The sequence below is a fragment of the Paenibacillus sp. JNUCC-31 genome (assembly GCF_014844075.1).
In the GTDB taxonomy this organism is placed as follows: Bacteria; Bacillota; Bacilli; order Paenibacillales; family Paenibacillaceae; genus Paenibacillus.
Map to the genome: position 1 here is coordinate 5,880,359 of NZ_CP062165.1, position 57,671 is coordinate 5,938,029.

Sequence of the window (57,671 nt, forward strand, 5' to 3'; positions counted from 1 at the left end):
TGCACGCTGGCTTCAGTCATTTGTTATTTAACAGCTTTGCGCTCATTGTATTTGCGCCCCCAATGGAACGATTGCTTGGAACAGTGAGATATGGCGTGTTGTACTTGGGTGGAGGTGTTCTGGGAAACATTTTGGCTGTAGCATGGTATAACTCAGGTGGAGTGCCTACCATTTCCGTTGGTGCTTCAGGAGCGATTTATGCGATATATGGCGCATTTCTGTATGTAGCCTTGTTCCAGCGGACGATGATGGATGAGGCGTCGCGTAAAACATTGTACACATTGCTTGTATTCGGAATTATTTTTTCGTTCGCCATGTCGGGCATCAGCTGGATGGCTCATTTGGGCGGATTGTTAGGTGGTTTCTTCATTTATGGACTTCTCATCCGGTTATGGAAACCTCGAAGCTTTAAGCGGTAGCAGGAATGGTCTGAAGACGGAATATGCAGCAATCAAGGATAAGTAGGGTATAGCAGATTGGAGAGATCAGGGGCAGTGGAATTAAGACAGTTGCATTACTTTTTGAAAGTGGCTCAGAAGGAGCATGTTACGCAGGCAGCGGAGGAATTGCACGTGGCGCAGTCTGCGGTGAGTCGTCAGATTCATCAGCTGGAGGAAGAACTGGGAGTGGACCTCTTTATGCAAAAAGGGAGAAATCTGCAGTTGACCGCAGTGGGGCAGCTCTTTTGTAAACGAATCGAAGGTATATTGAAAGATCTGGACAAGGCAGTTGGGGAAGTTCATGAGTTCCTCGATCCGGAACATGGTGAAATCCGTATCGGTTTTCCTCACAGTCTTGGTATTCACTTGATTCCTTCGGTTGTAGCAGCGTTCCGTCAGCGTTATCCTAACGTGAAATTCAGATTCAAGCAAGGCATGTACCCGACGCTCATTCGTGATGTGTTATCGGCTGAAGTGGACTTGGCGTTTATATCTCCGTTTCCAGAAAAGCACGACCAGGTGGGTGGTGATATTGTCCTCACGGAAGAACTGCATGCAATCCTTCCTCCGAATCATCCATTGGCCGGTGAAGAGAGTATTGCGCTGGAACAACTTAAGGATGATAAGTTTGTTTTATTCAGTAAAGGCTACTCTCTGCGTCCGATTGTTTGGCATGCGTGTCTCGAAGCCGGGTTTACGCCTAAGATTGCTTTTGAGGGTGAAGAAACGGATACTATTCGTGGATTGGTTGCGGCTGGCATGGGTGTGAGTCTACTGCCGGAAATGGCGCTTTTCCAGACAAATCCGCTGCAACCGGCGCATGTGGCTATTTCTCATCCAAAAGTGACACGTACGATTGGGTTAATTCACCGTGCGGACGACAAGCTCCCGCTTGTTGCGCAGTCGTTTCGTTCATTCTTGCTTCATTATTTCGGTTTACAGCAAAACAATACCCCATCCGAGTAACGGTGGGGTATTGTTTTTGTTTGTTTTCAGTTAGTCACGGCTATTGAAAATTCCGATGTAACGAATCAGTTCCAGTAACGAGATTAATGCTGCGGCAACATAGGTCAATGCTGCGGCATTAAGCACTTTGGCGACGCCTCTCTCTTCTTCATTCCGGATATAACCTTCCGATACCATAATTTCTCTTGCGCGGTTACTTGCATTAAACTCGACCGGCAACGTAATAAGTTGGAATGCAACGGTTACGGAGAAGAAAATGATACCAATACCGACCAGGTTCATTGCATTAAAGATAAATCCGGCAATGAGCAAGAAAGGAGCGAGTCCGGATGCGAAGTTAACAATCGGGAAAATCCGGTGACGCAGTGCCAACATCGGATAACTTTCCTTGTGCTGGATGGCATGGCCGACTTCGTGACACGCAACGGAGACAGCCGAGATTGAATTTTCGTAATATACGGGCTCAGACAACCTCACAACCCGATTAATCGGATCATAGTGATCAGAGAGAGCTCCGCGCACGGGTTCAATGGGAACATCATGCAATCCATTGGAGTCGAGCATGTGACGGGCTGCATCGTAACCGGTCATTCCATTCAGGTTTTTGACATCAGACCAACGGTTGAATGTACTTTTAACGCGAAATTGCGCCCATAAAGAGAGCAAAAAGGCGATAATGATCAAAACGAACATACCGTTATTAAAACTCATATTCATACCTCCGCTTTCTGATAATAAGCTACATCATGGTGTTCTCAAGCAAGATTTTCAGTGCTTCCATCGTACCGGCGCTCTTGGTAAGGAGTCCTGCCATCATTTTACGTGCTTGTACAGGTTTCATCTCGCCAAGCAGCGGTTTGAGTTCGTTCACTTCGCGCTCAAGCTGTTGTACATGAAGCTCTAATGTTGTCAGCTTGCTGGCAACCTGTTCTTCTGTACTCACCAGACTCCACTTCTCAAGAGAATGTTTAATCTCGTCGAGACTATATTTCTCTTGTTTCATCTGTACAATACGTTCAAGCCTGGTTAAAGTTTCATTACTATAGAGACGATAGTTTTTTTGTGTACGCTCTTCAGGGGCAATAAGTCCAAGCTTCGTATAATAATCAATCGTCCGCTCGCTCACACCTGCGGTTTTGGCAAGTTCGCCAATCCGAAACAGCTTCATATCCCCAATGGTATTCACCTCGCTTGCAAGTTCAAATGTAGGGAATTGCAGATTTTCTCTGCGGTTGTGCACCTTCTGCCCAATTTCTAACTAATAGTAATGATACATGATTTTTAACCGTACAGTCAAACGTTATGCTTTGGTGAGTTGTATACAGCATTTCTATATCTATGTACTCATTCCATATGATTATGTACTTATGTGCAAGAAAAAGACGCATGACTTTATTCCCAGAAATATTTTTCAGTTTTGATGAAAATACTCTTGTCAACTTTCCTGTCTTCTGCTTATAATGACATTAAGAGTTTCACGATATGTGAAGAAACTTAACATAAGAGGGAGTGGGGTATATGAGAAAGAAATGGATGGTGTCGGTGTTAATAATGCTTACGTTACTGGCTTTCCCAGTCAGCGCATTTGCAGCTGCGGAGGGGCCGACTAATATCGAACTCCAAAGCGGTCTGAACTCAGCTTTTACGTTTCTGGCTGTAGTGCTGGTTTTCCTGATGCAAGGGGGATTTGCTTTACTTGAAGCAGGTTCGACTCGTATGAAAAATGCAGGACATATTGCAGGTAAAACGATCCTGACATTGGGGATTTCAGTTATTGCCTTCTGGGCATTGGGCTTCGGTCTTGGCTTCGGTAATGGTAACAGTTTCTTCGGAACAACCGGATTCTTCCTGAGTGGTGACGGAATGGCTGCTTCCTTCGAATCATTGGCCTTCTCGGATGTCCCACTCACGATCAAATTTGTATTCCATCTCGCCTTTGCAGCGGTATCTCTGGCGATTGCCTGCGGTGGTATGGCAGAACGTGCAAAGATGAGTGTATATATTGTGTTCGGTACGCTTTATACCATTATAATGTATCCGGTTGTTGCTCACTGGGTATGGGGCGGCGGCTGGTTGGCTGAACTGGGCATGCAAGACTTTGCAGGTTCGACGGTTGTCCACTTGACAGGTGCGACTGCAGCCTTGGTAGCTACCATTCTGTTAAAACCGCGTATCGGTAAATATAACAAGGATGGTAAACCTAACATCATTCCAGGTCACAACCAAGTTTATTCCGTGCTGGGTGTAATCATCCTCTGGATCGGTTGGTTCGGCTTCAACCCAGGTAGTACATTGTCTGCGATGGGAGACGGATTCTTTGGTTATGTCGCATTGACTACAAATGTGGCTGCAGCTGCTGGTGGTGTTGCAGCACTGTTGATTTCATGGGCTGTATTGGGTAAATCCGATATCCCTAGCATGCTGAATGGTGTGCTTGCGGCACTCGTTGCCATTACAGGTGCTTGTGCGTTCGTTGAACCATGGGCAGCTCTGGTCATTGGTGCTCTGGCAGGTGTTATCACATTCTTCACAGCTCAATTCTTTGAGCGTAAAGGAATCGACGATCCAATCTATGCTTTCTCTGTACACGGTATTGCAGGTATGTGGGGAGCGATCTCCACAGGTTTGTTCGCAACACCGGAACTTGCTGAGAATGCAGGCGTAGGTCAAGCGGGCCTGTTCTACGGAGGCGGTTTCCACCAGCTGGGCGTTCAGCTTCTGGGTCTGGCAGGCGCATTTGCCTTCGTACTGGTCATGTCCTTCATTATTCTCGGTGGTATGAAAGCTATCATGGGAATCCGTGTTACGGAAGAAGAGGAAACGATGGGTCTGGATTTAAGTGAGCATGGTACTTACGGGTACCCTGAACAAATGAAAAATGGCGAAACGAAATCCAATGGCGGTACGTTCAGCTCCTAAGAGGAATGATTGCTGAATCATGCTTCAAGGAGGTTGGACATGATGGAACCCATCCCGTATATGAATCAATCCTGGTCCTATCAGGGAATAGATGGTGCGGCATCTACTCAGGAACTGCGGCAGGCGCGTGTGAACTTGCAGAATGAGCTTCAGGAATGGTTGTCCGCTTCCTTGTCGCCGATGGAATGGTACCAGACGGTAAACGAACTGCATGACCGGGTTGCTCGGCGAGCAGTAGAGTTATGCATCCAGGGGATGGTAGAGGAAGGCCTAGGCCAACCTCCCGTCCCCTATGCCTTTATCGTTTTTGGCAGTTCCGGCAGGCAAGAAGCGACGCTTTGGAGTGATCAGGACAATGGCATGATTATTAGTGATATCCCACATGAGGGAAAAGAACCCTATTTTGCCGAACTCGGACTTCGAATGACCGATACGCTTGAGGAACTCGGTTATGCCAAATGTGAAGGCAAGGTGATGTGTTCTGAGTCACTGTGGAGAAAAACGTTGCAAGCATGGAAACAACAACTGAAAGAGTGGGGCTCGGATCTGTCATGGGAGCCGGTTCGGAATCTGATTATTGCTTCTGACATGCGTTTTGTTGCAGGTGAAGAAGATTTGGCACACGAATGGATTACCGCTTTTTATGAAGGATTCAGATCCGTTCCTGAACTTTCGGATGCTGTGCTGCGCAATACTGTTAAACATAAGGCGACGCTGAACATCCTTGGAAGAGTGGTGACTGAGCGATTCGGTGAGCATGCAGGCGGATTTGATGTCAAATATGGCTTGTATATCCCGCTGGTGAACAGTGCGCGTTTTCTGGCATTGCAGCATGGGATCAAAGAAACCTCTACGCTTAAACGAATCCAGAGGTTGGTTTCACTCGAAGCGGTGCCGTTGACTTTGCTGGATGCAGCACAGCGTGCATTTATGACAGCTTTGAAGCTGCGACGCAGTACACCGGTTGTGATCAGGCAAGGGTTGCAGCAGAGCGGTGGTTTCCTGAATGAGAAACAATTGAAGGAAAAACAGATGCTTTATGAACTCCGGGATACGTTAGGGTTGGTGCGGCGAGTGCATCGAGCGCTGCAGAGACAACTTCGTTTTGCAGAAAGGAGACGTCCATGAGAGAGCCGGCAAGGGGCAATACAGGATTCTGGAATTCGCTGCGCCAGGGAGGGGTTCCTTCCGCCATCGCTTCCATAATGGGAGCCCCTACGGCGCAACATATGGCGTTTATCCGTTCGATGATGAGAGAACAGCGCAGACCCGAGGTGCTGCACACACCCTTGAATGAATTGAATGCCGTCGTATTTGATTTGGAAACGACAGGTTTCTCTCCCCAACATGGGGATGAGATCCTTTCCTTTGGAGCGGTGCGGATCAGTGGTGGTGTTGTGCTGGAGAAAGAGCAATTCTATACGTTGGTTCAGTCCAAGGTTGCCGTTCCGGAACACATTACCGAACTAACGGGAATTACACATCAAATGACACTGGACGCGCCAACGTTACTGGAAGGTTTGCATGATTTCATGTCTTTTGTAGGTGGGAGTGTGCTGGTGGCTCATGCGAGTGCGCATGACCGGGCCTTTCTGAATGCTGCTTTATGGCGGACGTCCAAAGTAAGGCTTACGCATCGGCTCATCGATACGATGATGCTGGCACGTTGGCTCGAACCGAGCAGACCGGGGTATGGTCTGGATGAGTTGCTGGAATCCAGAGGCATACCAATCTATGGAAGGCACCATGCCTTGGAAGATGCAAAGATGACGGCACAGTTATGGTCCTGTTATCTGGAGGACATGACTCGTAAAAATGTAAATACATTGGGGGATCTGTATACCCAGTTAAGTCACGCATAGCTGGGCGGGATATAGGTTGTATGCTGCGATTGGTTTCGATTCACTGGATTGATCGTTACCTGTGTGAATCTGATAAGCGTTCAGCATCATCTGTGGTTGTGTTTCAGGTGTAAGCTTGGGTGAACCTATAAGATATGCCTGAAGTAATCCGGCGAACATCGGAAGACTGCGCAGATCTTCGATGGAAGGTACGGGAGCGGTACGGGGGTGGGAATGAAAGAGTCCGATAAGCTGCGGCTCATTGAATACACACCGAATCCATTCTGCATCTTCCAGTGAGAAATGGTGCAGCGGGTCAGGCGCTACGTTACGAATGGGCTGAAACCGACTGATTCGTATGCCGCCCGCTGCAGCTTCACCCAGCACAACCCCGCAGGCTTCCATTGGCAGTGAGGCGAACATATGCTTAGACATCTCTTGCTCTACGGAGTGGGGGATGTAGAGGCGGTTCTGCTGCCCGTGAAGTGCTGCCATTTGTATTCACCCCTCTCTCTTTGGCTCCTGCTTCGGCAGGAGTCCTTTTTTTGATAATAACAGGAAATTAGGATACACTCCAAACCAATGTGGTGTTATTAATACTGGAGTTGCAGTTTGCTTATAAACGCGGTAAGGCTTCTTTGTGGTACGCCGACAGAGTTTTCCCATTTTATTTGTTCCAGATTGTAAAATTTTAAGGGAAAGGGGTACAATATGAAAGGAGGGATTGAAACATTTCGCATGTACGAGCGTGAATCTCGATATGCTGATTATACAAAAGGGTGGCTGGTTATGAAACGTAATATATACATACTGCTGGGTGTTGTACTGCTTGTTGGCATTGCAATGGCTCAAAATGCAGATAACGGCATTGCAGCCGTGTTTAAGCAAGAGGAGCCGATGCCCACGGAGACCGGACCCAAAGCTGGACTATTGGCACCGGCATTTTCATTGAAGGCAATGGATGGCAAAACCTATACGGCAGGTGGCGCTAAAGAAAAGGCCATATTTGTCAGTTTTTGGGCTTCCTGGTGTGAACCGTGCAAGCAGGAAGCACCTGCGCTCAACACATTGGCAGCAAAATACAAGGATAAACTGGATCTTTACGGTGTAAATGTAACGAAGTACGATAAAATCAGGGACGCCAAAGCTTTTGTGGATGAATACAAACTGACGTTCCCTATTTTATTGGATGAGGACGGAACAGCGTATGCCAAGTATAACGGCATAGCTTTTCCGACAAATGTATTGATTGATTCCAGAGGTGTCGTTCAGGAAATCATTCTTGGGATTTTACCTGAGGAGGATCTTGAGCGCAAAATCAAGGATTTAATTGCGGATTAACCAAATAAGACCCAAAAGCGCCTGTCTCCGAATGTTTTTTGGAGACAGGCGCTTCTTTTATTTTCCGGGAAATAAGCATTAGTGGTTGCTTAGTCCGTGAGCAGGAACATGGACTACACCAGGCTCGTCCTGCAATTTTTCCTGAAGAAGGGCATAACGGAAACTGTGTACGAGGGCTTCCCAGCTCGCTTCAATAACGTTCTCGGATACGCCGACCGTATTCCACGTATTCTCCGTGTTTTTGGACTCGATTAGTACACGTACTTTCGCGGCGGTAGCATCCTTTTCATCCAACACACGTACTTTGTAGTCAGAGAGATGCATATTGGCAAGTGAAGGGAAGTATTGCACAAGCGCTTTACGAAGTGCATTATCTAAAGCGTTGACCGGACCATTACCTTCAGCTGCTGTATATGCGCTTGTTCCACCAACGTTAAGTTTTACAAAAGCTTCCGAAACAACAGACTTGCCAGCCGCCTTTTCAACAAGCATTTTGAACGATTCAAAGGTAAACAATTCTTTCATGTCACCGTTGGCTTCACGAATCAACAATTCAAGGGAGGCGTCCGCTCCTTCAAACTGATAACCCTGATGTTCCAAATCTTTGATTTTCTCAATAATCTGACGTGAGTTGGCACTGCTCGGATCGAATTCGAGACCCAGTTCCTGTGCTTTGGAGACAATGTTGCTCTGTCCTGCCAGTTCGGAGACGAGTACACGCTGCTTGTTACCAACAAGCTCAGGTACGATATGCTCGTAAGTTCTGGAATCACGCAAAATGGCAGAGACGTGAATGCCGCCCTTGTGGGCAAAAGCTGCGTTGCCCACATAAGGCTGATTGATGGGCATGTTTACGTTGGCAATCTCACTGACATAACGGGCAACATTCGTGAGCTGTCTCATCGAATCCTCAGATACGCATTCATACCCAAGCTTCAGTTGCAAATTAGGGATAATGGAGGCCAGATTGGCGTTGCCACATCGCTCTCCATAGCCGTTCATTGTACCTTGAACCTGTCTGGCACCAGCTTGTACTGCGCTTAAGGTGTTGGCTACAGCAAGTTCACAGTCATTATGTGTATGAATGCCCAATTGAGCCTGTGGAAGGCGCTCAGCAAGTGTGGATACGATCTCATGCACTTCATGCGGCATCGTTCCGCCGTTGGTATCACACATCACAAGCCAGTCCGCTCCGGCTTCGTGGGCTTTGGTTAATACAGCCTGTGCATATTCCGGGTTGTGCTTGAATCCGTCGAAGAAATGCTCTGCATCAAAGATTACTTCCATTCCATTTTGTTTCAGATAGGCAATGGAGTCGTAGATCATGGACAGGTTTTCTTCCAAAGTGGTTTGCAAAGCTGTGTGTACATGGAAATCCCATGATTTACCCACTAGAGTTGCTGCCTGAGCACCAGATTCAATCATGCGTTTCAAGTTGGCGTCTTCACTCGCGATGCTGCCTTTGCGACGTGTACTGCCAAAAGCGACAATTTTGGCGTTCAGGTTTAATTCCTTGACTCTTTTGAAAAACTCAATGTCCTTGGTATTACTGCCTGGAATTCCGCCTTCAATATAATGAACACCGAGGTCATCGAGCTTCTTGGCAATTTTGAGCTTGTCATCTGCCGATAAGCTGACTCCCTCCCCTTGTGTGCCGTCACGTAAAGTTGTATCGAAGATGGAGATGGCCTTTGACATGAAGATCCTCCTTTAAGATGAAGCGCTTTTTTGGAAAGTTAATTGTGTGTTTGAAAAAACGATTGAACATGTTGGTGACGAATCCTTCGATTCTGTAACGCTACACTGTATTAAATTCAAAGTGTAGATTTGTCCTAAAATCGTGAATTTGTATAATGAATTATTATAGCACCATTATGGCCAAATGCTACATCGAATTCACTGCTGCGTGTAACAAATGCTGGATCATGGATTGAATTCCGATATAAACGGGGCTGTGTAATATGTTATGCTTCATCTATATGTATCTATTCCGGGCCTGAATGAGAGTTAGCATCATTCCTTTAGAAATGGGGGGCGAGAATGAGCTTTGTGTGGGAGAATATAATTATTTCAGTCATTTTGATCGCCATTTTCGTCATTGCTATATGGGCTGTTATTCGATTGATTGTTAAATCTCTCCGAAAATAAGGGAGTGTGCATGATTTTTACATAAGGGATTTTGATATAATAGATAAAAGAGTACGTTTTAAGGAATAGTGTATACGAAAGGACGGTGGTGGACATGTCTTCAGACCAAACGCATAACAACATAAATGTAGATCGATATTATCCTGCCGCCGGACGAGTGATTTTGCATGTCGATATGAATGCTTTTTATTGCTCTGTACATGAAGCCGAGGAACCGGAATTATATAGAGGAAAAGCGACGGCGGTTGCTGGCAGCAGTGAAGTGCGCAAAGGTGTCATTGTCACTTGTTCGTACACGGCTCGAAGCAGGGGCATATCCACAGGCATGGTTGTTCATCAAGCGTTGAAGAAGTGTCCTGAATTAATTGTGATTCGTCCGGATTTTCATCTGTATCGAAAGTATTCGAGAGAATTCATGAAAATAGCCTACAGTTATACGCCGCTGCTCGAAGCGACCTCCATCGATGAATGTTACCTCGATATTACAGGTTCCAGACAGTTCGGTACGCCGCTGGAAATTGCGGAGAGTATTCAGAACAGAATCCGGGACGAACTGGGGTTGCCTTGTTCCATCGGAATTGCACCCAATAAGCTGCTGGCCAAGATGGCCTCTGATTTGAAGAAACCGAACGGCATTTCGATTTTGCGGATGAGAGATGTGCCAGAGATCTTGTGGAAGAGACCTTGTAACGAGATGTTCGGAATTGGCAAGAAGACAGCCGAAAAGCTGAAGAAGCTGGGAATTGAAACGATCGGTCAATTGGCCAAATCAGACGAGCGGATGTTAACGGATGTATTTGGAATCAATGGCTCCTGGCTGAAAAATTCAGCTAATGGCATTAATCATTCGGAAGTTCAGGCTGAACGTGAAGCGAACAAATCGATTGGACATACAACCACTCTGCCTGCGGACATATCTGAAATGCATGATGTACACCGGGTCTTGCTGAATATAAGTGACCAGGTTGCCAGACGACTGCGCAAGCACGAAATGCTCAGTCAGGGCATTCAGATTACGATTCGTACACCAGATATGAAGACGATTACCAGATCACGGATGCTGGAAGTGCCTACCGAAGATGCGTCGATTATATATCGGGAAGCCTGTGCTTTGTTTGCAAAGCATTGGGGCGGGGGCAAGCCGGTTCGTATGCTGGGCGTTACCCTGCAAACCCTAATTCCGCGTGAGGAATCGGCGGTACAGCTTGATCTGTTCGAATATGAACAGAAACCCAAAAAGGAAAATCTGATTCGTATTATGGATCAGTTGCGTGACAAATTTGGTGAGAATGCAGTCGTTACAGCTGGTATGCTGGGGGATGATCCTTCCGTGTTACTTCGCAATCACAAAGTTCGGGGGACCTCTCTGCAAAAAGATAATTTGCAAAGTCTCGATTAAATAGGGCATAATGAAGTCTTGAGGTTGTAAAATAATTTGTAATAACTTTTACTTTGTATTAATATGTTCCTAGATAAAAATACTGTACGTTCTCGAATAATAGGAGGAGAGATTGGTAATGAGTAAATATACTTGGGTTGAAAAGGATACATGTATTGCGTGCGGAGCTTGCGGAGCTACGGCACCTGACATTTATGACTATGATGATGAAGGCTTGGCAGAAGTGATCTTCGATGGAGATGCCAACCAGGGGATCAAAGCAATTCCAGACGACTTGTTCGACGATATGCAGGATGCTTGCGACGGCTGCCCTACAGACTCCATTAAAGTAGCGGATGAACCTTTCAACAAAGAAGGCTAATTCCTTTTATATGAAAAGCACATTCTACTGTCATTGCGGCAGCGGGATGTGCTTTTTTGTCGAATGTTGTGGGATTGATCCGGGTACTCAAGTCCTATGGATTTCTTGTCTTCATTTGCCGATATATAGAGAAACGGAAAAAAAGGCGAAATGATGGAGGATCGGATGCAAAATACTCATCTAAGAACATATGTAAAGAAACATCCCGATAATAAAATGGCATGGTATTTGCTTGGTAAGGAGTATTTGGGTGAAGGACAGGAGGCCAAGGCGAACTATTGTTTTCAGCAGGCGGGTGAAGTCTACGAGGCTTTCGAGCGAAGCAAGGCACCGGCAGATATATGGGTAGATTATCAGGAAAAGCTAGTCGAGATGGCGGAGCAAAAGGAGAAAAAACACCGTGTTCGCAAAATGTGGCTGACCCTCTTGATGCTGCTTGTCCTTGCAGGGTTACCGCCTGCCGATGCCCCGGGTTTCAACCGCGATGCAGCGGATGCTCTGGCTTCGGCGTTGGAATCTACGGATGAAGCCACGGAGAACGGATCAGGAAATAGCGGGGGAGATTCGACTCCTGTTACGGATTCCAATGTGTTTACTGCGGGTGCATTTGGTAGAGGTGACCAGGGCGAAGCGGCACTTGCAGCAGCGTGGTCTGGCTCGGGTTCGAACGTGCAGACATCGGCAGTGCTCGGAATGCAAGTCGCGGGTAACTGGTCATTATGGAAGCGTAATATGCCTGTAAAATACATCGTTCAGACAAACCACAGTGGTAAATTAACTGCACAGAGTTATGATTCCAAGCAGTGTAACTGTAAGCCACCGGAGGTATCACCGAAAATCAAGCGCCTCGCACAAGCGTGGACAGCCAAACAGGAATCTGCGGCAGCTCTGTCGAGTGCAATCATTACATATAAAAAACAAAAAGGAACCTGGCCCAAAAGCGTAGCGCAGCTTGCACAGCCGTTTCCAAACAATATTCTGGGAGAGACTGCTCCAGGCATGACCCAGATGTTTCCGACACTATTAGCGATGCATCAACAAGAGGGGACGGGAAAAGGGGGAAATACAACTGTTGGAACAACAGGTGTGAATTCAGACCTGCCGTCAGGAAAAAATGCTGCGTTTATGGATACTTTAGGCGGACAGCCTTTTTTGGAAGATCGGCTTGAGATTATCGTCGACAAGAGCGAACATAAACTTGCGCTGGTTAGTGGCAACACCATTATTCGGAATTACGAGGTGGGGCTTGGTGGAGATCGTACTCCAGAGGGCTCATTTGTGATTTCAGACAAGGTTGTGAATCCAAATGGTCGTTCCAATGGCGAGTTTGGGAGTAGAGGGATGCAGCTCTCTGATACGAACTATGCCATCCATGGGACCAACGAGCCGAACAGTATTGGGCTGGATGAATCCCTTGGATGTGTGAGAATGAGTACTGAAGATGTGGAAGAACTGTTTGCTCTCGCTCCTCAGGGAACTCCGGTACGCATCGGTAAAGATCTGCTGCCAGAAACAACGCTTGTTCCAGAAGCGAAGGATCGCTACCGGAATACACTTGTTCCCAAGCAAAATAATCCGAATAAAACGTATCACTGGTTGAATTAGACGGAAAAAAAGTGATCCGGGCCAAAGAAACGTTAAAATCTCATGCTGGGTGTGGGTATGTAGATGCAGGGCAGTAGGTTGGACTCTTTACAGATTGGCGATAATAATAAGTGCGCCAATAATAATAATCAGTCCACCAACACTGGCTGCCGTCCATATAATGGCTTTCCGATTGACCTCATCTTTCTTTTGCTGCAATGTAGGTGGTTTGCGTTTGGGAGCCATGGGCTGTTCCTCCTTCGGGAAATAGGGCTAATATCGAAGTAGCCATGCTCCCATTGTAAAGAATTCAACTCGTCATTTCCAGTAGGCGGGTTGATTTCTTGTGAGCATTTTGCATCATTCGATTTTTGTTGCTTGTAGGGGTATGCAAAATGCTTCTGTCTATGCTCAAACTACTTTCCTTTTGAAGAAGAAACGGATAGACTTGTGTATAGAGTGTTTTTTTACATATGAAAAGACGGAAAGCAGTTTTTTAGCGTACCGGAACAGAACGGAGTGATTGATTTGTTATACAGAAGTCTTGCTAAACCCTTATTGTTCAAAATGGACCCTGAGCAGGCCCATCATTTAATTATCGGCGGCTTAAGCGGAATGGGGAGCATCCGCCCGGTTCCTTCCGGGTTACGTGTCATGTATGGCGTGCGTGAAACCTCCGATCTGGCTGTGGACATGTTTGGATGCCACTTTCCTACTCCTGTAGGACTTGCTGCCGGTTTGGACAAAAACGGACAGGCTGTAACGGGCTTTTCTTCCATCGGGTTTGGCTTTATGGAAGTGGGCACAGTCACACCGCTTGCACAGCCAGGCAACGACCAGCCGCGGTTATTTCGTTTGCCTCCCGATGAGGCTTTGGTGAATCGGATGGGCTTCAATAACCTCGGAGCCGAAGCGATGGCGGGTGAATTGGCAAGCCTCAAGGAGCGCCGAATTCCAGTGGCAGTGAATATAGGTAAGAACAAGGCGACACCGAATGAAGAAGCGCATTTGGATTATGCAAAATGTATTCGGGCCCTATATGATTATGCGGACCTGTTCGTGGTGAATATCAGTTCACCAAATACACCGGATTTGCGTAATCTGCAACATGGGAATGAATTAAAGGAGTTGCTTGCTGCTGTCATGAATGAGATGGAGACGCAGCGTAAAAGAGCGGGTGGCCCAGTTAAATCGGTATTGGTCAAAATTGCACCGGATGTCAACGATCAAGAGCTTGAATATATGGTAAGTACCATCGCGGATAGTGGTGTTGCCGGCATCATCGCAACCAACACAACGATTAGCCGTGAGGGTCTGTCCCATCAACATGCCAAGGAAACGGGGGGACTAAGTGGCAAGCCGCTGCGTGACCGTTCCACGGAGATCATTCGCCAAATCTATCGTCATACTGAAGGCAAACTGCCGATCATCGGTTCAGGTGGTATTTTCACAAGCGAAGATGCCTACGAAAAGATTAAAGCGGGAGCAAGCCTGGTGGAAATATATACAGCATTGATCTATGAAGGTCCTGAAGTGAACCGACGCATTCATGCCGGACTGCGTGAATTGCTGCGCAAAGACGGTTACAGCCATATTACGGAAGCTGTCGGTGCAGAGCATCGTTAAGCATGGTTTCAGAGTTACCCGGATTGAAAATAGAAGCGTGGAAGAGGGTAATATCGCACGGGACTCTTCCCCCCGTCTAACATCATGTATAATGGATAGGAACAGGGGAAGCTATAGAGACAGGAGGCATGAGCATGGACGGTAGAGACTGGGGTACATTTTTACTTCCTTATGAACAAGCGGTAGAGGAATTGAAAGTCAAGTTTAAAACGATGCGGGCGGAGCTTAAGAAAAGGGAAGAATACGCCCCGATCGAGTTCGTTACCGGTCGTGTCAAAAAAATATCCAGTATTCTGGAGAAATCCAGACGCCTGAATGTGCCGCTTGATCAGGTAGAAACGGGTATTGAGGATATTGCAGGTATCCGCATTATGTGCCAGTTTGTGGATGACATTCGTCGGGTAGCCGAGTATATACGTGGGCGCAAGGATTTGACGGTATTAATCGAGAAGGATTATATCACCAACTTCAAAGAGAGCGGCTACCGCAGTTTTCATATGATTATTGAGTATCCTGTTCAGACGGCACTTGGACAGAAGAACGTGCTGGCCGAGATACAGATTCGGACGCTGGCGATGAACTTCTGGGCCACAATTGAGCACTCCCTGAGTTACAAGTTCCGGGAGAGTCTGCCGGATGACATGCGGGCAAGATTGAAAAAAACGGCAGAGGCCGCTTTTGTACTCGATAATGAGATGTCGGCGATCCGTCTGCAGATTCTGGAGGCACAGAAGGCCTTTGAGGATGATTCCAACATTGTGTCAAGAACACTGAACATCATACATCAGTTGTATTTCTATCATCTTGTGAACGAAGCGATTGAAGCACAGAAACGTTTCAATGATTGCTGGGAGCGTCATGATATGGAAGGCCTGAAAGACCTGCTGGATGATGTGAAAGCACTTCTGAATGCAGCCAGAAAGGGCGAAAACCCGGATGAGCCGCTATGAGCCGCTGTATATTGACTATCTGATCTATTTTAATCGCGATCAGGACTATTTTGAGTGCCATGAGGTTTTGGAAGAACTATGGCTTGAGCGGGATCGGGATTCGATGTACAAAGGGCTATTGCAGATTGCAGTGGGGCTTTACCATTTCAGAAATGCTAATCTTCGCGGAGGACGCATGATGTTACAGAGTTCGGTAGATCTGTTAAAGTCATATCCGGAAACTTCGCGAGGTATTGCTCTAAGACCGTTAGTGCAAGAAGTACAGGAGTTGGTTCATGGACTTTCGGGTCCTGAGCCACAGAAATTTCCTTACAGAGACCTGTACATTCGGATTGAGGATGAGGAACTGGTACAGAAGGTTCGAGAACGAGCTCTTGAACTGAAGCCCAATATTCCCCAACGTCGAAGTCCTACACGTGGACGAATCTATGAAGAGAAGATGAAGGCGTTACAGCAGGAACAGAACATGCAGAGCGAGTAAGCATATAATGGAAAGTCATCATCCACTTCATCATTAACATATGTCAGACATATAATCTATAAAAAAACACCCCGACTGTTCCTATAGAGGAGCGTCGGGGTGTTCGATATTAAATGACATCAATACGTTTTGGAATGATTCCAGAGCTTGTCCATGAAAGGGCAATATGATTCCTGAGGGTCCATCACATCCACGATGGGGTAAACGATTAGCTTGCCGACGGAGTAGTACTGCCTTTATATTTCTCGAAAAATTGCTTGTAGTCATCCAGTGTATAACCGTTGTCACTGCCATTTTCCTGCAACCCGCCAACCATGCGATCTTTCTCTACACCATCCTGATAGTATACCAGAGTCGGTGTGTATTCAATGTTATAGTCTGACCAACCGGAATCAAATTCGCGCAGATTGAACTGAGGCAGTTGAATGCCTTCCTCATCGACCAGCGGCATTAGCTGAGGTGTTGTTGCACGGCAGTGTGAGCAATCGGAGGCAAAGAAATATACAAAGAAGCTGTCTTTGTTATCAATTCTGGCTTTTAGATCATCAGGCAAAATAATTTGTTGGTAGTTCGGATCGTCCAGCAATTCGCGTGTTGCGGGATTAAGTTTGGAAGCGGCGATGCCATAAGCATTCCCCACGGCGTCCATTTGTTTCTTGGATTGCTGATTCACCAGGACAAGTGCTGCAATCAATACAACGAAAATACCCAGGAAAATAAGGATTGCAGCGCTTTTCTTTTTCTTCTTGGATTTCATTAAGACATCCCCCATCGATCATATCGAAATATAGTTTGGCAAAAACACAGGATGGGATAATATGCATAAACACCCGTATTTTTGCACATCCATCAATCTACTTGCCATTATACTACATTACACGCTGTAGTGGAATATGTATGAATCAATAGGAAAGCCATGCCTGGATATGATAACATAGAGCAAGTTGCAATTTTAACAAGACAGGATGAGTGCGATTATGGCTGTACAGCTGCCTTCGATATTTGCCGAGCGAATGAAAAGCTTGTTAGGCGATGAGTTTGAACCATTTATGAAATCTTATGAACAGTCTCCACATGCGGGACTGAGAGTGAATACGTTAAAAATATCAATGGAACAATTCGAAGAAATTGCTCCATTCGATATGAGACCCATTCCGTGGTGCGGAACGGGTTTTTATGTGCCTCACGGAGTTAAGCCGGGTTTACATCCTTATTATCATGCGGGTTTGTATTATATTCAGGAGCCAAGTGCCATGGCCCCGGTTGAATTATTGGATGTACAGCCCGGGGAACGTGTGCTTGATTTGTGCGCAGCTCCTGGCGGGAAAACAACCCAGATCGCGGCCAAGCTTCAGGGAAAAGGTGTACTCGTTACGAATGATATCCATGCGGAACGAACGAAAGCCCTCGCCAAAAACGTGGAATTGTATGGGGTACGCAATGCTGTTGTATTGAATGAATCCCCGGAACGGATTGCGAACGCATTTCCTCATTATTTTGATAAAGTGTTAATCGATGCGCCTTGCTCTGGGGAGGGCATGTTCCGCAAAGATGTGGACATGGTGAAATCCTGGGAACATCATTCTGTTGAAAAATGTGTGCTCATGCAGCGCGATATTCTGGAGACTGCCGCCAGGTTACTGGCTCCTGGGGGAACAATTGTATATTCCACATGTACGTTTGCACCGGAGGAAAATGAAGCGATGATCGCGGAATTTCTGAACATCAATCCAGAATTCATAGTAAAAGACATCCCGGAAAGTGCCGGATTTGCCCCAGGGAGACCCGAATGGGTCCGTCAGATGCTGCCCGAGACCGTACGGAAGACAGAATCCGTTCTGGACCAGACTCGTGGAACGGCAAGGTTGTGGCCTCACCTGTTGGAGGGAGAGGGGCATTATGTTGCTATATTGAAGCATCGTGCTGAATCTCTCAGTGAAGATAACGGGGGTCAAGAAGAAAGCAGGGCGTTACAGACTGGACAGGCAGCAGATGGGGACGTTATCAATTCGATTGAATCGGTAGATCAATCCATCCGTGTATCTGCATCAATCAGTAAAGAAGAGCGTAAAAGGGAACGTCTCATGAGAACCGAATCCAGAGAACGTAATGACAGACATGCCCGCAGTGGTAAGGCACAGGGAAAACAGGGCAAAGAAAACGAACGTGGTGGCCGCAAAAACGGACGGAGTCAGGCACGAGGAGCCGATCAATCAAGTTTCGATCCAGGAGCAGTGTACACGTCATTTTTACGAGATAATCTGGAGATGGATACTGCTGGAGAAACGGTCTTTTACGGCGATCGGGTGTATCAATCTTCTGTGGGTGCTGTCCGCCTGGAAGGGCTTAAGGTGATACGTCCAGGGTGGTTTATGGGTACCTTGAAAAATGGACGATTTGTCCCATCTCACCCGCTGGCATGCGCTTTGAATGCAGCGGAGGCTCTGCGATCCGTAAATCTGTCTTCGACTGACGGCGAAGCGGTGAGGTATCTCAAAGGCGAGACGTTGAACATCGAAGAAGCACGTGTTAAACGCAACACGGGTACAGCCGCCAAAGGCTATGTCCTGGTATGTGTGGATGGTTTCGCTGTGGGCTGGGGGAAATGGCTGGATGGTGTACTGAAGAATGAATATCCGGCAGGCTGGAGGTGGACATCGGTATGAGTGGAAAAGGCAAGTCAACGCTCCGTCTGGATAAAATATTGAGCCATATGGGTGTAGGATCACGAAGTGAACTCAAAAAGATGGTGAAGCAGGGCAGAATTTATGTGGATGGGAAGCCGGTAAAAGATAGCGGCGTGCAGGTCAATCCTGATGTAAACGTAATTGAAGCGGACGGTGAGCGGGTTGTTTATCGGGAGATGATCTACCTGATGCTGCATAAACCGCCTGGCGTGGTGTCCGCAACTGAAGATAACCGGGATAAAACGGTGATTGATCTGCTGCGCAAAGAGGATCGTGTCTTCAATCCGTTCCCTGTGGGACGACTTGATAAGGATACGGAGGGCTTGCTTATTCTAACCAATGACGGTCCACTTGCTCATGATCTGTTATCTCCGCGTAAACATGTGCCCAAGACATATGAAGCCCGTGTACTGGGGAATGTTGATGAGGAAGATATTGAACGATTCAAAGACGGCATTCAGCTGGATGATGGGTATGAGACATTGCCTGCGGAGCTGACTGTACTTCATCGTGAGGAGACCGAAGAGGGCGTGTTCTCTTCCATTTCACTAATCATTCATGAGGGCAAGTTCCACCAGGTAAAAAGAATGTTCCAGGCCGTTGGCAAACGTGTGGTTTATTTGAAACGTGTAGCCATGGGTGAACTGAAGCTGGATGCCAATCTGGATATTGGCAGCTATCGCGAGTTAACCGCAGACGAGTTAAATCTTCTGCGGAAATAACAGCTCCCGCCCTTCGCGAAGCGGAGCAGGGAGCCGGGCAGTGGGCAAAGCCCTGCCCTCCGCGCCAGAGGCGCACCAGCTCCCGTCCTTCGCGAAGCGGAGCAGGGAGCTCGGGCAGTGGGCAAAGCCCTGCCCTCGGCGCCAGAGGCGCACCAGCTCCCGTCCTTCGCGAAGCGGAGCAGGGAGCCGGGCAGGGGGCGAAGCCCTGCCCGCAAGGGTCCCGCTTAAGCTTGGGCGGGACCGCCGCTGTCAAGCGGAGGACCTGGCAACCAAGCGCTCCCACACCGACCGTCACATAGTAAGATCCCACCAGCCGCCGGTTAACGAGGCGGGAGTCCAGAGGGCAGAGCCCTCTGGGGCCCTCCCTCGGAAGGGAGGGTTTGGGTGGGTGCGACTCTTTTACAGATAAGGAATGAAGACAATGACAATCAAATTAATCGCACTGGATGTAGATGGAACGTTGCTTAATGATCATCATGAACTAACCGAAATGACGCAAGAGACTTTAATACGTGCTTCCCGGCAGGGAGCAGAGATTGTCCTGTGTTCAGGCAGAGGCCCGGCGAATACAATTCCGTTTATGGAGCAGATGGGACTTGACGGATATGTCATTACACATAATGGGGCAGTAACTGCACAGGTGCAGACTCGTGAAGTAGTACACCATTTTGCGATGGATGGACAAGGACTTGAGCCTTTCATTTCTTACTGCCGCACGCAGGGCGTGCATTTCGATATTAACACGGCGTTTGGCCTCTATGTGGATCAGCCGGAAGGCTTGGAGCTGCAGGTGCGCGAGATGTATCAGAACTTTATGGCAGAGCCGCTGAAGCTCCCGCAATGGGCGGATATGACAGAGCCGCTTGCCAAATTCACGGCGTTTGGACCCATCGAGCAGATGAATGCGGTGCAACAGGAGTGGTCAACCTGGAACCTGCCTTATTATATGACGCGCAGCGGTGACTTTTTCATTGATCTGATGCACCCCGAGGCTTCCAAAGGTGCAGCGCTAAAAAGACTGGCTGAGGCAAAGGGAATCCTTCCTTCCGAGATTATGGCAGTGGGTAATTACTACAATGATATCACCATGTTAACTTTTGCAGGTAAAGGGGTAGCCATGGACAATTCCCCGGAGGAAGTCAAAGCAGCTGCGGATGAAGTTACGCTTTCGAACAATGAACAGGGTGTGGCACATGCTATTCAAAAATATGTGTTATCCGTCCAATGATAGCATTCTTGAATCTGAAAAGATGTTGTACCTTATAAACTCTCGCTTTCAAGGGTAACCTAACAGAATAACGTTAGGAACTGAGGGGGACAGGTACATGAAACTGAAAATAGAGCTGATTCCTGATCTTCGTACATCAGGTGGCGAAGTGCAGGATATTATGGTGGATGGTCAATATGCGGGTTCGCTCCTGCTTGTGTTCAGGGAAGGGGATCGGGTGTCCGGTAGTCTTCAAATGGAACAAGATTCGCTATCTGACGAGACAGAACATGTGATTGTAGAGCAGGTACACCAATATATTCGCTCTCTCGCGGATGCGGTAAGCGCTGCAGAATATGAGGTGCTTGTAAGCTGCGGTACATTATATTCTGTGTTACAGAAGCCAGATTCCCACACAGATGGACTAAATGAGTCGTCGCATTCCGAAGGCTTGTATTACAACGATCGAGAAAATGATCGGTTTAAGTCAAGTGAAGTACATGTGTTACCCGGTTCACAAGCCGAATCATTTACATATGAAGACCCGGGACATATGTTGGAGATGGAGATGGTAAGTGCCGGACGAAGCATATCCACCTATCTATTCAATGACGCTAGTGGACAAGAGCTCGCCGAAGCATCTTTGAAACAATATGGTGCTGATGTGCAGGGCGAGATACACTGGTACGATGAACCTTCGGAGAGTTATCAGGATGCAGCAGCAGAACTGCTGATCCGGGAACTGGATGAAGAAACTATCGATACAATTACGATTCGCATGTGGCATCAAGGGTATGAGCTGGACTCCGTGGAATGGGTGCACCGGGATTTTGCAGATGACTTTGAGGTGCAGGATGAAGGAGATCTCGATGAGATTGAAGCAGCTGAAGAAGCTTGTTATGTGATGTTAGCACGCAAAGATCGGGAGTTCCGGGTATATGAACTGTTTCTTCAGGAACGCGGAGGGTTACCTGTCGGTACGGCAACAATTGACACCTCTCATGCGGATTTATCAGGCTATATGGAGTATCAGTTCCCTGGTACAAGCGCTCAGCGGAAGAGTCTGGTGGAAGTTCTGATGCGCGAGCTTGACAAAGAGCTTGAATTTGATACTTTACATCTTACGATGTTATATCGAAATGAAATTATTGATGAAGCGAAGATTGATGGGTAAGAGGCAGCAGCCTCTTGCCTTTTTTGTTTACGTTTTGACGAAAAAGTCATTTCCCGGTATAGTACCATTAGTTTAAGAGAGACCTGGGAAGTGGAGGAGAATTATGAAGCATTCATTCAGGATCCGTACCGATTACATTAATGATGAATTTAAAGCAGTACAGGCTCGGCCGGAAGACACGGAAGAGGTAAGATCTCTGCTCATGGAAACCGCCGAATGGCTGCGGAGTCAAGGGTCTTCCCAATGGAACGCATTGTTAAAAGGTGAGGATTCCCATAATACGGCAGAGGCAATTCTGCGTGGAGACGTATTTGTATTTAAGAAGAGTTCTGACATAGCTGGCATGGTCATTTTGATGAGTCAGCCCAGCGCGTGGGATGCACATCTGTGGGGAAGCAAAGCGCATCCCGGGGATGGTGCACTTTATTTGCACCGATTAGCGATTCGCAGGAAGTATGCTCAAGGTGGATTGGGACGTGCGATTTTGCAATGGTCCAGCAGCGGCATCCAATTCGAGGATAAACACATCGTTCGATTGGATTGTGGAGCAGACAATGCCACATTGAATGCTTTTTACGCCCGCAATGGCTATACCTTCGTCGCGGAGGTAGGCGGATTCAGTACATATGAAAAAGCAGTCAACCCTGGTTAGCTGGTTAATGATTGTTCCCGCTTCTTAGTCAAGCTTCACTCGAATATGCTGTATATACGACTTAAGGATTGCAGGCTGCAAGCTTCAATCTCTGAGCGGTGTAATGTCCAAGCTGCCATACTAGATACCTGCGTTTGTTGACCTACGATTGAACCCAGAAAAAAGATAAACGCATAGTCAAAAAGGGAGTCGGGAAAATGATCAGGCGGATGGGTCACCTCCAACGAATTATAGATGTTCAAGCCTCCATATGTCATAATATATAGGAGAGACTTATCTTCATTGAAGATGTACTGAAAGACTTATGCAAGAAAGGGGGAAACTAACGGTGAGATTGCTGCAGGCGCTTTTCTTTCCTCCGGAGCAGCCCGGAGGTGTATCCTCTATGATTCCTTATATGCAAGAGAGGTTTACAACCCCGAGGTGGGAGATGGATCTGTTCTCGTTGCCGAAGCGAATTCGTAACAAGGGCAGAGAAGATATCCAGTTCGAGACGTTCGATTGGACACAGTATCAGGACAGTCCTGTCGTGCAAAAATATATGCAAACCTACCGGGATTATTTGTGGTGGACCAAGCTGCGTATTCAGAAGCCTTACGATCTGATTCATGCCCATCACCCTATAGCCGGACTCGCGATGAAGAACGTTTTCCCGGATGTTCCCCTCATTCAAACGATCCACTCCAGTTATGAGCGAGAGCTGATTCTGAATGGACGCATTGAGCCGGACGGACCGGAGCATCAATTCCTGTTAGCCATCTATGGTGAACTGGAGCATCAGGCAGAGCGTCTGTTGACCGTGTCGGATTCTTTCCGTCGTTATCTGGTACCTTATGTGCAGCATCCCGATGTCATCGGTGTAATACCGAATGGATTTGATGAGAAACGGTTTAAGCCGATTCCTCATGACAATGCTATTCCACAACTGGTCACTGTATGTCGGCTAGTTCCGGCGAAAGGGCTGGATATTCTGTTCAAAGCCTGTGCCGAGCTGAAAGCTCGGGGACATGATTACGTGCTTCATATTATCGGAGATGGACCGATACGTCCAGATTTGGAAGAGTTGGCCCAGCGGCTGGGCATTTATAATGAAACTATTTTTTACGGATACACGCTTCACCCTGAGGAATTCATGCCTTTCTTTGATATCTTCGTTCTTCCTTCGCGGGCAGAGGCGTTTGGGTCTGTTTTTGCTGAAGCGGCTCTTAGCTGTCTCGCCCTTGTAGGTACAGATGTTGGCGGTATCCCTGAGCAGATCGAGAATGGCAGTAATGGCTTGCTGGTACCCTCAGAAGATCCGTTTGCATTGGCAGAAGCGCTGGAGAAGGTTATGCTTGACCCGGCGTACCGTTATGAGCTGGCCCGCTCAGCATGTGAGAAGGCCAAGACTCATTATTCTTTGGGCAGATCGGTCAATGAACTTAAAAAAATATATTTGCAATTTCCGAGCCAGGGCTAAGCGCTGGGGGGAAAGAAAGAAGCCGCTGTGCGAACAGCGGCTTTTGATATATTTAGGAAAATTTCCTTCCGTATCATCAGGATGTGTTATTTACAGATTTTTGTTGCGTCCGCGAAAGCTCCCCCATCGATCCATTATCAATTTTGCCCCCCAGATCAGTGCCAAACTTCCGAAAATGGGGTAAAGGATAGAGAGCAGGGAACTGAAACCAAACTGGCTGAGCGAATAACATAACAGCATGATGGCCAGTGTGATTATTTTGGGATGTACTTCGATATGCTGTCTGAGTTGGAGGGTCATTCCATAAATGTCGGCTACAAACGTACTGAAGATTTCCATGAAAATCAGAGATACATACACAGATTGCACTACCCATCCAAGCTGAAAGGCAATACTGCCCATTGGAATCTCAAACTGAATGATACCAGGCATCTGTGCCGACATGGCGAAGTGGGCGGCCATCAGCATGAATCCTACCCCTATCCCGCCCAGAACACCGCCCCATTTCAGAACCTTCCGGCTGCGAATCTGATTCCCTACCGGAACGAGTACGGCCTGGGCAAGTGCCAGGTTGAATGAACTATACAACAGGGGAGATAACCAGACCTGGATTGGATGACTGTCAGTGGTTAACGTAATAAATCGGTCTGCGCCGGGATGATGTATGGTGCTTGTAATCATAAGCAGGGAGAGCAGCAGCATCATCGGTACCACGATGCTGTTCATTTGCAGAATGGCCTGGATACCCCGTCCAAGCAGCAGATATGTACCGATAAGCGTCACAATCAGACCGGTCTGGTAATGCATACCCAGATGTTCTACAAAGACAGAACCGGCTCCAGCCAGCATGACACTGTTTACTCCAATGAGAATCAGGAGGGTAACCCACGTAATCCATTTTCCTGCTTTCTGACCGAACAAATGCTTGTTGAGATCTTCATAAGAACGTGAGCCTGTATCGTGAGCAATCAGCATCATTTTCGTACCTAACCAGACAAATAGCATGGTGGATAAGCCGATGGTCATGGTGGCCCATTTGCCATACTGGGTAAAAAACTGCAATATCTCCTGACCTGTAGCGAAGCCGGCCCCTACGACCGTTCCAATGTATGTAAATGCGATCTGCAGCACCCGAAATGCCTGTTTCATGCGCTTCCCCTCTCAGGCCCCTGAATAGTTTGGACATGCGGGTGCCATGGTACAAGGTATGCTTGACCCATCAAAGTCATGACAATCGATGTGCATCTTTGGGGTCATTTGCATGCTCCGGACAAGGGGATAGTCAATTTCGCTTGAACTGATAGCCAGATATATGATACTTTTACGTCATAGGATAGGCTTGGGAGGTCAAATAATGGAAGTATTGAAACAACGAATTTTACAAGAAGGTGTAGTCATCTCGGATCAGGTGCTTAAGCTGGATGGTCTGCTAAATCATCAGATTGATCCTGAATTGACAATGGAGATGGGGCGTGAGTTTGCTGCTCGTTTCCGAGAAAGTGGTGTAACCCGGGTCCTTACAGTGGAGTCTTCCGGGATTCCGGTCGCCTTTGCTGCTGCCTATGAGCTGGGTGTTCCGCTGGTATTTGCCCGTCGCAAAAAAACACTTTTCTAGGCTGACCCCGACGCCTACTGTGAAAGAGTACCTTCCTTTACTAAAGGAATCGTAACGGATATCATGGTATCCCGCGAATACATTCATGAGAATGACCGTATTTTGTTCATTGACGATATCATTGCCAATGGAGATGCCGCTCGTGGTGTCATCAAAATTATTGAACGTTCGGGTGCGGAACTGGTTGGATTCGGTGTCGTGGTCGAGAAATGTTTTCAGGCCGGAGCACGTACCATTCGAGAACAGGGCATCCCGGTTGAAGCGTTGGTACGCATTCGTTCACTGAATGACGGTACCGTGCAATTTGATGATAATGAAATGTGACATTTTAAAGGAATAGGGCCTAATTTTTGAACAATGCCTTTGCATGACCGCCGATTTCATTTATAATGGGGTTATGTTAGGGAGAGGAGGCAACACCATGGGGAACCAACCGGCAACAGAACAATTTTTTATTGATAAGCTGGCGGAATCGAAAGTTCATTTTGAACGTGCCCTGGATTGTAAACATACGGAATTCGATGACCTTTATCCCTATATGATTGAACATCCTCAATTTTTCTGGTACAAACGCTACGTTGCCTGGTCAGAATTGCTGACGATTGTAGGCTTGTGCGAAGAGTTGTCCTTCTCTTGGAAAGAACAATTTACACCGCATCAAGTGGAGTACCTTGAAGAACGTGTGATGTCCGCCAAAGTGCTTGATTTTTGGTTTGAGAAGAACGACAGCAAAGAGCACGCGCAGCGGTAACTTTCAGTCGGGACATACTTTCGAATGACATGACAGTCCAATACAGTCACGTGAGACCTAAATGACTTTTCATTTAGGTCTCTTTTTGTAAATAATTTTTTGGAAAGTAGGCGCCGGGAATATGATCAGTGATGAAGAATTGGATGCACTGCGTTTATCGGGTGAAAAAGTAAGAGTGGTACGAGACGAGATTCAGTCGAATGATGTGACGGGCATTGTCGTAGCCTGGGACGGGGAGCAGGTGCTCATTCGCCGTCAGAATCGTCGTGTGGTCAAACTCGACCGGAATTATCGGTATCAATTATTCAGCGAACCACGCAAGAGCCTGCTCGAAGAATAGGACATGCCTTTTTAGGTTCATTTACCATGGATGATTTGGCATAATTGCACCTCTCGGGAGAGAAGATAGGTACAGTGAGAGCTTGTAACATATCAGCCGAGAGGATGTGCGGTAACCTTGACACTAATGAATGATAAGGTTCATGCCTATAAGGACCAGATTGGAGAATTAAGCGACGTGCTGCCTTCCGTGGTGAAGTCTTATCATGAGTTCACAGGAGAATGCTTTCAGGCAGGAGCGATGGATGCCAAGACCAAACAGCTGATTGCACTGGGCATCGGATTGTTCGCCAACAATGAGGTGTGTACGTTTTACCATGCGGAAGAGGCCCGTGCCAAAGGAGCGACCGACCAGGAGATTATGGAGACGGTTGCTGTAGCTGGAGCCGTAGGCGGCGGTCATGCGCTGTCACAGGGTGCGATGAGAGTCCAGAAGGCCTTGCATTAAAAAAGATGTATTGCAGCCTGATTATAACATCATGCCTATGCATTTGTAGAAAATCAATGTAGACAAAGAAAAGGCTTCGGTAATAACCGAAGCCCTTTCGTGTTCAACTTATATTTTGCCAAGCATCTTATTATACATAAACTGCCCTGTTACCCGGCGTGCTGTTACATAACGATCGTGGAAGTAAGGGGTGGATAATTGGGTGATGCTGACACCCTTGCTGCTTGAAGCGTGAGCGAACTGTCCGCCACCGATATATACACCCGTATGTGAAATGCCGTTGCCCATCGTATTAAAGAATACCAGGTCACCTGTACGCAGATTTGCTTTGGATACCGGAGTTCCGGCCTTAGCTTGTTGCTGGGAAGTGCGTGGTAATTCAATGCTATATTTGTTGAAAATATATCTCATAAATCCAGAGCAATCAAATCCAGCCATTGTCGTGCCGCCCCATTTGTAAGGTATGCCAGTCATGTTGTTAACGACGGTGTTAATACTGCTTGCCTCTGTGCTTGCTGCACCGGATGTAAATAGAACTGCTGCTCCAAAAATGGAGATAATAAGTTTTTTCAAAATCAATGTTCTCCCTTCGATGCCTACGGAGTTAGCTAAGGGTTCGGTAGAAGGTTCCCTATATTTCCTATGTATAAGAATAATTCACCCAAAATGGTTCCCCCGTTTTCAAACATGAAACTCGGCAAATGAATAATTAAGTTTTTGTAACCTTTTGAAACTATATTGCATAAATGCGAAAATGTCAAACGGGTTTTAATCCCTTCTTAGTACCTCAATGTTAACGGAATTCCAGCTTTCCATGTAGAAAAAACTCGGAAGTGCGTATCTAACCTATGACAAAAAAGTAACAACTGTTTCAAATGGATAGAAACTGGACAATGAATTGCTTTTTCGCAAGGGTTTGGATAACACTAACAGGAATCAAAGTAGTTGTTACATGTTGTTGTGAATATTGACATAATTCATTGTTTTGCATAGAATGGTTTTATCCAATCCACATATTGGATAAAAAGAAAAAGTTTGATTTTATAATCAAATATAAGGAGGGTAGGATCAGGGAAACAGTTTGCATAAAATGAATCGGGAGAGGTGTTCTAATCTGATGTTTAAATCAAAAGTAAGGTTTGCATCCTTTGTTATGGCTTGTACAATGGTTCTGTCTGTTATTGGAATAGTATATCAGCCAGTTGCGAAGGTATCTGCTGCAGACGCCTCGGGAACGACAGCGAGTATTGCTGATATCTTGAAAAATCAGCGTGCTGACGGAGGATGGAAGAAAGATTATAAGGAAACAAGCGGCGAGTGGGCAAAATCCACGATTGATAACAAAGCTACATACTCAGAAATCAGAAGATTAGCAAAGGAATTTAAGAAGACTAATGACCCGCGGTATTCGGCTGCTGCCATCAAAGGAATCAACTTTCTACTAAACATGCAATATTCCAATGGCGGATGGCCGCAAGTATACCAGAGCTCAGGTTATCACAAGCACATCACCTTCAACGATGATGCCATGATTAATGTCATGTACATGCTGGATGAAGTAGGTGCACGCAAAGGTGACTTCTCATTCATCGACAGCTCTCTTGCGGATCGCAGTAAAAAATCAGTTGCCAAAGGAGTAGACGCTATTCTGAATACACAGGTTGTCGCTAATGGCAAACTGACTGCATGGGGACAGCAACATGATTCCAGTTCCCTTAAACCTGCAGGAGCAAGAATTTACGAAGTGCCTTCTCTCAGTGCTGGAGAGAGCAGTACGATTGTGAAGTTTTTGAAAACAAGACCGTCAAACTCAAAAATTACAGCTTCAATCGAAGCGGCAGAAACCTGGTTCAACAAAGTGAAAATTACAGGGTACAAATATGTCAGAGAAAACGGGGATAGTAAACTCGTTGCTGATTCAGGTGCAGCGCCCATTTGGGCTCGTTTTTACGAAATTGGAACAGATAGACCGATCTTCGTAGGACGTGATGGGGTTGTGAAATACAAGCTTAGCGAAATCGATAAGGAAAGAAGAGGCGGATATGCTTGGTACGGTAACTGGCCTTCCAAGATATAGTTCTTTCACGCTTTTCATCAATTTCAATCAGAATCATAAAATAAACAATAACAATAATTTGACTCATACTTAATATCCAAACAAAACCAAGGGTAATACAGTGCTTGTTAACTGTGTTGGCCTTGGTTTTTTGTTTTACATGAAATGATGGATGAATACAGCTTTAAATATAGAATGAAAAAATTTTTTTTTTGTTGACACATATTATTCCACATGATATATTATTTCTTGTCGCCGCGATATAATATCTCGGAGATATGAGATACGCGGTCGTGGCGGAATTGGCAGACGCGCACGGTTCAGGTCCGTGTGGGCTTACCCCCGTGGAGGTTCGAGTCCTCTCGACCGCATCATATGTAAGGTGAAAAAGGTTCCTAGAATGGCATTTGTGCCATCAGGAACCTTTTTTTGTTGGTTTACGTTTTTAGTAGGTTTTCCTTTGTTTATTTATCCAGTAATGGAAAGATGTTCGTTCTGCGACGGTTTGCCCCTTTAATTCAGGTTATTTGTACGTAAAATACCGAATTGTACCTATTCTGTGCCTCAGGCATCCACTATTCTTTTCTCGTATGGAAGCGCTATCAACCATGATTTGAATGACCAAATTCAGAGGGGGTAGGGATAATTTGAAACGAATCGGAAAAAGGATGGCAATGTGTTTTATGGTATTCGTGATTGCGGCAGTGCAGTTCGGGATGATGGGGACGAGAGGTAATGTGGCACAAGCAGCAGATAAAAGTCTCGCCCAAAAGCCGTATATGGGCTGGAGCAGCTACAGCATGCAGGTGTATGACGGGGCGGGTAACTGGACATCGGCCGAGAGCATTAAGAAGCAATCAGATGCCATGCGTGAGAAGCTGCAGGCCCATGGCTATGAATACATTAATATTGATGCTGGCTGGAACGGGGACGAGGATGAATATGGCCGTCCTATTCCGAGTACTGTTCTTTATCCGAACGGATTTCAGGAGGTCATTGATTATGTCCATAATAACGGGCAGAAGATCGGGATCTATCTGATCCCGGGATTATCAATCACCGCCTATAACAAAAATCTTGAGGTTTATGGGACGGGTGGAGCATGTCGTATGCAGGATATCGCGGTAAAGCCGCTCGTTGTTATGGATGCTTGGGATTCGTACACGTACAAAATCGATTTTACGAACCCATGCGCACAGAAGTATGTGGATTCCATTGCCGATCTTCTGGGCGAGTGGGGCATTAACTTTGTCAAATTCGACAGTGTAACTCCGGGATCGGGAATCAATAACTTGAGTCGGGATGCACGCGGTGATGTGGAGGCGTGGTCCAAAGCCCTGGACAGAAATAACATCTGGTTTGAGCTTTCCTGGGCGCTCGACCATAATTACGTGGATTTCTGGAAAAAGTATGCGAACGGTTGGAGAATCGACTGGGATGTTGAAGCCTACGACAGCAGTAAGGGCTTAACGGAATGGTCGAGCATTTCACGTTTATTCCCCATCGCTGCCATCTGGTGGCGCGATGCAGGTCCAGGGGGTTGGAACGACTTTGATTCCCTGAATGTCGGGAATGGCTCGATGGATGGTCTGACCAGGGACGAGCGGAAGACCGCTACCACGTTCTGGGCAATCTCTTCAGCACCGCTTTATTCAGGTAATGATCTGACCAGGTTGGACAGCTATGGACTGGAGCTGCTTACGAATGATGAAGTCATTGCGGTCAATCAGGCCGGACGTCCAGCCCATCCGGTTTCCATGGACACCAAACAGCAGGTATGGTATGCCAATAACGGAGATGGTACGTACAGCGTAGCTCTGTTCAATCTGGGCAACCGGAGTGCAGAGGTGAAAGTGAAATGGAGCGATCTTGGCCTCGAAGGTCCGGCTTTGGTCCGAGATCTTTGGAGCCATTCCGAATTGGGAACTTTTAATACGGAATTTAGTGGCGGCGTGTTGGAACCCCATGCTTCCCGAATGCTTAAAGTAACTGCCGTGAGCGGCACATCGGCCGTTAATGATGATGACACGGGCATGCGTTATAGTGGGGATTGGAAGCGTAACGGGGGCAAGGAGCAAATCGATGGCAGACAGGATCTAAGCATCGCCATTACGGATTCCTCGACCACAGACTCTGCGAATACGCAGCAAGGAGTTGACTTGGAAGCAGAAGTGGACCCAATCACGAATGTAGAAAATGCTGCAAATGCGGTTTCAATGGATGCTGCTGCCGTTACCGATGTGGTTTACATTAATGATGATGACAGCCATATTCAATACACGGGTTCATGGAGTCCAAATACCGGCAGAAGTTTCGGGGATTACAAAGGAGATGTACATTTTACTGAAACCGACGGCGATTATTTTGAATATACCTTTACTGGAACAGGCATTGACCTGCTGACGGAGAAGGATCAAGGACTGGGAGACATGATTGTTACACTCGACAATGGAACGCCTGAAACGGTAAACGCTTATACCAGTGGTGAACGAGAAGTCCAACAGGTGCTGTATCGTGCTGCCGAACTGGATAGTGGTTCGCATACCTTGAAGGTGGTCAAAAAATCGGGCCAATATATGCTGCTGGATGCACTTAGAGTAACAACGGAAATTCCCACAGGAGGGCAGAACAGCACGATTAGTCCGGCTTCTGTTGACTTTGACAAGGCCACAGAACAACAGAAGGATATTGCTGTCACGCTGTCATTGAATGGAAATACACTGATCAGTATTGAAAATGATGGGGTGCAGCTTAATGAAGACGACTATACGGTGGTCGATGACAAACTGAACATCAAGAAAGAATATCTCACCCAACTGCCTATAGGGGCAAATGACTTGACCGTCAATTTCAGCGCTGGTGATCCGCAGACTCTTAGAGTTAAGGTCAATGATACAACAGGCATTCGTTATGTACTGATCAATAACGACGACCCGGCAATGAAATACAATGGCTCATGGTCCCGCAGCACTGGCAGAGGAATGGGCGACTATAAGGATGATGTACAATATACCGAGACAAATGGTGATTCCTTTGAGTATATCTTCCGAGGTACAGGGATCCAGTTGTTCACGGAGGTAGACCAGTCACAAGGGGATATGGATATCTATGTGGACGGTCAGTTCAAGGAAACGGTCAGTGCTTATCGCAACGGACGGTTGGCACAGCAGAATCTGTACAGCATCTCGGGTCTGCCGGATGGGCAGCATACGCTGAAGGCCGTCAAGAAATCAGGTAGATTCATGCTACTTGATATGCTTAAGGTTGAGCTTCCGAATATGATTAATCCGGTGAATGCGAGCTTTGACAAATCAACTTCCGCTCAGGCTGATATTGATGTCACGCTGCTGAAACAGGTGGAAAGCTTCAAGGGTATTACCAACGGCTCTAATGAATTGATTCGGGGCACTGATTATACAGTTAATGGAGATCACGTTACACTGAGCAAAACGTATCTTGCTGCCCAGCCCGTTGGAACGTTGAATCTCAGTTTTTCCTTCGGTGGTGATTACCTCAATGACGTACATTCGGCGACGGCGAATGGAGATTTCTTCGAATACACCTTCAAAGGGACCGGTATAAGCTTGATTACACCTACGGGACCGGAGCAGGGAGAAGTGGATATCTATGTCGATGGACAGCTGAAACAAACCGTGAATGCATACAGTCCGAGCCGGTTAATGATGCAGGAGATTTACAGCATCTCAGGACTGTCAAAAGGTCAGCATACACTCAAAGCTGTGAAGAAATCCGGTGATCTTATGCTGGCCGATCAACTGAAATTTACTGTCCCTACTGGAATCGGAAACGGTGAACCAACGAATCCGTCGAATCCGTCGAATCCAGGTGGGCCATCCAATCCAGGCGGACCATCGAATTCAGGCGGACCATCGACTCCAGTCGTGCAGCCTTCAGACACTTCTGTGCCAGCGCCAACTCCTGAATCCGGAACAACTGACGGGACAACAGGAACAGAGGGTGGTCAAGATATTCTGTACAAGGCGTATATTCAAGGGTATCCGGGCGGTTTGTTCAAGCCAGATAACAAACTCACCCGTGCGGAGATGGCAACCATACTGGCACTGGTATCTGCGAAAGAAGTCAAGGGATCTGCTGTTGCATTCAGTGACGTTAAATCTGAATTTTGGGGAGCAGACGCCATTGCTAAGGTAAGCAAGATGGGGCTGATGAGTGGCTACGAGGATGGTACGTTTAAGCCAAATCAGCCCTTGACTCGTGCGGAGATGGCCACTCTTGTGGCCCTTCTGGGTCCGGCTTCCGAGCCTTTAGGTGACGGTTTCTCAGATATCAGCAGTCACTGGGCCAAAGAAGCTATTTTGAAAGCGCAAAGTGCAGGCATCCTGAAAGGCTACAGGGATGGAACCTTTAGACCGAATGCTTTACTGACAAGAGCAGAAGCAGTCGTTGCCATCAACCGAGTTTTAGGGAGAACGCCGCTCACTGACGTTACACACCCACAGTGGAAAGATGTTCCTTCCACGCATTGGGCCTTCGGTGATATCGAAGGGGCTTCGGTGGATCAGGTCGCAAAGTCCCTGATAGATGGGGGAGACCAGAAGAATAAATGATGTGAAACAGGATTAGGGGCCATGTTGGCCCCTTTTTTCTGAGTGATAAGAAGTCATGGAAAAGGATGCCTGTTGTACAGAAAAACGAGCTATTGGAGTCGTGCATCATCACAGAATGGAGAACTTCGGAAATGTTGAAAAAAGCAGTGATAACAGGCTTGTATCATTGCCTTTTATTCATTTCTGAATGAATAACAATTGTAGAATGAGATAAAACAATTGACTAAGCCGACAAATATTATTATCTTTGATAACGCTACCAATACCTCAAGGAGGGGGAGGAGGGTTACCCATTAAATATTCCAGTGTTTTTCGTAAATTTTTAATTTCCTACGTGATCATTTTGGTGATACCCAGCATTGGCGGTTATATGTCTTATCTGACTTCAATTTCCGTGACACAATCCATCTCCATTGAGAACAGCGTTACCCAACTGCAGAAAAGCCAGGAAATATTGGAGCGCCGTATGGCGGAAGTGGAAGGTTTCACCCGACAGCTTGCGGTTAATCAGGAATTGAACGTTCTGATGAATGAAAGGGACAACGAAACAAACGTATATGGGATATGGAGAACGATGGAGAATGTGTTGACCTTTGGACAGACAAATGATTTTCTGCAAAATTATTATATCTATCTTGCCAATTACAATCTGATTCTCACCCCGGGCTCTTCTTACAGACCAAATCATTATTACGATAATTTCCGTTATAACGATCTTTCGTTGGAAAAATGGATGAAGGATGTGTTGGAGAAGACCCACCGGAGTGAAATTAAACCGCTCAGCTCCTATGTCAGCAGGGGAAAGCAGACTACCGTAATCACATATATGCAGTCATTGCCTCTGGACAGCTTCAATGATTCATCACCCGCTGTCGCGGTTGTCATTATTGACGAGAAAATCATTCTCAGCCTGCTGTCCAGCCTGAATGAGCGATACGGTGGTTGGGTTCATATCAGTGATGCAGAGGGCAATACCATTGCGCTGCAAGGGAGCACCGAGCCCGAGATGGTGAAAATGGCCTCTGACTCTCATTTTGACCCAAGTAGAGTTAGCCAGTTCTATGGGGATGATCTCGTGATCACTACAAGATCCGATAAGAATGGATGGGTTTACCAGGCGGGCATTCCCCGTCATGTCCTGATGGAGAATGCAAACAGGATCAAGGGGATGACGCTGCTGATTACCGGCGGCACACTGCTCATCGGACTTATTGTTGGACTCGTGCTGGCCTATCGCAACAGCGCCCCAATCAATCGACTGCTAAGCGTCATGAAAGAACAGTTCGGGAAGGATGAATCGGCTCCCAAAAATGAATTTGATTTTTTGAGTGGAAATATCGCTGATATGCTTACCAAGAACAAGCTGCTCGAATCCGAATTGAATCGCCAGCTCCCACTGGTCAGGGATGCCTTCTTGAAGCGATTGATTTCCGGCGAATTCAAATCGCGGGATGAGATTCTTTCCGCCGCCGAACAGGCTGATATTCATTTGTATCAAGGCAAGGGATATGCAGGAATTGTCCAGATTAAGGGTTATGCCAGTATGGATAGCGTTGAGATCCTAAATGAACTGAGTGCCTCCCGACTGTTGTTGAAGCAGGCTGTGGCTGAACTTGGTGGAGATGTCCTGATGACGGACATGGGCTCAGATAAAGTGGTCATTCTGTTCTTTTCCAGAGAGAACGAATCCGGAATGGATCGTGAAAAGGAAGAGATCACGCACACCATGGAAAATCTGACACAATATGTGTTCAATGAATACAGAATCACCATCCAGTCAGGATTCGGAAATCTCTTCACATCGGTAACAGAGGTGAGTATTTCCTTTGATCAGGCGAATCAGGCGCTGGAGTATGCAGTCTACATGAACAAAAAAGGAATGATGTGGAACAAGGAGGCCCAAACCGAAAATACAACCTATTATTACCCGCTGGATTCGGAGCAGCGACTGATTGGAACGATCCGTGCAGGAGAACGTGAAGAGGCTAAACGGATTGTCGATGCAATCATTGTGCAGAACGTGGAGCAAAGGGAATTGTCCATGGAAATGAAGCATCAACTTGTCGGAGAAATGAAGGGGACCTTTCTCAAGCTGCTGGATCAAAAGGCATTTACGGAATACGCCTCCATCGAGAATGTAAAACGGCGAGTCATTGATATTGGTTCTTCCGAGCCGCTTGAATCGATAAAGGCCGAGTTTTATGAAATCATGGAAGAACTGTGCGCACTGATTACGAACAAAAAGAAAGATGCCCATATTCAAATCATTAAACAGATCAAGGAATACACTGCACGGATGTATTCAGATACAGAGCTGACCTTGTATCGGGTGGCAGAGCATGTGGAGCGGCCCGAAAAATACATTTCCCAATTATTCAAAGAGTTTACGGGTGTCAATTTCTCTGACCACCTCATCAAAGTCCGGATGGATCAAGCAGTGATTCTGCTAAAAGAGAGTAATTATACGGTGGACGAGATTGCGTCACGGGTAGGTTACAATAGTTCTCACTCTTTCAGGAGAGCCTTCAAACGATTGAATGGCGTTTCGCCCAGTGTGTACAGACAATCGGTTGACGATTAAAAGAAAGGAAGATCTTTAGGCTGTGTTGTCCGTGTTCTGGACAATGCGGTCTTTTTTTTGCGAATACGGCACCGTAATGGAAAAATGCCCGTCCTTCTGCGGATCTGTGCCCCCAAAAACGGGATAACTGTACGTTTAACGGCGCAGGTGTACCTGTTTATGGGACAATCAAATCGACTATGATCAGATTCGAGAAAGCGCTATCATAATTTACGCACCACAGACAGCTGGTCAGGGGGGATTGTTCTGGAGAAGGAAATCGTATTGAATCACAAGACATCAACACAGCTGAAGGGACCTGGTTTTCTGACCAATGCCCGCAAAAGAATGATGAAGCACTGGCAGTTACATCTGCTGGTGATTCCGCCCTTGCTATTTTTTCTCATCTTCAAGTATTATCCGATGATCAATGCGGTCCTTGCCTTTAAGGACTATAACGTCATCAAGGGAATATGGGGAAGTGATTGGGTTGGTTTTCAAAACTTTCGTCTGTTCTTTGAGAACCCATTATTCTGGACCCTGGTGAAGAACACCATTCTGCTTAGCGGTTATTTAGTGTTGGCCGGATTTCCGATTCCGATTGTGCTCGCACTCATGATTAACGAGGTACGCGGAGCCAAGTTTAAGAAGTTCGTGCAGCTCGTATCTTTTGCACCCTATTTCATCTCAACGGTCGTAATGGTGTCCATGATTATGCTGTTCCTGGCACCACGGCTTGGATTTGTGAACATCGCCATGAATTTCATTGGGCTGGATTCCGTGAATTTTCTGGGTGAGCCGGGTATGTTCCGTTCGATCTACGTCTGGTCCGACATTTGGCAGACTGCGGGCTACAGTGCGGTTATTTATTTGGCAGCACTTGCCGGAATCGACCCCACATTGTACGAAGCGGCCAAAGTCGATGGAGCCTCGCGTTTTCAAAAAATTCGTCACGTGGATCTGCCAGGGCTGGTGCCAACCATTGTCATTATTTTGATCCTGAATGTCGGAAATGTCATGGCGATTGGCTTTGAGAAAGTCTACCTGTTACAGAATCCACTCAATCTGGCTAATTCTGAAATCATTGCTACTTATGTCTACCGAGTGGGCCTGTTGAATGCCAACTATAGTTTTGCAACTGCGGTAGGGCTGTTCAACTCACTGATCAATCTGGTCTTACTGGTTACGGTGAATGGTTTGGCGAAGAGAGTTACGAAGAATAGCATTTGGTAAGAAAGGAGTTCACCTATGGCTGCAACCGTTCAAACAAAAATTAAAGAGTCCGCCGTGGACAAAACGTTTCTGATTACGATCTATATTTTGCTCAGTATCGTGGCGCTGGTGGTCATTTACCCACTGATATTTATCGTCAGCAGCTCAATCAGCAGCCCGGCAGCAGTAACTTCCGGCCGGGTATGGCTCTGGCCCGTAGATATTTCCTTCAACGGTTACAAGACATTATTTAATACACCTGAGATTCTAATCGGCTACGGTAACTCCATTTTCTATACGGTCGCTGGTACGCTGATCAGTGTAGCGCTGACCATCATGATTGCCTATCCGTTGTCACGCAAAACCTTTTTCGGCAGGAACACCCTGATGATGGTCATTACCTTCACCATGATTTTCAGTGGTGGGCTGATTCCGACTTATATGGTGGTGAAGCAGCTTCATCTGATTGATACCCGCTGGGCGTTACTGATCCCGAATGCAATCTGGGTATGGCAGGTTATTATTGCTCGCTCGTTCTTTCAATCTTCTATTCCGGGGGAGCTTCAGGAAGCCAGTGAAATTGACGGTTGCAGTGATATGCGGTTTATCTGGAGTGTTGTACTCCCGTTATCGAAGCCGATCATCGCTGTGTTGGTCCTCATGTATGCTGTGGGGCAGTGGAATGCGTACTTTGATGCGCTGATCTATCTCAAATCGGCAGACTTGTTCCCGCTGCAACTCATCTTGCGCAGTATCATCATTCAAAACAACGGTTCGGGTGCCATGGACGTGGTGAAAATGGTGGAAAGACAGCAGCTTACCGAACTGTTAAAATATTCGTTAATTGTGGTCGCCACTTTGCCCGTACTCGTCATTTATCCATTTGTACAGCGTCATTTTGTACAGGGGATGCTGGTCGGTTCCGTCAAGGGTTGAACCTTAGATTCGGTGTATGGAGAAAGAAAATATAGAACGTTCATATGCAAGGTACCATCGTCTCAACTGGTAAACTACTAAAGGGAGTGATCAGATTTGAAGAAGAATATGGTAACGTTATTGATGCTGGTAGTGGCATTCACGGTTGTCTTGAGCGGGTGTTCCAATGGCAACTCATCTACTGCACAACCGGGGAGCACGGAAGAGGGCGGCAAGGTGAATATAAGCGTGTTTGCGGTTCAGGACTCCAGCATTGATATTCCGACCAATAAATTCACTGCATTTGTGGAAGACAAATTCAATATCAAATTCAATTGGGAGATCAATCCATCAGATGGGGCCAAGGAAAAGCGTCAAATCTCGCTGGCAAGCGGTGACTATCCTGATGCCTATCTGCTTACCCATTATATAGATCAATTCTCTCAGGCAGATCTGCTGAAGTACGGTAAGCAGGGTGTGCTTGTTCCTTTGAACGACCTCATTGATCAATATGCGCCCAACATCAAAGCAGCCATGGAGAAGAATCCTAATTTGAAAACGCTTAATACAGCGCCTGATGGCAATATCTATGGACTTGTTGCTTATACGGAATGTTTCCACTGCTCCTACCCGAGCAAGATGTGGATGAATACCGATTGGCTGAAAAAGCTGAATCTGGAAATGCCAAAGACCACGGAAGAGTTCAAAAATGTGCTGCAAGCTTTCAAAACACAGGACCCGAACGGAAACGGCAAAGCAGATGAGGTACCGCTGAGTGGTTCCATAGAGGAGTTCGGCGTACGGATTATTCCGTTCCTGATGAATGCATTTGTATATGATGATGACAGAAACTACCTGCAAATGGAAAATGGGAAAGTTCAATCTGCGGCAATTACACCAGAATGGAAAGAAGGATTGACTTATATCAAGTCCCTCTTTGATGCAGGTCTGATTGACCCTGGCGCATTCACACAAAACGCAGAAGCGTTCAAGAAAATCGGTGAGAATGCTGATGCTGAAATTTTGGGTGCTGGTGCAGCGATGCATCCCGCAATCTTCGTAAACATTGACGAAGGCAATACTCGTTCGGCGCACTATAACCCGCTGCCACCGATTTCTGGACCACAGGGTGTGTCCTATGCAACGCATGATGCGGGCGGTGTATCTCCGGGAGCGAAGTTTGTAATCACGAACAAGGCAAGTGAAGAAGCGCAGATTGCCCTGATCAAAATGGTCGACTACATGTTCACTCCAGAAGGTCAAACGAACGGTGCAAGCGGCATGAAGGGAATTGACTGGACTGATCCGGTCGATGGCGATGTGGCATTGGGGAAAGACGTAAAACCTGTAGTGAAACAAATCCCTATGGCTGAAGGGGAGGCACCGCGCAATGCAGGTTGGAGTGGTATGGCTCACTTCTATATGCCAAAAGAATATCGTGATACCTTCGTTCAGGGCACAGATATTTATGCATCCAATGGTTATGAGCGCAGATTATATGATGCATCGCTGCTGTATGAAGGGCACGAGCCCAAAGAGCTGTTCCCGATCTGGTCCGTCTGGATTGATCCGAATGAAATTGACGAAGCCAGCTTGCTGCAAACCAACATCAGAAATTACATTGAGCAAAATGAACTGCAATTCATTACAGGCAATAAGGACTTGAATAAGGACTGGGATGCTTATGTAAAAGGCTTGCAGAACCTGAAGCTTGATCGTTATCTGGAAATTTTGCAAAAAGCATATGACACAAGCAAGTAATGAACAGGGATATCGAAATCAGGTGCCTATGATGTACCGGCACCTGATTTTCCTTGTATTCAGGCAAAAGGGAAGTTTACATACCAAGAAGGGTGGGATTAACATTCCTGAGACTGAACAAGAACTTATCACGAATTCCACAACGATAAGGCTGACGGATTATGGCGCTGTACCGGACTCTGAGTTGGACACCCAGCCAGCCATGGCTCGTGCAATTCAGGCGGCGGCTGAAATCCCTGGTCCGGTTGTACTGGACTGTGCGAGAGGCAAGTATCATTTCTACCCGGAGGAGGCGATTCGGGCGCCTTATTATATCTCCAATACCACGAGTGAAGAAGAGAACCCGGACGTAACCAAGACCATTGCCATTTTGCTGAAAGGGATGAATGATGTAACACTGGAGGGCAACGGCTCCCTGTTTATTTTCCACGGCAAACAGACCCTGTTTCTGCTGGACCATTGCATAAATGTAGAGATTCGCAACCTGCATACGGACTATCACCAACCAACGGTGACCGAGATGACGATTATCTCCAGCGGAAAGCATTATTTCGATGCGCGGGTTCACCCCGATTCCCGTTATCAGATTCGGGACAACAAGCTAACCTGGCTCGGTGAAGGCTGGAGCTTTGCCAAAGGTCCCATGCAAACCTATGATCCATTGCGGAATACAACCTGGCGAATCGACAATTGGTTGGAATTGGCCCAATCTGTGGAAGAGCTTGAGCCCATGATCATCCGTTTACATTTTGATTTCCAGCCTAATGTGGTTTCTGGTCATGTATTGCAAAATCGGGATGGCATTCGTGATCAAGTCGGGGTTTTTATGACCGAATGCTCGGATATTGCGTGGAGTGATGTAAGTCTGCATTTCCTGCACGGGCTCGGTGTCGTCGGCCAGTTCAGCACAAATCTGACCTTTTCACGGATGAATCTGGCACCCCGCACCGAGACGGGACGCACCGTTGCCGGCTTTGCGGATTTTCTGCACATATCCAGCTGCCGAGGCAAGGTGACAGTAAGGGATAGCCGTTTTTCCGGTTCGCATGATGATCCTGTCAATGTCCATGGTACCTATTTACGAATTATAGAACAGCCAGCAGCGAATTGCGTGAAGGTTCGATTCATGCATCCCCAGACGTATGGACTTCCGGCGTTTTATCCGGGTGATGAGATCGAATTTGTCCGATCCGGTTCGTTGACGACCTACGCTTCCAACAATGTGGTTGCCGTTGAGCGTTTAAATTCTCGTGAACTTTTGCTGACGCTTGCTTATCCAGTACCAGAAGGGATTGGAAGTCATGATGTCATTGAGAACGTAACCTGGACGCCTGAAGTGGAAATTGCAAATAATCATTTTGTCCGGGTGCCCACACGAGGCATACTCGTAACGACACGTCGCAAAGTGCGGATTACCGGAAATACGTTTGAACGTATGTCCATGAATGCCATTCTGATTGCGGTGGATGCTGAGTCCTGGTATGAGTCAGGAAGGGTGGAAGATGTGACGATTAGCGATAACCATTTTATTGAATGTGGCAGCAGGGAGCATCCCGTGATCTTCATATCCCCGGAGAATGTGGAGGTAAATGAGAACGCTCCCGTCCATCGGCAGGTCATTATCCTGAATAACCGTTTCGAAACGTGTAGTGATGTCCAGATTGTAAGCGCCAAATCCACGCGTGGGCTGGTTTTCAAGTCGAATAAAATCTTGTCCACCAGAGCGACAGGAAAGTTATCCTGCTACGAAGAAGTCGTTTATGTAAGCGCATGCAGCAAGGTTGACCTTGCCGATAACACGTTTACTGATGTTCCAAATAGAATTGGCTAGCAAATGAGAAAATTTTGAGGGAGAGTGCACATGAAACTTCAATATGACAAACCTGCACATGTATGGACCGAAGGGCTTCCTATTGGTAATGGTCGTCTGGGCGGCATGATCTTTGGCGGGGTGGAGCAGGAGAAAATCAGCTTGAATGAGGATACGTTATGGTCTGGTTATCCGAAGGACGGCAACAATTCTGGCGCAAAGAACGCCCTGCCAAAGGTCCGCAAGCTTTTACAGGAAGAACGTTATACGGAAGCGGACACGCTGACCAGAGAAATGATGGGGCCATACACCCAATCTTACCTGCCTTTAGGGGATTTACTCCTGCGCTTTGAGCATGGGGACATCTATCAATCCTATAAGCGGACGCTGGATGTAGAAAATGCAGTGCACAGCCTTGAATATCAGATTGGTCATGTGATATATACCCGCGAAATGTTTGCTTCGCATCCGGATCAGGTACTTGTGCTGCAGCTGACTGCAAGTGTGGAAGGGGCGTTGAATGTACATGCCACGCTGGATAGCCCGCTTCGACATATGACTAGCGTTAAGGAAGACCGTTTTGTTCTGGCAGGTACGGCTCCCGAGCAAGTCGATCCCAGCTACTTTGCAAGCGACGAACCGATCCGATACGGTGACCCTGAAAATAACAAGGCGATGGTATTTGAAGGACAGTTAGCTGTGGAGACAGAGGGCGGACAGGTAACGATAGATGGCAGAGGAATTCACGTGTTGGGTGCGACGACGGCAACCTTTTATTTTAGTGCGGCTACTAGTTTTAATGGTATGGATGCCATTCCGGGAATCGAGGGAAAAGATGCTTCCTTCATTGCAAGTTCATTTCTGAATGAGGCGGTAGGCAAGCCTTACGCCAGCTTGCGTGACTCGCACATTGCGGATTACCGTCTGCTGTTCGATCGGGTGAAGCTTCAGCTTGGGAATTCACTAGCGTCAGAGGAGATGTCCACTGAACAGCGGATTACGGCCTATGGTGCGGAAGATCCGGGGCTTGTGGAGCTGCTCTTTCATTATGGGCGCTACTTGCTGATCGCAAGCTCCCGTCCCGGAACGCAGGCTGCGAATCTCCAGGGCATATGGAATGCGGTAACTCGTCCTCCCTGGAGCAGCAATTATACGTTGAACATCAACACTGAAATGAATTATTGGCCGGCAGAAATATGCAATCTGGCCGAATGTCATGAGCCTTTACTGGACATGATCAGCAATCTGGCGAAGAAAGGCGCTGAAACAGCACAGGTCAATTATGGCACCCGCGGCTGGACCGCGCATCATAACACGGATATCTGGGGACAGACGGCTCCGGTGGGCAACTTCGGAGATGGTGATCCGAGCTGGGCCTTCTGGCCAATGGGAGGCATTTGGCTGACCCAGCATTTATGGGAGCATTATGCTTTCAGCGGAGACGAGAAGTACTTGCGCGATTCTGCTTATCCTGTGATGAAGGAAGCTGCCCTTTTCGCGCTGGATTGGCTCATCGAAGATGGCAGCGGCAGCCTTGTGACTTCACCTTCCACTTCACCGGAACATAAATTCCAGACAACAGAAGGCGTAGCAGCGGTCAGTCCGGGTTCAACCATGGATATCTCATTAATCTGGGAGTTGTTTACCAACTGTATTGAAGCCTCGAAGATCCTTGGAACAGATCCGGACTTTAGAAAAGAGTTGGAGACCATCCGTGAACGTTTACTACCACTGCAAATCGGCAAATATGACCAATTGCAGGAGTGGTCGAAGGACTTTGAGGATGAGGATATCTATCATCGGCATACTTCGCATCTGGTAGGGGTTTATCCGGGTCGACAGCTTTCGGATGAGGAGACACCAAAGTTGTTTGGCGCTGCCAGAACCTCGCTTGAGCGACGGGGAGATGAAAGCACGGGCTGGAGTCTTGGATGGCGAGTTGCGCTCTGGAGCCGTTTCAGAGATGGCAACCGTTCCCTACATTTGCTCTCCAACATGCTCCGTTTGGTCAGAGATGGAGCGTCGGAGCAATACAACCATGGCGGCGTATATCCGAATCTTCTGGGTGCACATCCTCCGTTTCAGATTGACGGCAACTTCGCCGCCTCTGCCGGGATTGCCGAGATGCTGCTTCAATCTCACCGTCCCTATTTGGAACTGCTTCCCGCACTGCCGGATGCTTGGCAGCAGGGCAGCGTTTCCGGCCTGCGTGCCCGAGGCGGCTTTGAAGTCAGCATCCGGTGGGACAATGGACAACTGGCTGAAGCGCACATCACTTCACTCCTGGGCCGGGACTGCACGCTTAGAGTTGAAGAAGGCCCGGTTAAAGTTACCCTTGACGGCAACGTGATTGAGATAGAGGATACCGACTTAAACCTCGTAAATTTCCCTACATCTGCAGGACGTACCTACAAGGTTAAGTTGAGTTAAATCGCGTTATGGATCGGAAGATCGTTGCATGGAAAATGCTCTACGCGGTCTTTATAATGAGGGCAGACTTGGGCAGGAGAGACATGACCAGCTCCGCTCAGGGCACAGCATGCAACAATAAGGAGGCATATGATGCTAACTAGTGATACAGCCGTACAGGTACAGCAACAGAATGGTAATCTTGTAAGCGTTACAAACGGGCGCGTAAACCTGGAGATCAATCTTGAAAATGGTGAAGTGTCATGCATCGGCAATCATTCTTCCTACGTGAAGGGCATTCGTAGTGCTTTTCGCTGGCAGGGTCGGGAGTACGGTACGGATCATTATCAGGTCCACGAGCTGACGGCACAGGAAGATATTGTTCGAGAAGGTTTTGGAAAAGGCATCCGCTTGGTCATTCTGCATAAAAACCCGTTGCTGCCGCAACTGGAGCAGCATTTCTATATGTATGAATCCTCACCGTTTGTACTGGTGCAGACCGCTATAGTCGGTGATGAAGAGCTTAAGGCGAATCGCATGGCTGTCATCCAATCCAAAACCATATCGCTCGGCGGAGAATCCGGCCAGGATGAACCAAGCATTCTGCGTGTTCCGTTTGACAACGATAAATGGGTCAGATATACGGTGGTTAAGCCCCCACTTGATGAGGAGAGTTACGAGGCGACAGCCTTGTTCGCGCCCCACAGCCGCCGGGGAATTGTGATGGGTTCCCTTACGCATAAGGTATGGAAAACAGGGATTCGTATGCAAAGCGAAAAAAGCGGACATATCGAGGGACTTGATCTGTACGGCGGTGCCGTGAGTGAACTGACTCGCGATTCCCAGCCTCATGGTTATGTGAAGGGAAAAAGAGTGGAATCACCCCTGGTTTTCATCGGGTTCTATGAAGACTACCGTGAAGGCCTCGAAGCCTACGGTCAGGCCAATATCTGGATCGAACCTCAGTTACCGTGGGAAGGCGGTGTCCCGATCGGGTGGAACAGCTGGTCAGCGGCCATGAGCGACCTGGACTATGATCTGTATACGGCGACCAGCGATTTTCTCAAAAATGAAGTGCAGCCGCTTGGATTCCAGAATGAGGATACTCTATACATCAATTTTGATGCATTCTGGGATAATTTTACGCCGGAAGAAATGAAGAGGGCGCTGGACCGGGTGCGGCAAAACGGACATAGAGCGGGAACGTACTGGACCCCGTTTGCCTTCTGGGGAGGGCCGGATCAGTTCGGTCAGGCGGTCGAAGGAACGAATGGAAAATACACCTATGCAGATATCCTGCTGCGTGACAGTGAGGGCGAGATCCTGCCAGATGTAGACGGTGGTCTGGCGATAGACCCTACCCATCCCGGCAACCTGCAAAGAATCGACTGGTTCACGGATAAATTCATCTCGGAAGGTTTCGAATATATCAAACTGGATTTCTTGGCACATGGCGCGTTGGAAGGACAGCACCACAATTCGGATATTACAACAGGGATAGCGGCCTATCACTATGGCATGTCTTATTTGCAGCATAAGCTCTCGCCAGAAGTAATCGGTCGGCCATTTTTCATTAACTTGTCCATCGCTCCATTATTTCCATATGCTTTTGCCCACAGCCGCCGTATTTCCTGTGATGTCTTCGGTACACTTGCGGATACGGAATACCTACTGAACTCGCTGACACACGGCTGGTGGATGAGCAATACGCTCTATCGCTACAATGATCCTGACCATTCCGTGTTGTACAAGAGTTTCAATCAGGAAGCTACCGGCTGGCATGAAGGACGCAGCCGTCTGACTGCTTCAGTCATTGCCGGTACAGTGCTTCTGCTCGGGGATGACTTCCGTAAAGAGGAAGCAGCTGAACGAGCAAGAGAATGGCTTGGTAACAAGGATATTTTGAACGTCGCCCGTATGGGGAGAACCTTCCGTCCAGTCGAAGGTGATCTGGGGAAGCTGTCGTCTGACGTATTTGTTCTTGAATCGCCGGAAGAGAAAAGCTTCTATCTCGCCGTCTTCAACTTTGATGCTGCACAAGCTGCGGTGAAGTCGATCTCGCTGGAACGAGCCGGGCTGAATGCCAAGACTGTATACGGCTTGCAGGATCTGTGGAAAAGATCGTATGGGGAGACGTCTGGAGAGCTTACAGTCTCGCTGGAACCGGCGGAGTCCAAAATCTTCAGATTGACCGTTAAGGAGAACTGATCTCTGAGGCAAATGGATAAACCCGAGCCGTGATCGGCTTCAGAATAAATTCAAAGTCAAACGCGCGCTTTTGTATCTTACAGATCGCGCGTTTGTCTATTTTTGAATATGTGGGATGGAGGGCATGATATGAATGATTTTACTTTGTGGTATTCAACCCCTGCCGCGGATTGGTCTCAAGGCCTGCCGCTGGGCAATGGAAGAATAGGGGCAGTTATTATGGCGTCTTCGCATCGTGAGGTGTGGAGTATGAGCGAGGTCACCTACTGGTCAGGCCAGATTGACCCGGAGCACCTTTCCGGAGGCGGAAAGGCTGCACTAGAAGAGATGCGTGGTTATTTCTTCGCCGGCGATTATGATAGAGGAGATCGTCTTGCCAAACAGCATTTGCAGCCGAAAAAGGGTAATTTCGGCACTAATCTTGGATTATGTGAGGTCGTTATTGATTTTGAGAAGAAGAATACAGGCACTGATCAAGGCGGAAGCTTCCAACGTGAGCTGGATCTGACTCATGCGCTGGCCGGGGCATTCTGGAAAGATGACGACATCACGATTCTTCGTGAGGTCTTCGCTTCACACGCTGATGATATAGTCGCATCCAGAGTTTGGAGCGAAGCTCCGGGTGGAGTATCCTTTACGCTCGGTTTGGAGAGGGGAACTGAGTCATTCAAGGTTGCAGTCTTAGAGGACAACACGCTCGAATTTCAAGGTCAGGCGACGGAAAATGTACACAGTGATGGGACTTGCGGCGTACGGGCCAAGGGTTTAGTGAAGGTGGTTGTATCCGGGGGAGCCATCACCAGTGAAGATGGTCGATTGATCGTGACCGGAGCGGACGAGGCATGGATTTATTTTAGTGTAAGTACGGATTATCGTCATACAGATCAGGAGTGGGAAACAAAGAGCCAGTCTACGCTGTTGAAGGCTTTAGACAAGGGATATGTCTTGCTGAGAGAAGATCATATCTGCGATTACAGCGAGCAATATGACAAGGTAGATATACAATTGGGGAGCAAAGGGAAATCCGGTCTGGCAACAGATCAGCGTATTCGATTGCTGGAACAGGGTGGTGGAGATGGAGACCCACAATTGTTTGCATTGTTTCTCCAGTATGGAAGGTATCTGACCATTTCGGGTTCTCGTGAGAACTCTCTGTTGCCACTCCACCTCCAGGGAATCTGGAATGACGGTGAAGCGTGCCGGATGGGCTGGAGCTGTGATTATCACCTTGATGTGAATACTCAGATGAATTATTACCCCACAGAGATTGTGAATTTGGGAGAGAGCCATCTTCCGCTGCTTCGCTACGTTGAAGATTTGGCACAGGCCGGCAGAGAAACGGCACGTAATGTATATGGATGCGACGGATGGGTCGCTCATGTATTCTCCAATGTATGGGGCTTTACGTTACCTGGATGGGAGACCTCATGGGGACTGAACGTTACAGGCGGATTATGGCTGGCTACACACCTGATTGAACATTATGAGTACAGTCGGGATCGTGTTTTTCTTGAGAAAGTGGCCTATCCTGTACTTAGAGAATCTGCAGCCTTCTATTTGGACTACTTGTGTGAGCATCCTCGGAACGGATGGCTGGTGACCGGTCCTTCGAATTCGCCGGAAAATCATTTCTATCCCGGTCATTCGAAAGATGGGGCACATCAGCTGTCCATGGGACCGACAATGGACCAGATGTTGGTGCGCCGTCTCTTTGAATTTTGTCTTCATTCAGTTGAGCTTTTGAACAAAGACGATGAACTGGGACGCAAGCTGAAAGAAGCCATCAGCAAGCTTCCACCTGTGCAGATCGGTAAAAAAGGTCAGTTGCAGGAGTGGCTGGAGGATGTTGAGGAAGTGCAGCCAGAGCATCGGCATTTGTCTCATCTCTATGCGCTCTATCCAGACCATCAGATTACACCTGACCGTACACCGGAACTCAGTGCGGCAGCACGAGTAACGCTGGAGAACCGCATGGTCCAGGAAGAACTGGAGGATGTTGAGTTTACTGCTGCCTTGTTTGGACTGGGTTTTGCGAGATTACATGATGGGGAGACAGCTTATAAACATCTCTCACACTTGATCGGCGGCCTGTGCTTCGATAATTTGTTTACCTATTCCAAATCGGGCATTGCTGGAGCAGAGAGCAATATCTTTGTCATTGATGGAAATTTCGGCGGTACAGCTGTCATAGCGGAGATGCTGCTGCAAAGTTATGCGGGCGAGATTCACCTCCTCCCAGCGCTCCCAAGGGCATGGAGCACAGGGGCTATCTCCGGACTTCGGGCTAAAGGGAATGCCGAGGTTGACATCGTCTGGGACGATGGAAAGCTGACATCTACGACCATTCACACTTTCTCGCCGGGAACATTCACCATTTGTTGGGGCAAACAAAGAAGGATTCTTCATACTGAAGCAGGCGAAAGTTACTATTTCAATAGCGAGCTGGAGTTGGTAAAATAACGATCTATACTTGAAAATAACTTTCATTTATATGGACCATGGTCCCATGGAGGGAAAAACATATAATAGAGACATAAAGAGACAAAGGGAGGGGACGTTGATGTATAGTATTTTCTTGGTAGACGATGAGGAACTTGGACTTGAGATGATGAGGGATTATATCCGCTGGGAAGAAATGGGCATCTACATCATGGGAACTGCGAGTAACGGCAGGGAGGCCTTGGAGAAGATTGAGGCCACCCAGCCTGATATTGTTCTTACCGATGTTCAGATGCCGATCATGAACGGTATTGACCTAGCGAGAAAAATACATGAGAGCTACGACTCAATCCAGGTGATGTTTCTGACCGGACACGATGAATTTCAATATGTAAAATCAGCTATCAACGTAGGGGCCGTGGGATATATGCTAAAACCGTTGGATTTAAACGAAATTGAAAGCGTTATCACCAAAGTTAAACAGCGTTGTGACGAAGTTGCAATGAAGAATCGTTCCATGGAGGCGGCCAAAGCCAATATTCTGAAGGAGTTATCTTACGAAAAAAATGCGGATCGTGCTATTGATCTCGCGTTTGGTTTCAGCCGTCTAACTCGTCAGCCGGAAACCACCCGATATGCAATGGCCTTGTTCAGTATTGATCCCAAGGAGGCCGAAGGGGAGCAGCAAAGTCTGGAGGATTGTACAGGTCGGCTGCTGTCTTTTCTTGACCATTTCTTCAAGGCGAAGAACCTGAAAGTGACCTTTGTGGATTACAAGGAAGGGGAGACTGGTGTATTTATGGAGGCAACCCAGCAGCCGGGACATTATGCGTGGGAAGACTTGGCTGAGGCTATCCGAAGTGTCCTGGATTTTACGGTGACGACAGCTGTAGGCGGACAAGAGACGGAGTTATCCAATATTCATTGTCTGTATGAACAGACGCGAATCATTTTGAACGAGCGTTTCTATGAAGGTACAGGTACGATTATTCATGCAGAGACTGTTTCGAATCAGTTTTATACGGAACATATGCCGCCTTTTGAACAAAAGGAGTGGTTTGAGGCCATTAACCGACTGGATTTTGAATGGGCTGCACAGAAGCTGCATGGATATATTGAGGGATTGGCAACATTACGAGTCAAGAAAAAAATCATCTGCGACTGGTCGATAGATCTCGTGAATGAGCTGCTGGAGCAGCTTCATAAACCTGTTCCAAAGCGGGCTGAGCTGTATCATTCCATCTATAATGCGCTGACTCTGCATGAGATTGAAGATCTGATCCTCAGCACTGCCGGAGACGCCGTGAGTATGTTGGGTGAGCGGTTTATGGACAAAAATGCAAAGCTGATTCACAAGGTCCGCACGCTCATTGACCAGAATTATAATCAGCCGATTACCATCAACAGCCTGTCGGATCAGGTCTATTTGTCTCCGAACTATTTGAGATCCATATTTAAGGACAAAACAGGGATGACCATTCACGATTATCTGACACGCATCAGACTGGATAAAGCCAGGGAACTGCTGGCAGACGGCTCGCTCAAGATTCACGATATTGCGCAGAGCGTCGGCTATGAGAGCACGTCTTATTTTATTTCTCTATTCCTTAAGACGCAGGGTGTTACACCCAATGAATACAGGAAAAGTATATGACCATACAGGCCGTCTGATAACGAGAACAAGACTGTAATTTTCCCAGAACGTTGCAACGTGACTTGAAGAGGTTCCTCCTTGGGCCAGCCCATGAATTTGATTTGTAAATGAAAGAGGCTTTCCTGTATGAATAGTAACATTGTGGTATGGAACATCCCCCTCCTCCTTTTTACAATTAGGCATATAGGAAAGGAAGGAGGAGAGGGGATTTGGCAGCTCTCTATGAAAGCGATTACAGATAATGGCTGTGAACCACCGCAGGATAGGCATATGGAGACCTAACTCAATCAAAAGAAAATGGAGGCATGTTATGTTGGGACGGATTATGAAAAAAGGATTTGTGTACTTTATCATTATTTGTTTGGCAATAGGCGGGGGCCAGTTCGCCCGGACAGCTCACGCCGATGATATGAATACCTATGAAGCTGAGGCCGAGGGGAATATTTTGCTTGGAAATGCGACTGTCTCTGATAGCCCGACGGCTTCAGGCGGCAAGAAGGTCGGAGGCATGTACCAAGGCAGCTCCTTGCAGTTCAACAATGTTACTGTAAGTGAGACAGGAAATTATAAGATTTCCGTTTACTATATTTCAGGTGATTCGCGGCCATTCAACATTAGTGCGAACGGCGGGGAGAAGCAATTTGAAGAACCGCCCAAGACTGTCGATTGGGATACGGTGGGAACCTATGATGTAACCCTTCCGTTGAACGCGGGTACCAACACCATCCTGATCGATGACAACAACTGGTATTCTCCAGACATCGACAAGATCGTGATCCATGGTTTGGATAGTGGTCATCCGGGAGAAGGAGACGGAGACGACTGGAAGAAAAATCTGCATGGTGCAATCATTGAGGCAGAAGCAGCCGACAATATTTTGAAAGGCAATGCCAAGGTGGCAGACAGCAGCATTAGTTCAGGCGGGAAAAAAGTAACGGATCTGAACAAGAACAGTTCACTGCAATTTGCGAATGTCACCGTATCGGCAGAGGGTACATATTTGATCCGAATATCTTATATTTCCGGTGATCAGCGACCTGTCTATATGCAGGTGAACAATGGAACGGATGAGATGATTGATCTGCCCAAAACAGCAAGCTGGAATACGGTAGGCACATATGATGTGGAAGCTTCCCTTCATAAGGGTGTTAATACCATCACATTCTCGGATCATGATTGGTACTCCCCTGATTTTGACCGAATTGAAGTAATCCCGTATACGGTCAGCTATGAAGCCGAAGATTCGGACAATACGCTGACTGGTGAAGCGCGTGTAATGGACAGTTCCAATGCTTCAGGTGGCAAAAAGGTTGGTTATCTGAATGGCGGGAGCTCCTTGACGTTCAATAAGATTATTGCCCCAATGACAGGGGATTACCGCGTTAAGGTAGCTTATTTTTCCGGAGATCCACGCAGTTTCTATGTGAACGCGAATGGTGGGGAAGAGCAGTTTCATGACCTGCCCAAAACCCCGGATTGGGATACGGTAGGTACGTATGACCTTACACTCCCGTTAACTGAAGGTGAGAATACGATTACTTTTTCAGACAACAATGGCTATTCTCCCGATCTGGACCGGATTATCGTAGAGCCTGCGATAAAGACTGAACCCGAAAATCCGGGTGAAGGAGATGACGATCTCGGAACACCGGGTGACTCGCAACGTTACGGGGATATCACGGTAACTGATTATACCTATGGCCTCTTGGTATCGAATGGACAATACGAAGTGTCTTATAATACCCAGACCGGATTTGCCGGTTACAGCTGGGCAGACGGACAGAAGATGCGGGGCATCTTTAGTAGCATTAAACTTGGTGAGAGCCTTGTGGAAAGCAAAGGGTATGAGAGTCATGCGAGCGGTGGAGCACCACTGGAGATTGAGGATGGATTCGGCAAAGGCATTGAACTGACTTTTGTTCATACTTCCACTGGCAAACCAACGCTGAAGCAGGTCTATCGGTTTTATGAAGATCAATCGTATTTCCTCAACCGTCTGGATGCCCTCAGTGACACGGAGATCCAGAGCAATTATATGTCACCCATTACGGTGAAAAATACGGGCGGTGTAGATATCGGCGTCAGCTCGGATAATCGAGTACTGACAGTGCCTTTTGACAATGATGCATGGATTCGCTACAAATCTCAAACGATGAACCGGGCGGATACCAGCTACGAAATGACGACGGTATTCAATAACTCGACTCGTTACGGTCTGGTGATCGGTTCAGTAACCCATGACACCTGGAAGACAGGTATTGACTGGAAAGGCTCAGCTAATCGGTTGAATGAATTTGCTGTATATGGTGGGGCAGCCAGTGACGTTACCCGCGATACTCAGCCACATGGCAGTCTGACCGGTACTGAAATATCCTCACCCATGATTATGGTAGGTGCTTTCAGTGATTATCGTACAGGACTTGAAGAATACGGTAAAGCGAATGCGATCATCACGCCTCCTCTGGCCTTGAATCCGGAATTGCCGCAAGGTGTTCCAGTTGGATGGAATAGTTGGGGCGCTTATGACAGCAGCCTTTCGTATCAGAATGTAGTAGATGTGTCCAATTATTTTAAGAACAGCCTGAAGAAGTTCAATAATAACGGCAATGTATTCATTAATATGGATTCCTACTGGGATAATCTGAGTGATGCAGAGCTTGCCCAAGCCGTATCTGTCATTAAGGACAATGGTCAGCATGCGGGCATCTATTGGGGACCATTTGTATACTGGGGCAACGATATGAGCCAAAAAGTGGATGGTACCAATGGGCAATATACGTATGGTGATATTGTACTCAAGGATAGTGCAGGGAAACCTCTGCCTACACTGGATGGAGCATATGCACTGGATGTGACACATCCGGGAAGTCAAATGCGCATGAATTATTTTCTGGATAAGTTTAAAGCGCTTGGCTTCACATTCATCAAACTGGATTTCCTAACCCATGGCTCGCTGGAAGGCCAACACTATGATACTAATGTGACGACAGGGATCCAAGCATACAATGAAGGAATGCATTACGTCGAAGAACGATTGGACGGAAAAATGTTTATTAGTGCGTCCATCGCACCGATATTTCCGAGCCAGTACGCGCACAGCAGACGGATCTCCTGTGACACATATGGCAAAATCAATGAGACGGAGTACATGCTTAATTCATTGACATATGGCTTCTGGCAAAATGGCACGATCTATTCCTATACAGACCCTGATCATTTGGCATTAAGCAGAGCATCAAGCCTGGAGGAAGCCCGCAGCCGGGTAAATTCCGGCGTGATTGCTGGTACGGTAATGATGGATTCCGATGATGTGAACGATCCGAAGGCACAGGAATACATGACGGCATTGTACAATAACACGGATGTTCTTCAGGTGGCGCTGAAAGGGAAAGTATTCAAACCGCTTGAAGGAAATACAAACGCCAACGCCGCAGATACGTTTGTTCTGAAGGATGGCAATGATTATTACCTTGCCGTATTTAATTACAACGCCAATAGTTCAGCGAACAAGACGATTGATCTGGGCCGCGCCGGATTGAATGATTCTACATCCTACACATTAAAAGACTTATGGACAGGTGAATCTTCGTCAACCACGGGTTCATGGTCCATCTCGCTGGGACCGGCTGAATCGAAGTTGGTTAAATTGACCGAAAAAGCAGTCACCCCGGAAAATCCAGGGAACCCAGGGAACCCAGGGAACCCAGGGAACCCAGGGAACCCAGGGACTTCTGGCAACAATGGAAATACCAATAATACTAGCAGAAACTCCGGCAACAGCGCGACTCCGGAGAACGATACAGTAAAACTCGTCATTACAGCCGATATGCTGAAAGTGGACAGTGGGGCAGGGAAAGCCGTTGTGGACATCCAAGCGGGTACTCAGGAGCTGCAACTGTCATCGGCTGTCTTACGTCAGCTCGGCAACCATGCACTGGAAGTGAAATCAGGCAAGCTAACCCTGCATATCCCTGCAAGTTTGTTCCAGCAGCTATTGAGCAAGCTACCAGCAGGGCAACAGGAAGAAAGTACAATATCCCTGAAAATGGTTTCGCTTGATAGCGAGGCCAAGGAGGTCGTTGCTGCAGTGGAATCATCATCCCGGGCAACGGTTTCCCTTATGGGAGAAATCGTTGAATTCGGCCTTTCGGCAACCACCAAATCAGGTTTAACCGAAACACTTGCTGCGTTTGATCATCCAATTACGCTGAGCCTGGCAGTGGCTGAAGGCTTCAACGGTAAGCGGGGAGGAATTTATTATATTAACGAGAATGGAAAACTAAAATTTCTCAAATCGGATTACGCGAGTGGTGTACTAACGACCAAAGTCAGCCACTTCAGCAAGTATGCCGTGCTGGAACTAGATCGGACTTTTACCGACGTTCCGGCCAATCATTGGGCCGACTCTGTAATCAAGGAGTTAGCGTCTAAGCTGTTTGTCGATGGCACAAACGAGGATCAATTTGACCCAGGACGTGCAGTCACCCGCGCCGAGTTCGCCGCCATGCTTGTTCATTCTCTGGGATTGACCGTAGCAGGGGAAGTGCACTTTACAGATGTGGCGGCAGATGCCTGGTACGCGGAACCCGTCTCGATCGCGACCCAAGCTGGAATTGTAAGCGGTAGAAGCGCAGCCAGTTTCGAGCCGGACGCCCAGATTACCCGGGAGGAAATCACGGTGATGCTGATGAAGGCATATGAGTTGAATGTTGACAAAGTGCCTGTTGGTTCTACAGACACTATCTTTACCGATATGAATCGGGTTTCCTCATGGGCAACTGCTTCGGTAATGGATGCAGCCCGATTGGGACTGGTTCAAGGCCAAAGACAGGGACAGTTTGTGCCTAAAGGGATCGCTTCCCGGGCAGAAGCGGCTCAGGTCATTTATAACCTGATTTTGAAGTGAGGCTTAAGGCTGCGGATTACATCGCAGCCTTATTTTCATACCTTGAAATGACAGATGATTTCCCCTACGGATTGTAAGAATGCGATATGGCTAATGTAACATCTGCTTCCTACAATAATAAGTATGTTCACAACACACAGCACGAGGGTAACAGGAACTCGAAAGGATGATAAACTTGACGATTCAATATAATGAACAGCTACGTATATTTGCAATACAGACGCAAAATTCGTCCTACCTTTTCGGAATTAATGAGAGAGAACACCTCCAGCATCTGTATTGGGGTGACCCCATTGACATTGAGGACAGCGCCCCGTTGCTCCGTCTGCAATCCCATAGCTCTTTTGACGCGGAAGTGGAAGGAGAAGTGGAGGAGTACAGCTTCTGGGGAGGCGCATCTTATACAGAACCGTCTTTGAAGGTTCGTATGCCTGATGGGGTTCGTGATCTCCGGGTACGGTACGACCATCACGAAATTACTGAAAAGGATGGCAGACAGACGCTGATTATCACGTTGAAGGATCAGGTGTATGCACTTGAAACGCAGTTGGTATATCGGGTTATCCCGGAGTATGATCTGGTGGAGCGTTACGCCAATATCGTAAATACGGGTCAGGAGGTCATCGTGCTGGAGAGCATGCAATCTGCGGCCTGGACCCTGCCATATCTTCAGGATTACCGCCTGACCCATGTTACGGGTAAGTGGTCGGGTGAATTCCAACTCCGAAACACAAGTTTGACTGAGGGGAAAAAAGTGCTTGAATCGAGAAGAGGTTTTACCGACGGCCATGCCAATCCATGGTTCGCCATAGATGACGGCCTTTCGACCGAAACAGGCGGCGGGGTATGGTTTGGCGCTCTCGCCTGGAGCGGTAACTGGAAGATTGTTGCAGAGAAGACGCCGTTCACACATGTTCGGGTAACGGGCGGAACTAATGATTTTGACAGTGAATGGCTGCTGGGTGCGGGTGAAACGATCGAGACGCCTGTCTTTGTCGGGGGTTTCAGCCCTGAGGGTTTTGGCGGCATGAGCCACCGCTTGCATCAGTATCAATATGATTACATACTGCCGCGCAGTGAAATCGGGAAAGTGCTGTATAACTCCTGGGAAGCAACTTACTTCGATGTGAACGCACAGGACCAAATGGCGCTTGCCGAGCGGGCAGCCAAGATGGGTGTGGAGCTGTTTGTCGTGGATGACGGCTGGTTCGGGCAGCGGCATTCTGACCGTGCTGGGTTGGGCGACTGGAACGTGAACAAGGAGAAGTTCCCGAACGGACTTGTTGAACTGATTGACCGGGTTCACGGACTTGGGATGGAATTCGGCATATGGGTAGAGCCGGAGTCGGTCAACCCGGATAGTGATCTCTATAGAGAACATTCAGACTGGGTATATCATTTTGAGACCCGGGGACGCACGGAGCTTCGCAATCAGCTGCTGCTGAACATTTCCAAGCCTGAGGTTAAGCAATACATTATCCATTTTATGACCGAACTGCTGGGCAACCATGAGATTAAGTTCATTAAATGGGACATGAATCGGACCATCACGGAGCCTGGTATGAAGGGTCACCCCATTACCCGCCAGAAAGAAGTATGGGTAAGGCATGTTCAGAGTCTCTATGATATATGGGCACAGCTGCGAGCCAAGTTCCCGGATGTGGAGTTTGAAACTTGCGCAGGAGGCGGCTCGCGGATTGATCTGGGTATCTTCCGTTATGCTGACCAATCCTGGCCGAGTGACAATACGGATGCGTTCGACCGTCTGAGCATTCAGGAAGGCTTCTCGTATACATACGCGCCACGAATGATGACCTGTTGGGTAACCGAGTCGCCTACAGGAATGAACGGCCGAAACGTCTCGCTGAAGTATCGGTTCCACAGTGCAATGATGGGCACACTTGGTATTGGTTTCAATCTGAACGAGTGGAGTGATGAGTGGATTGAGCAGTCCGGGGAATTCGTCGATCAGTACAAAGCCATTCGCCACCTTGTCCAGTTTGGCAGACAGTTCCGTCTGACTGCGCTTCGTCATAAGGGGG

Annotated in this window: 43 protein-coding genes, 1 tRNA gene, 1 pseudogene and 1 riboswitch (2 of these 46 running past the window's edge); of the genes and pseudogenes, 36 read left to right on the forward strand and 9 right to left on the reverse strand. The window is 47.4% G+C overall.

What is annotated here, in order from left to right; genetic code table 11:
• Both JNUCC31_RS26000 and gltC read left to right on the forward strand, forming a co-directional pair.
• Positions 1-419 carry the 3' portion of a rhomboid family intramembrane serine protease gene (locus tag JNUCC31_RS26000; RefSeq protein WP_192265960.1) on the forward strand. Its footprint begins 208 nt before the window's first position, so only the last 419 of its 627 coding nucleotides appear in the window; its start codon lies beyond the left edge, outside the window; it ends in the stop codon at positions 417-419.
• Between the two features lie 75 nt (positions 420-494).
• Complete coding sequence (gene gltC, locus JNUCC31_RS26005) at positions 495-1,406, forward strand: glutamate biosynthesis transcriptional regulator GltC (protein WP_192265961.1); 912 nt, start codon at positions 495-497, stop codon at positions 1,404-1,406.
• A 30-nt stretch (positions 1,407-1,436) separates the two neighbouring features.
• On the opposite strand, the gene JNUCC31_RS26010 is transcribed toward gltC, so the two are convergent.
• Both JNUCC31_RS26010 and JNUCC31_RS26015 read right to left on the reverse strand, forming a co-directional pair.
• Positions 1,437-2,117, reverse strand: coding sequence for a zinc metallopeptidase (locus JNUCC31_RS26010; RefSeq protein ID WP_062322116.1), 681 nt, complete (start codon positions 2,115-2,117; stop codon positions 1,437-1,439).
• A 28-nt stretch (positions 2,118-2,145) separates the two neighbouring features.
• Positions 2,146-2,574 carry a MerR family transcriptional regulator gene (locus tag JNUCC31_RS26015; RefSeq protein ID WP_062322299.1) on the reverse strand — a complete coding sequence of 143 codons (429 nt, stop codon included), beginning with the start codon at positions 2,572-2,574 and terminating at the stop codon, positions 2,146-2,148.
• 350 nt (positions 2,575-2,924) lie between these two features.
• Here JNUCC31_RS26015 and JNUCC31_RS26020 point away from each other — a divergent pair, with 350 nt between their 5' ends.
• Genes JNUCC31_RS26020 through JNUCC31_RS26030 form a run of 3 tightly spaced genes read left to right on the forward strand, consistent with a single transcriptional unit; the run spans position 2,925 to position 6,187 of the window.
• On the forward strand, positions 2,925-4,325 hold the full coding sequence (locus JNUCC31_RS26020) for an ammonium transporter (protein ID WP_062322113.1): 1,401 nt from the start codon (positions 2,925-2,927) through the stop codon (positions 4,323-4,325).
• A 33-nt stretch (positions 4,326-4,358) separates the two neighbouring features.
• Positions 4,359-5,453, forward strand: a complete 1,095-nt coding sequence (locus tag JNUCC31_RS26025; RefSeq protein ID WP_416234331.1) for a DUF294 nucleotidyltransferase-like domain-containing protein — start codon at positions 4,359-4,361, stop codon at positions 5,451-5,453.
• Positions 5,450-6,187: an exonuclease domain-containing protein gene (locus tag JNUCC31_RS26030; protein ID WP_192265962.1), complete on the forward strand. Its 738-nt coding sequence runs from the start codon at positions 5,450-5,452 to the stop codon at positions 6,185-6,187. Before JNUCC31_RS26025 ends, JNUCC31_RS26030 begins: the two co-directional genes overlap by 4 nt.
• Here the strand turns inward: JNUCC31_RS26030 and JNUCC31_RS26035 are convergent.
• Complete coding sequence (locus JNUCC31_RS26035) at positions 6,173-6,661, reverse strand: M67 family metallopeptidase (protein ID WP_192265963.1); 489 nt, start codon at positions 6,659-6,661, stop codon at positions 6,173-6,175. The genes JNUCC31_RS26030 and JNUCC31_RS26035 overlap by 15 nt on opposite strands.
• Before the next feature lie 294 nt (positions 6,662-6,955).
• Between JNUCC31_RS26035 and JNUCC31_RS26040 the strand changes: the two genes are divergently transcribed.
• Positions 6,956-7,507: a TlpA family protein disulfide reductase gene (locus JNUCC31_RS26040; protein ID WP_192265964.1), complete on the forward strand. Its 552-nt coding sequence runs from the start codon at positions 6,956-6,958 to the stop codon at positions 7,505-7,507.
• 78 nt (positions 7,508-7,585) lie between these two features.
• Here JNUCC31_RS26040 and cimA read toward each other — a convergent pair whose 3' ends face one another.
• Positions 7,586-9,205 (reverse strand): citramalate synthase, encoded by a 1,620-nt coding sequence (gene cimA / locus JNUCC31_RS26045; protein WP_192265966.1) that lies wholly within the window; start codon positions 9,203-9,205, stop codon positions 7,586-7,588.
• Between the two features lie 544 nt (positions 9,206-9,749).
• Here cimA and JNUCC31_RS26050 point away from each other — a divergent pair.
• From JNUCC31_RS26050 to JNUCC31_RS26060, 3 genes are all read left to right on the forward strand, one after another.
• On the forward strand, positions 9,750-11,054 hold the full coding sequence (locus tag JNUCC31_RS26050) for a DNA polymerase IV (protein ID WP_192265967.1): 1,305 nt from the start codon (positions 9,750-9,752) through the stop codon (positions 11,052-11,054).
• Between the two features lie 118 nt (positions 11,055-11,172).
• Positions 11,173-11,415 carry a ferredoxin gene (locus JNUCC31_RS26055; RefSeq protein WP_062322102.1) on the forward strand — a complete coding sequence of 81 codons (243 nt, stop codon included), beginning with the start codon at positions 11,173-11,175 and terminating at the stop codon, positions 11,413-11,415.
• Between the two features lie 165 nt (positions 11,416-11,580).
• Positions 11,581-13,020 carry a L,D-transpeptidase family protein gene (locus JNUCC31_RS26060; RefSeq protein WP_192265969.1) on the forward strand — a complete coding sequence of 480 codons (1,440 nt, stop codon included), beginning with the start codon at positions 11,581-11,583 and terminating at the stop codon, positions 13,018-13,020.
• 87 nt (positions 13,021-13,107) lie between these two features.
• Here JNUCC31_RS26060 and JNUCC31_RS26065 read toward each other — a convergent pair whose 3' ends face one another.
• Positions 13,108-13,245, reverse strand: coding sequence for a hypothetical protein (locus tag JNUCC31_RS26065; protein ID WP_162842436.1), 138 nt, complete (start codon positions 13,243-13,245; stop codon positions 13,108-13,110).
• Between the two features lie 282 nt (positions 13,246-13,527).
• On the opposite strand from JNUCC31_RS26065, the gene JNUCC31_RS26070 reads away from it, so the two are divergent.
• From JNUCC31_RS26070 to JNUCC31_RS26080, 3 genes are all read left to right on the forward strand, one after another.
• Positions 13,528-14,625, forward strand: coding sequence for a quinone-dependent dihydroorotate dehydrogenase (locus JNUCC31_RS26070; RefSeq protein WP_192265970.1), 1,098 nt, complete (start codon positions 13,528-13,530; stop codon positions 14,623-14,625).
• A gap of 134 nt (positions 14,626-14,759) precedes the next feature.
• Entirely contained in the window at positions 14,760-15,575 is an 816-nt protein-coding gene (gene yjbM, locus JNUCC31_RS26075; protein WP_192265972.1) for a GTP diphosphokinase, read from the forward strand.
• Entirely contained in the window at positions 15,562-16,056 is a 495-nt protein-coding gene (locus JNUCC31_RS26080; RefSeq protein WP_192265973.1) for a DUF309 domain-containing protein, read from the forward strand. Before yjbM ends, JNUCC31_RS26080 begins: the two co-directional genes overlap by 14 nt.
• Positions 16,057-16,264: 208 nt before the next feature.
• Here JNUCC31_RS26080 and JNUCC31_RS26085 read toward each other — a convergent pair whose 3' ends face one another.
• Entirely contained in the window at positions 16,265-16,813 is a 549-nt protein-coding gene (locus JNUCC31_RS26085) for a thioredoxin family protein (RefSeq protein WP_192265975.1), read from the reverse strand.
• Positions 16,814-17,033: 220 nt separating this feature from the next.
• Between JNUCC31_RS26085 and JNUCC31_RS26090 the strand changes: the two genes are divergently transcribed.
• The 5 genes from JNUCC31_RS26090 (at position 17,034) to JNUCC31_RS26110 (ending at position 22,498) form a co-directional block, all read left to right on the forward strand.
• Complete coding sequence (locus tag JNUCC31_RS26090; RefSeq protein ID WP_192265976.1) at positions 17,034-18,722, forward strand: RsmB/NOP family class I SAM-dependent RNA methyltransferase; 1,689 nt, start codon at positions 17,034-17,036, stop codon at positions 18,720-18,722.
• Positions 18,719-19,465 carry a pseudouridine synthase gene (locus tag JNUCC31_RS26095; protein WP_192265978.1) on the forward strand — a complete coding sequence of 249 codons (747 nt, stop codon included), beginning with the start codon at positions 18,719-18,721 and terminating at the stop codon, positions 19,463-19,465. Before JNUCC31_RS26090 ends, JNUCC31_RS26095 begins: the two co-directional genes overlap by 4 nt.
• Before the next feature lie 421 nt (positions 19,466-19,886).
• Positions 19,887-20,693 carry a Cof-type HAD-IIB family hydrolase gene (locus tag JNUCC31_RS26100; RefSeq protein ID WP_192265980.1) on the forward strand — a complete coding sequence of 269 codons (807 nt, stop codon included), beginning with the start codon at positions 19,887-19,889 and terminating at the stop codon, positions 20,691-20,693.
• A 97-nt stretch (positions 20,694-20,790) separates the two neighbouring features.
• On the forward strand, positions 20,791-21,846 hold the full coding sequence (locus JNUCC31_RS26105) for a hypothetical protein (protein ID WP_192265981.1): 1,056 nt from the start codon (positions 20,791-20,793) through the stop codon (positions 21,844-21,846).
• A gap of 103 nt (positions 21,847-21,949) precedes the next feature.
• Entirely contained in the window at positions 21,950-22,498 is a 549-nt protein-coding gene (locus JNUCC31_RS26110) for a GNAT family N-acetyltransferase (protein ID WP_192265983.1), read from the forward strand.
• Between the two features lie 35 nt (positions 22,499-22,533).
• Here the strand turns inward: JNUCC31_RS26110 and JNUCC31_RS33565 are convergent, their stop codons facing one another.
• Entirely contained in the window at positions 22,534-22,740 is a 207-nt protein-coding gene (locus JNUCC31_RS33565) for a hypothetical protein (protein WP_228469249.1), read from the reverse strand.
• An 86-nt stretch (positions 22,741-22,826) separates the two neighbouring features.
• On the opposite strand from JNUCC31_RS33565, the gene JNUCC31_RS26115 reads away from it, so the two are divergent.
• Positions 22,827-23,957: a glycosyltransferase family 4 protein gene (locus tag JNUCC31_RS26115; protein WP_192265985.1), complete on the forward strand. Its 1,131-nt coding sequence runs from the start codon at positions 22,827-22,829 to the stop codon at positions 23,955-23,957.
• A 90-nt stretch (positions 23,958-24,047) separates the two neighbouring features.
• Here the strand turns inward: JNUCC31_RS26115 and JNUCC31_RS26120 are convergent, their stop codons facing one another.
• Positions 24,048-25,106 (reverse strand): YkvI family membrane protein, encoded by a 1,059-nt coding sequence (locus tag JNUCC31_RS26120; protein WP_192265986.1) that lies wholly within the window; start codon positions 25,104-25,106, stop codon positions 24,048-24,050.
• 205 nt (positions 25,107-25,311) lie between these two features.
• Here JNUCC31_RS26120 and JNUCC31_RS26125 point away from each other — a divergent pair.
• The 4 genes and pseudogenes from JNUCC31_RS26125 to JNUCC31_RS26140 all read left to right on the forward strand — a co-directional run bounded on the left by JNUCC31_RS26125 (position 25,312) and on the right by JNUCC31_RS26140 (position 27,110).
• Positions 25,312-25,896 (forward strand): annotated as a pseudogene (locus tag JNUCC31_RS26125) (xanthine phosphoribosyltransferase).
• Between the two features lie 97 nt (positions 25,897-25,993).
• Positions 25,994-26,323, forward strand: a complete 330-nt coding sequence (locus JNUCC31_RS26130) for a hypothetical protein (RefSeq protein ID WP_024629266.1) — start codon at positions 25,994-25,996, stop codon at positions 26,321-26,323.
• Between the two features lie 121 nt (positions 26,324-26,444).
• A complete protein-coding gene (locus JNUCC31_RS26135) occupies positions 26,445-26,663 on the forward strand; it encodes a hypothetical protein (RefSeq protein WP_192265988.1) in 219 nt (72 codons plus the stop codon).
• A 117-nt stretch (positions 26,664-26,780) separates the two neighbouring features.
• Positions 26,781-27,110 carry a carboxymuconolactone decarboxylase family protein gene (locus tag JNUCC31_RS26140; protein ID WP_192265990.1) on the forward strand — a complete coding sequence of 110 codons (330 nt, stop codon included), beginning with the start codon at positions 26,781-26,783 and terminating at the stop codon, positions 27,108-27,110.
• Positions 27,111-27,218: 108 nt separating this feature from the next.
• Here the strand turns inward: JNUCC31_RS26140 and JNUCC31_RS26145 are convergent, their stop codons facing one another.
• On the reverse strand, positions 27,219-27,683 hold the full coding sequence (locus tag JNUCC31_RS26145) for a C40 family peptidase (RefSeq protein WP_192265993.1): 465 nt from the start codon (positions 27,681-27,683) through the stop codon (positions 27,219-27,221).
• Positions 27,684-27,688: 5 nt separating this feature from the next.
• Positions 27,689-27,820: riboswitch (cyclic di-AMP (ydaO/yuaA leader) on the reverse strand.
• Between the two features lie 407 nt (positions 27,821-28,227).
• On the opposite strand from JNUCC31_RS26145, the gene pelA reads away from it, so the two are divergent.
• The 14 genes from pelA to JNUCC31_RS26215 all read left to right on the forward strand — a co-directional run.
• Entirely contained in the window at positions 28,228-29,187 is a 960-nt protein-coding gene (pelA, locus tag JNUCC31_RS26150; RefSeq protein ID WP_192265995.1) for a pectate lyase, read from the forward strand.
• 266 nt (positions 29,188-29,453) lie between these two features.
• Positions 29,454-29,537: transfer RNA gene (locus JNUCC31_RS26155), tRNA-Leu, on the forward strand.
• 276 nt (positions 29,538-29,813) lie between these two features.
• Positions 29,814-33,755, forward strand: coding sequence for a X2-like carbohydrate binding domain-containing protein (locus JNUCC31_RS26160; protein WP_228469250.1), 3,942 nt, complete (start codon positions 29,814-29,816; stop codon positions 33,753-33,755).
• 394 nt (positions 33,756-34,149) lie between these two features.
• The gene (locus JNUCC31_RS26165) at positions 34,150-36,336 is read left to right on the forward strand and encodes a helix-turn-helix domain-containing protein (protein ID WP_228469251.1); all 2,187 of its coding nucleotides are present in this window, start codon (positions 34,150-34,152) and stop codon (positions 36,334-36,336) included.
• A 327-nt stretch (positions 36,337-36,663) separates the two neighbouring features.
• The gene (locus tag JNUCC31_RS26170) at positions 36,664-37,548 is read left to right on the forward strand and encodes an ABC transporter permease (protein ID WP_192273345.1); all 885 of its coding nucleotides are present in this window, start codon (positions 36,664-36,666) and stop codon (positions 37,546-37,548) included.
• A 15-nt stretch (positions 37,549-37,563) separates the two neighbouring features.
• Positions 37,564-38,463 carry a carbohydrate ABC transporter permease gene (locus tag JNUCC31_RS26175; protein WP_192265999.1) on the forward strand — a complete coding sequence of 300 codons (900 nt, stop codon included), beginning with the start codon at positions 37,564-37,566 and terminating at the stop codon, positions 38,461-38,463.
• Between the two features lie 96 nt (positions 38,464-38,559).
• Positions 38,560-40,203: an extracellular solute-binding protein gene (locus tag JNUCC31_RS26180; protein ID WP_416234332.1), complete on the forward strand. Its 1,644-nt coding sequence runs from the start codon at positions 38,560-38,562 to the stop codon at positions 40,201-40,203.
• On the forward strand, positions 40,187-42,034 hold the full coding sequence (locus JNUCC31_RS26185) for a right-handed parallel beta-helix repeat-containing protein (RefSeq protein ID WP_228469252.1): 1,848 nt from the start codon (positions 40,187-40,189) through the stop codon (positions 42,032-42,034). The genes JNUCC31_RS26180 and JNUCC31_RS26185 overlap by 17 nt, the downstream gene beginning before the upstream one ends.
• A 30-nt stretch (positions 42,035-42,064) precedes the next feature.
• Entirely contained in the window at positions 42,065-44,443 is a 2,379-nt protein-coding gene (locus JNUCC31_RS26190; protein ID WP_192266001.1) for a glycoside hydrolase family 95 protein, read from the forward strand.
• 129 nt (positions 44,444-44,572) lie between these two features.
• Entirely contained in the window at positions 44,573-46,630 is a 2,058-nt protein-coding gene (locus JNUCC31_RS26195; protein WP_192266003.1) for an alpha-galactosidase, read from the forward strand.
• A 129-nt stretch (positions 46,631-46,759) separates the two neighbouring features.
• Complete coding sequence (locus JNUCC31_RS26200; protein ID WP_192266006.1) at positions 46,760-49,090, forward strand: glycoside hydrolase family 95 protein; 2,331 nt, start codon at positions 46,760-46,762, stop codon at positions 49,088-49,090.
• A 100-nt stretch (positions 49,091-49,190) separates the two neighbouring features.
• Positions 49,191-50,723, forward strand: a complete 1,533-nt coding sequence (locus tag JNUCC31_RS26205; protein WP_192266008.1) for a response regulator — start codon at positions 49,191-49,193, stop codon at positions 50,721-50,723.
• Positions 50,724-51,033: 310 nt separating this feature from the next.
• A complete protein-coding gene (locus JNUCC31_RS26210) occupies positions 51,034-55,629 on the forward strand; it encodes an S-layer homology domain-containing protein (protein WP_192266010.1) in 4,596 nt (1,531 codons plus the stop codon).
• A gap of 166 nt (positions 55,630-55,795) precedes the next feature.
• Positions 55,796-57,671, forward strand: the 5' portion of a protein-coding gene (locus JNUCC31_RS26215) for an alpha-galactosidase (RefSeq protein ID WP_192266013.1). Its footprint extends 245 nt past the window's final position; 1,876 of the gene's 2,121 nt are visible here — the first part of the coding sequence; its start codon is at positions 55,796-55,798; its stop codon lies off the right edge, out of view.

Bases quoted from the DNA above. Each gene is read 5' to 3' on its own strand.
- JNUCC31_RS26010 (WP_062322116.1), bottom strand. From the start codon at position 2,117: ATGAGTTTTAATAACGGTATGTTCGTTTTGATCATTATCGCCTTTTTG.
- JNUCC31_RS26015 (WP_062322299.1), bottom strand. From the start codon at position 2,574: ATGAAGCTGTTTCGGATTGGCGAACTTGCCAAAACCGCAGGTGTGAGC.
- JNUCC31_RS26020 (WP_062322113.1), top strand. From the start codon at position 2,925: ATGAGAAAGAAATGGATGGTGTCGGTGTTAATAATGCTTACGTTACTG.
- JNUCC31_RS26030 (WP_192265962.1), top strand. From the start codon at position 5,450: ATGAGAGAGCCGGCAAGGGGCAATACAGGATTCTGGAATTCGCTGCGC.
- JNUCC31_RS26035 (WP_192265963.1), bottom strand. From the start codon at position 6,661: ATGGCAGCACTTCACGGGCAGCAGAACCGCCTCTACATCCCCCACTCC.
- JNUCC31_RS26040 (WP_192265964.1), top strand. From the start codon at position 6,956: ATGAAACGTAATATATACATACTGCTGGGTGTTGTACTGCTTGTTGGC.
- cimA (WP_192265966.1), bottom strand. From the start codon at position 9,205: ATGTCAAAGGCCATCTCCATCTTCGATACAACTTTACGTGACGGCACA.
- JNUCC31_RS26050 (WP_192265967.1), top strand. From the start codon at position 9,750: ATGTCTTCAGACCAAACGCATAACAACATAAATGTAGATCGATATTAT.
- JNUCC31_RS26055 (WP_062322102.1), top strand. From the start codon at position 11,173: ATGAGTAAATATACTTGGGTTGAAAAGGATACATGTATTGCGTGCGGA.
- JNUCC31_RS26060 (WP_192265969.1), top strand. From the start codon at position 11,581: ATGCAAAATACTCATCTAAGAACATATGTAAAGAAACATCCCGATAAT.
- JNUCC31_RS26065 (WP_162842436.1), bottom strand. From the start codon at position 13,245: ATGGCTCCCAAACGCAAACCACCTACATTGCAGCAAAAGAAAGATGAG.
- yjbM (WP_192265972.1), top strand. From the start codon at position 14,760: ATGGACGGTAGAGACTGGGGTACATTTTTACTTCCTTATGAACAAGCG.
- JNUCC31_RS26080 (WP_192265973.1), top strand. From the start codon at position 15,562: ATGAGCCGCTATGAGCCGCTGTATATTGACTATCTGATCTATTTTAAT.
- JNUCC31_RS26085 (WP_192265975.1), bottom strand. From the start codon at position 16,813: ATGAAATCCAAGAAGAAAAAGAAAAGCGCTGCAATCCTTATTTTCCTG.
- JNUCC31_RS26090 (WP_192265976.1), top strand. From the start codon at position 17,034: ATGGCTGTACAGCTGCCTTCGATATTTGCCGAGCGAATGAAAAGCTTG.
- JNUCC31_RS26095 (WP_192265978.1), top strand. From the start codon at position 18,719: ATGAGTGGAAAAGGCAAGTCAACGCTCCGTCTGGATAAAATATTGAGC.
- JNUCC31_RS26100 (WP_192265980.1), top strand. From the start codon at position 19,887: ATGACAATCAAATTAATCGCACTGGATGTAGATGGAACGTTGCTTAAT.
- JNUCC31_RS26105 (WP_192265981.1), top strand. From the start codon at position 20,791: ATGAAACTGAAAATAGAGCTGATTCCTGATCTTCGTACATCAGGTGGC.
- JNUCC31_RS26110 (WP_192265983.1), top strand. From the start codon at position 21,950: ATGAAGCATTCATTCAGGATCCGTACCGATTACATTAATGATGAATTT.
- JNUCC31_RS26120 (WP_192265986.1), bottom strand. From the start codon at position 25,106: ATGAAACAGGCATTTCGGGTGCTGCAGATCGCATTTACATACATTGGA.
- JNUCC31_RS26130 (WP_024629266.1), top strand. From the start codon at position 25,994: ATGGGGAACCAACCGGCAACAGAACAATTTTTTATTGATAAGCTGGCG.
- JNUCC31_RS26135 (WP_192265988.1), top strand. From the start codon at position 26,445: ATGATCAGTGATGAAGAATTGGATGCACTGCGTTTATCGGGTGAAAAA.
- pelA (WP_192265995.1), top strand. From the start codon at position 28,228: ATGTTTAAATCAAAAGTAAGGTTTGCATCCTTTGTTATGGCTTGTACA.
- JNUCC31_RS26170 (WP_192273345.1), top strand. From the start codon at position 36,664: ATGATGAAGCACTGGCAGTTACATCTGCTGGTGATTCCGCCCTTGCTA.
- JNUCC31_RS26175 (WP_192265999.1), top strand. From the start codon at position 37,564: ATGGCTGCAACCGTTCAAACAAAAATTAAAGAGTCCGCCGTGGACAAA.
- JNUCC31_RS26185 (WP_228469252.1), top strand. From the start codon at position 40,187: ATGACACAAGCAAGTAATGAACAGGGATATCGAAATCAGGTGCCTATG.
- JNUCC31_RS26190 (WP_192266001.1), top strand. From the start codon at position 42,065: ATGAAACTTCAATATGACAAACCTGCACATGTATGGACCGAAGGGCTT.
- JNUCC31_RS26195 (WP_192266003.1), top strand. From the start codon at position 44,573: ATGATGCTAACTAGTGATACAGCCGTACAGGTACAGCAACAGAATGGT.
- JNUCC31_RS26200 (WP_192266006.1), top strand. From the start codon at position 46,760: ATGAATGATTTTACTTTGTGGTATTCAACCCCTGCCGCGGATTGGTCT.
- JNUCC31_RS26205 (WP_192266008.1), top strand. From the start codon at position 49,191: ATGTATAGTATTTTCTTGGTAGACGATGAGGAACTTGGACTTGAGATG.
- JNUCC31_RS26210 (WP_192266010.1), top strand. From the start codon at position 51,034: ATGTTGGGACGGATTATGAAAAAAGGATTTGTGTACTTTATCATTATT.